Annotated in this window: 47 protein-coding genes and 1 pseudogene (2 of these 48 running past the window's edge); 11 read left to right on the top strand and 37 right to left on the bottom strand. The window is 70.9% G+C overall.

Going from position 1 to position 57547, the window contains the following annotated elements; genetic code table 11:
- From ACFYZJ_RS12595 to ACFYZJ_RS12625, 7 genes and pseudogenes are all read right to left on the bottom strand, one after another.
- Window positions 1–1287: the 5' portion of an RICIN domain-containing protein gene (locus ACFYZJ_RS12595; RefSeq protein ID WP_388566192.1), read on the bottom strand. 546 nt of this gene lie to the left of the window's left edge; 1287 of the gene's 1833 nt are visible here — the first part of the coding sequence; its start codon is at window positions 1285–1287; the stop codon falls past the left edge of the window.
- 115 nt (window positions 1288–1402) lie between these two features.
- On the bottom strand, window positions 1403–2878 hold the full coding sequence (locus tag ACFYZJ_RS12600) for an arabinofuranosidase catalytic domain-containing protein (RefSeq protein WP_388566195.1): 1476 nt from the start codon (window positions 2876–2878) through the stop codon (window positions 1403–1405).
- 135 nt (window positions 2879–3013) lie between these two features.
- Window positions 3014–4666, bottom strand: coding sequence for a glycoside hydrolase family 27 protein (locus ACFYZJ_RS12605; RefSeq protein ID WP_388566198.1), 1653 nt, complete (start codon window positions 4664–4666; stop codon window positions 3014–3016).
- A gap of 118 nt (window positions 4667–4784) precedes the next feature.
- On the bottom strand, window positions 4785–6218 hold the full coding sequence (locus ACFYZJ_RS12610) for an arabinofuranosidase catalytic domain-containing protein (RefSeq protein ID WP_388566200.1): 1434 nt from the start codon (window positions 6216–6218) through the stop codon (window positions 4785–4787).
- A 428-nt stretch (window positions 6219–6646) separates the two neighbouring features.
- Window positions 6647–8122: pseudogene (locus ACFYZJ_RS12615) on the bottom strand (endo-1,4-beta-xylanase); the annotation flags it as partial.
- A 77-nt stretch (window positions 8123–8199) separates the two neighbouring features.
- A complete protein-coding gene (locus tag ACFYZJ_RS12620; RefSeq protein WP_388566203.1) occupies window positions 8200–9336 on the bottom strand; it encodes a ricin-type beta-trefoil lectin domain protein in 1137 nt (378 codons plus the stop codon).
- A 336-nt stretch (window positions 9337–9672) separates the two neighbouring features.
- Entirely contained in the window at window positions 9673–11268 is a 1596-nt protein-coding gene (locus ACFYZJ_RS12625) for an arabinofuranosidase catalytic domain-containing protein (RefSeq protein WP_388566206.1), read from the bottom strand.
- A 1045-nt stretch (window positions 11269–12313) separates the two neighbouring features.
- Here ACFYZJ_RS12625 and ACFYZJ_RS12630 point away from each other — a divergent pair.
- Entirely contained in the window at window positions 12314–13357 is a 1044-nt protein-coding gene (locus ACFYZJ_RS12630) for a LacI family DNA-binding transcriptional regulator (RefSeq protein WP_388566208.1), read from the top strand.
- 171 nt (window positions 13358–13528) lie between these two features.
- Here the strand turns inward: ACFYZJ_RS12630 and ACFYZJ_RS12635 are convergent, their stop codons facing one another.
- Window positions 13529–14542 carry a LacI family DNA-binding transcriptional regulator gene (locus ACFYZJ_RS12635; protein WP_388566211.1) on the bottom strand — a complete coding sequence of 338 codons (1014 nt, stop codon included), beginning with the start codon at window positions 14540–14542 and terminating at the stop codon, window positions 13529–13531.
- Between the two features lie 436 nt (window positions 14543–14978).
- Between ACFYZJ_RS12635 and ACFYZJ_RS12640 the strand changes: the two genes are divergently transcribed.
- Both ACFYZJ_RS12640 and ACFYZJ_RS12645 read left to right on the top strand, forming a co-directional pair.
- A complete protein-coding gene (locus ACFYZJ_RS12640) occupies window positions 14979–15944 on the top strand; it encodes a glycoside hydrolase family 6 protein (RefSeq protein ID WP_388566215.1) in 966 nt (321 codons plus the stop codon).
- A 159-nt stretch (window positions 15945–16103) separates the two neighbouring features.
- Complete coding sequence (locus tag ACFYZJ_RS12645) at window positions 16104–17378, top strand: glycoside hydrolase family 6 protein (protein WP_388566217.1); 1275 nt, start codon at window positions 16104–16106, stop codon at window positions 17376–17378.
- A gap of 60 nt (window positions 17379–17438) precedes the next feature.
- On the opposite strand, the gene ACFYZJ_RS12650 is transcribed toward ACFYZJ_RS12645, so the two are convergent.
- A complete protein-coding gene (locus tag ACFYZJ_RS12650) occupies window positions 17439–18623 on the bottom strand; it encodes an MBL fold metallo-hydrolase (RefSeq protein WP_388566220.1) in 1185 nt (394 codons plus the stop codon).
- 208 nt (window positions 18624–18831) lie between these two features.
- On the opposite strand from ACFYZJ_RS12650, the gene ACFYZJ_RS12655 reads away from it, so the two are divergent.
- A complete protein-coding gene (locus ACFYZJ_RS12655) occupies window positions 18832–19407 on the top strand; it encodes a carboxymuconolactone decarboxylase family protein (protein ID WP_388566223.1) in 576 nt (191 codons plus the stop codon).
- A 204-nt stretch (window positions 19408–19611) separates the two neighbouring features.
- Here ACFYZJ_RS12655 and ACFYZJ_RS12660 read toward each other — a convergent pair whose 3' ends face one another.
- A complete protein-coding gene (locus ACFYZJ_RS12660; RefSeq protein WP_388566226.1) occupies window positions 19612–20397 on the bottom strand; it encodes an SGNH/GDSL hydrolase family protein in 786 nt (261 codons plus the stop codon).
- A gap of 144 nt (window positions 20398–20541) precedes the next feature.
- On the bottom strand, window positions 20542–22614 hold the full coding sequence (locus tag ACFYZJ_RS12665; protein ID WP_388566229.1) for an alpha-galactosidase: 2073 nt from the start codon (window positions 22612–22614) through the stop codon (window positions 20542–20544).
- Window positions 22615–22814: 200 nt separating this feature from the next.
- Between ACFYZJ_RS12665 and ACFYZJ_RS12670 the strand changes: the two genes are divergently transcribed.
- On the top strand, window positions 22815–23612 hold the full coding sequence (locus ACFYZJ_RS12670) for a tyrosine-protein phosphatase (protein WP_388566232.1): 798 nt from the start codon (window positions 22815–22817) through the stop codon (window positions 23610–23612).
- A gap of 21 nt (window positions 23613–23633) precedes the next feature.
- On the opposite strand, the gene ACFYZJ_RS12675 is transcribed toward ACFYZJ_RS12670, so the two are convergent.
- From ACFYZJ_RS12675 to ACFYZJ_RS12770, 20 genes are all read right to left on the bottom strand, one after another.
- Window positions 23634–23753, bottom strand: coding sequence for a DUF6126 family protein (locus tag ACFYZJ_RS12675; RefSeq protein ID WP_388566235.1), 120 nt, complete (start codon window positions 23751–23753; stop codon window positions 23634–23636).
- Window positions 23750–24385: a helix-turn-helix domain-containing protein gene (locus ACFYZJ_RS12680; protein ID WP_388566238.1), complete on the bottom strand. Its 636-nt coding sequence runs from the start codon at window positions 24383–24385 to the stop codon at window positions 23750–23752. The genes ACFYZJ_RS12675 and ACFYZJ_RS12680 overlap by 4 nt, the downstream gene beginning before the upstream one ends.
- 77 nt (window positions 24386–24462) lie before the next feature.
- The gene (locus ACFYZJ_RS12685; protein ID WP_388566240.1) at window positions 24463–25860 is read right to left on the bottom strand and encodes an aspartate aminotransferase family protein; all 1398 of its coding nucleotides are present in this window, start codon (window positions 25858–25860) and stop codon (window positions 24463–24465) included.
- The gene (gene dxs, locus ACFYZJ_RS12690; RefSeq protein WP_388566242.1) at window positions 25857–27833 is read right to left on the bottom strand and encodes a 1-deoxy-D-xylulose-5-phosphate synthase; all 1977 of its coding nucleotides are present in this window, start codon (window positions 27831–27833) and stop codon (window positions 25857–25859) included. The genes ACFYZJ_RS12685 and dxs overlap by 4 nt, the downstream gene beginning before the upstream one ends.
- Before the next feature lie 27 nt (window positions 27834–27860).
- A complete protein-coding gene (gene ispG, locus ACFYZJ_RS12695; protein WP_388566245.1) occupies window positions 27861–29018 on the bottom strand; it encodes a flavodoxin-dependent (E)-4-hydroxy-3-methylbut-2-enyl-diphosphate synthase in 1158 nt (385 codons plus the stop codon).
- 4 nt (window positions 29019–29022) lie between these two features.
- Window positions 29023–30045: an adenosyl-hopene transferase HpnH gene (hpnH, locus tag ACFYZJ_RS12700; protein WP_388566248.1), complete on the bottom strand. Its 1023-nt coding sequence runs from the start codon at window positions 30043–30045 to the stop codon at window positions 29023–29025.
- A 5-nt stretch (window positions 30046–30050) separates the two neighbouring features.
- Window positions 30051–30692, bottom strand: a complete 642-nt coding sequence (locus ACFYZJ_RS12705; protein ID WP_388566251.1) for a 1-hydroxy-2-methyl-2-butenyl 4-diphosphate reductase — start codon at window positions 30690–30692, stop codon at window positions 30051–30053.
- A complete protein-coding gene (shc, locus tag ACFYZJ_RS12710; protein WP_388566253.1) occupies window positions 30692–32692 on the bottom strand; it encodes a squalene--hopene cyclase in 2001 nt (666 codons plus the stop codon). Before shc ends, ACFYZJ_RS12705 begins: the two co-directional genes overlap by 1 nt.
- A gap of 116 nt (window positions 32693–32808) precedes the next feature.
- A complete protein-coding gene (locus ACFYZJ_RS12715) occupies window positions 32809–33945 on the bottom strand; it encodes a polyprenyl synthetase family protein (protein ID WP_388566256.1) in 1137 nt (378 codons plus the stop codon).
- The gene (gene hpnE, locus ACFYZJ_RS12720) at window positions 33942–35387 is read right to left on the bottom strand and encodes a hydroxysqualene dehydroxylase HpnE (RefSeq protein WP_388566258.1); all 1446 of its coding nucleotides are present in this window, start codon (window positions 35385–35387) and stop codon (window positions 33942–33944) included. The genes ACFYZJ_RS12715 and hpnE overlap by 4 nt, the downstream gene beginning before the upstream one ends.
- Window positions 35384–35524: a DUF6380 family protein gene (locus ACFYZJ_RS12725; protein ID WP_388566261.1), complete on the bottom strand. Its 141-nt coding sequence runs from the start codon at window positions 35522–35524 to the stop codon at window positions 35384–35386. Before ACFYZJ_RS12725 ends, hpnE begins: the two co-directional genes overlap by 4 nt.
- Window positions 35524–36474, bottom strand: a complete 951-nt coding sequence (gene hpnD, locus ACFYZJ_RS12730) for a presqualene diphosphate synthase HpnD (RefSeq protein ID WP_388566263.1) — start codon at window positions 36472–36474, stop codon at window positions 35524–35526. Before hpnD ends, ACFYZJ_RS12725 begins: the two co-directional genes overlap by 1 nt.
- Entirely contained in the window at window positions 36471–37373 is a 903-nt protein-coding gene (gene hpnC / locus ACFYZJ_RS12735) for a squalene synthase HpnC (protein ID WP_388566265.1), read from the bottom strand. The genes hpnD and hpnC overlap by 4 nt, the downstream gene beginning before the upstream one ends.
- A gap of 360 nt (window positions 37374–37733) precedes the next feature.
- Window positions 37734–38522 (bottom strand): ABC transporter ATP-binding protein, encoded by a 789-nt coding sequence (locus ACFYZJ_RS12740; protein ID WP_388566268.1) that lies wholly within the window; start codon window positions 38520–38522, stop codon window positions 37734–37736.
- Entirely contained in the window at window positions 38515–39444 is a 930-nt protein-coding gene (locus ACFYZJ_RS12745; RefSeq protein WP_388566271.1) for an ABC transporter permease, read from the bottom strand. The genes ACFYZJ_RS12740 and ACFYZJ_RS12745 overlap by 8 nt, the downstream gene beginning before the upstream one ends.
- A gap of 100 nt (window positions 39445–39544) precedes the next feature.
- Entirely contained in the window at window positions 39545–40417 is an 873-nt protein-coding gene (locus tag ACFYZJ_RS12750) for a glycosyltransferase family 2 protein (RefSeq protein ID WP_388566661.1), read from the bottom strand.
- A gap of 23 nt (window positions 40418–40440) precedes the next feature.
- Window positions 40441–41220, bottom strand: a complete 780-nt coding sequence (locus ACFYZJ_RS12755) for a CDP-alcohol phosphatidyltransferase family protein (protein ID WP_388566273.1) — start codon at window positions 41218–41220, stop codon at window positions 40441–40443.
- Window positions 41198–42259 (bottom strand): iron-containing alcohol dehydrogenase family protein, encoded by a 1062-nt coding sequence (locus ACFYZJ_RS12760; RefSeq protein ID WP_388566275.1) that lies wholly within the window; start codon window positions 42257–42259, stop codon window positions 41198–41200. The genes ACFYZJ_RS12755 and ACFYZJ_RS12760 overlap by 23 nt, the downstream gene beginning before the upstream one ends.
- Complete coding sequence (locus tag ACFYZJ_RS12765) at window positions 42247–42999, bottom strand: sugar phosphate nucleotidyltransferase (protein WP_388566278.1); 753 nt, start codon at window positions 42997–42999, stop codon at window positions 42247–42249. Before ACFYZJ_RS12765 ends, ACFYZJ_RS12760 begins: the two co-directional genes overlap by 13 nt.
- A complete protein-coding gene (locus ACFYZJ_RS12770; protein ID WP_388566664.1) occupies window positions 42996–44804 on the bottom strand; it encodes a DUF5941 domain-containing protein in 1809 nt (602 codons plus the stop codon). The genes ACFYZJ_RS12765 and ACFYZJ_RS12770 overlap by 4 nt, the downstream gene beginning before the upstream one ends.
- A 309-nt stretch (window positions 44805–45113) precedes the next feature.
- Here ACFYZJ_RS12770 and galE point away from each other — a divergent pair, with 309 nt between their 5' ends.
- Both galE and idi read left to right on the top strand, forming a co-directional pair.
- A complete protein-coding gene (galE, locus tag ACFYZJ_RS12775) occupies window positions 45114–46094 on the top strand; it encodes a UDP-glucose 4-epimerase GalE (protein ID WP_388566281.1) in 981 nt (326 codons plus the stop codon).
- Between the two features lie 283 nt (window positions 46095–46377).
- A complete protein-coding gene (gene idi / locus ACFYZJ_RS12780) occupies window positions 46378–46971 on the top strand; it encodes an isopentenyl-diphosphate Delta-isomerase (protein ID WP_388566284.1) in 594 nt (197 codons plus the stop codon).
- Between the two features lie 82 nt (window positions 46972–47053).
- On the opposite strand, the gene ACFYZJ_RS12785 is transcribed toward idi, so the two are convergent.
- A complete protein-coding gene (locus tag ACFYZJ_RS12785) occupies window positions 47054–47563 on the bottom strand; it encodes an ATP-binding protein (RefSeq protein ID WP_388566667.1) in 510 nt (169 codons plus the stop codon).
- A 231-nt stretch (window positions 47564–47794) separates the two neighbouring features.
- On the opposite strand from ACFYZJ_RS12785, the gene ACFYZJ_RS12790 reads away from it, so the two are divergent.
- A complete protein-coding gene (locus ACFYZJ_RS12790; RefSeq protein WP_388566287.1) occupies window positions 47795–48544 on the top strand; it encodes an enoyl-CoA hydratase/isomerase family protein in 750 nt (249 codons plus the stop codon).
- On the opposite strand, the gene ACFYZJ_RS12795 is transcribed toward ACFYZJ_RS12790, so the two are convergent.
- Both ACFYZJ_RS12795 and ACFYZJ_RS12800 read right to left on the bottom strand, forming a co-directional pair.
- Window positions 48531–49166: a DJ-1/PfpI family protein gene (locus ACFYZJ_RS12795; protein ID WP_388566289.1), complete on the bottom strand. Its 636-nt coding sequence runs from the start codon at window positions 49164–49166 to the stop codon at window positions 48531–48533. The genes ACFYZJ_RS12790 and ACFYZJ_RS12795 overlap by 14 nt on opposite strands.
- Before the next feature lie 10 nt (window positions 49167–49176).
- The gene (locus ACFYZJ_RS12800; protein ID WP_388566291.1) at window positions 49177–50130 is read right to left on the bottom strand and encodes a GlxA family transcriptional regulator; all 954 of its coding nucleotides are present in this window, start codon (window positions 50128–50130) and stop codon (window positions 49177–49179) included.
- A 113-nt stretch (window positions 50131–50243) separates the two neighbouring features.
- On the opposite strand from ACFYZJ_RS12800, the gene ACFYZJ_RS12805 reads away from it, so the two are divergent.
- From ACFYZJ_RS12805 to ACFYZJ_RS12815, 3 genes are all read left to right on the top strand, one after another.
- Window positions 50244–51110 (top strand): hypothetical protein, encoded by an 867-nt coding sequence (locus ACFYZJ_RS12805; RefSeq protein ID WP_388566293.1) that lies wholly within the window; start codon window positions 50244–50246, stop codon window positions 51108–51110.
- Window positions 51111–51162: 52 nt separating this feature from the next.
- Complete coding sequence (locus tag ACFYZJ_RS12810) at window positions 51163–51288, top strand: LPFR motif small protein (RefSeq protein WP_258053467.1); 126 nt, start codon at window positions 51163–51165, stop codon at window positions 51286–51288.
- Between the two features lie 135 nt (window positions 51289–51423).
- Window positions 51424–53781, top strand: coding sequence for a Tex family protein (locus tag ACFYZJ_RS12815; RefSeq protein ID WP_388566297.1), 2358 nt, complete (start codon window positions 51424–51426; stop codon window positions 53779–53781).
- Window positions 53782–53851: 70 nt separating this feature from the next.
- On the opposite strand, the gene ACFYZJ_RS12820 is transcribed toward ACFYZJ_RS12815, so the two are convergent.
- From ACFYZJ_RS12820 to ACFYZJ_RS12830, 3 genes are all read right to left on the bottom strand, one after another.
- Entirely contained in the window at window positions 53852–54697 is an 846-nt protein-coding gene (locus tag ACFYZJ_RS12820; RefSeq protein ID WP_388566299.1) for an LLM class flavin-dependent oxidoreductase, read from the bottom strand.
- A gap of 190 nt (window positions 54698–54887) precedes the next feature.
- The gene (locus tag ACFYZJ_RS12825) at window positions 54888–56528 is read right to left on the bottom strand and encodes an ABC-F family ATP-binding cassette domain-containing protein (RefSeq protein WP_388566302.1); all 1641 of its coding nucleotides are present in this window, start codon (window positions 56526–56528) and stop codon (window positions 54888–54890) included.
- A 48-nt stretch (window positions 56529–56576) separates the two neighbouring features.
- On the bottom strand, window positions 56577–57547 hold the 3' portion of the coding sequence (locus tag ACFYZJ_RS12830; protein ID WP_388566304.1) for an oxidoreductase. It continues 52 nt past the right edge of the window; the window shows 971 of its 1023 coding nt (coding positions 53–1023); the start codon falls outside the window, past its right edge — the gene reads right to left on this strand; it ends in the stop codon at window positions 56577–56579.

Genomic DNA, 57547 nt, shown 5'->3' on the forward strand with positions numbered 1-57547 from the left:
CACGATCTCTGGGGCGGTGAGCGGTGCCTGGTCCGGGATGCGGTGCACGGTGACGTGCACGCTGCCGGCGTTCGCCAACCAGGGTACGGACGACAGCCCGTCGAAGGTCACGGACGCGGCGCCGGTGTACCCGTCGGAGTCGCCGATGACGGCCACCGCACGCTTGCCGGCGGAGTCCTCGGAGGCGGAGATCGCCGTCGAGCCGACCTGGCCGGAGGTGTCGACGAGAGTACCGGTCATGTCGGCGTAGTCCCGAAGCGCCCACCAGTTGCCGGTCGGCTGCCAGCTGCCCCCACTCCGGGTGAGCACTCCCGTCAGGTTCGGGGTGACGCAACACACCCAGTTGCCCCGCATCGCGTTGGTGTACCCGGACTGCGCGAACCGCGCCAGGTACCAGGCCGTCACCCCGGCGGTCTGCCGGTCGGCCGGCTGGTACTCGTTCGAGGACAGCGGCAGCGGACCGATGCCCGCCGAGCCAAGGGCGTCGCGGAGGCCCTGCGCGACGGTGACCGGATCGTCGACATCGCCCTCGTTGTGATTGGTGATCATGTCCGGCACCGTCCCGGCCGCCTTCACATGCGCGAGCCAGGTCTGCCATTCGCCCGGGCTGCGCTGCGGGGTGAACGCGAGGGACGGCCCCACGATCTGCGCCCCGGGGGCGATGCGCCGGATCTCCCGGTAGGCGGTGTCCCACATCTGGAAGTACTGTGCGCTGTCGACACCCCGGGTCCAGAAGACCGAGATGTCCGGCTCGTTCCAGATGTCGTAGGAGAACGTCAGCCCCGAAGTCTGTAGCGCTCCCACCGTGGAGTCGATGAAGGTGATCCAGTTGGAGCAGTCGCCGTTGTCGCACGGGTACGTCGTGTTCGACGGCTGGCCGCCGTTCGCGCCGTAGATGTCGCTCACCAGCACCTGGTACTGGGCGTGGTACGGCGGCCGGGTGAGCCGCTTCGCCTGAGCGATGATCGAGTCGATGTCGGCCCGCGTGGCAGAGCCGTACTTGTAGCCGTCCCTGATCCAGCCACCGGAGAACCATCCTCCGCCGCGGAATGCGTTCAGTCCCAGCGGCTGAAGGAACTGGTCCGCCGGCTGGCTGCCGTCTTCACTGATGCCGTAGAGGAACCCCTCTCCCACTCCGGTCGACGGCCCGCGGGTCGACGCGAGGTGCACGCTCAGCGACTTGCCCGAGGCGGCCTGGCTCGCGGCCGTCGACAGCAGCGGCAGCACGAGCGTCAGCACGATGCCGGCCACCAGTGCCAGACGGCCGGGTCTCGCTCTCGTCCTCATCCGATCCTCCTGCGGGTGGGCACCGCTGTGCTGCGGCACTGGGCGGTGTGGCGCGGTGACACGCCGGGGCGGCCGTCGGGTGCCCGCCCCGGCGTTGGGTGCGTTCGCTCACGGGTCAGCTCAGCGACCATTGCTGGTTGGATCCGCCGTTGCAGGTCCACAGCTCCACGGGGCTGCCGTTGGCGGTGGCGGCGCCCGTCACGTCCAGGCACAGACCGGACTGGGCGCTGGTGATGGTGCCGCCAGCGTTGAGGTTCCACTGCTGGTTGGTCTGGCCGTTGCAGGGCCAGGTGATGACCTTGGTGCCGGGGCTGGTGCCCTGGTTCGAGGCGTCCAGGCACAACCGGCTGCTGCCGGAGTACACGGAGAGCTCGTGCGAGGCGGTCTGGGACCAGGTCTGGTTCGCCCCGCCCGAGCAGTCCCGGATCTGTGTCTGCGTCCCCGGCGTCGTGGACCCGCCCGGCACCTCCAGACATTTGCCCGCACCCACCGCATGCAGCGCGCCCGGTGTGCCGCCGCCGCTTGCCGTCCCGTAGCCGGCGGCGGTGATGGCGGCCTGGACGGCGTTCTCGGTGGCGTCGGAGGGGTAGCCCGCCGTCATCGCGCCTTCGAAGAACTCGCCGACGCCCGAGGGGCTGTTGTCGCCACCGGTGCCGAGGAGGACGGAGCTGTCGACCTTCATCGGCGAGTAGCCGTTGGGCAGGGGCCCGGAGAAGGTGGTGGTCAGGCCTCCGCTCGTGCCGTCGCCGTACTTGAGGGTGAAGTTGCTGGTGCCGTTGTTCTTCAGCCACGCGCTGACGAACGGATGGTGCACGCCCGGGCTGTTCGGGTCTTTGTTGGAGCCGGTGTTGGTATGGAACATGCCGTTCTCCAGGTCGGCTTCGACCCACGGGCCACTGCCGGTGCAGCCGCCGAACCAGCAGGCTTTGCCCCAGTAGATGGCGTTCATGGTGGCGTTGCCGGTGTCGGTGTGGGAGTTCTCGCCACTGCCGTAGTCGAAGCAGCACCACTGGTTCGTGTAGTTCGACGACGTCACCATGTAGATGCCTTCGGGCTGGGAGCCGGTGGCCACGCCGCTCGCGTGGTCGATCCGGTAGCCGACGCCGGGGGTGACCTTCACTCCGAAGACCTGGTGGCCGGCCACCGTCACCGGCAGGGCCATGGCGTCCGCTCCGACGTCTGAACCATTGGGGCCAGGTCCCTTCCAGTAGCCGCCCCAGGAGATCGGCAGGTCGTTGTGCCTGGAAGTCTGGTCGTAGATCTTCGTGATCGTGCACGACGTGCCCGCGCAGAACGACACCTGGGACGCCCCGTCGGCGTAGCCGCCCGCACTGAGCACTGCGATGTCGCGGTAACTGTGGTCGGAGGCCCGCTGGATCTGGTACAGCGGCCCGTTGTACGACGCGAAAAGCGCCCTGGTCGTGGAGTGCGCCGTCACGCACGGCGTACCGCCCGCGGCATAGATGTCGCACGGAAGCGACGCGTCGGCCGCGGAGGCTTTCGCCGACAGGGCCGCCTGGTGGACGGCGGCGGCCGTGCCGGATCGTGAGGGTGTGGCGAACGCCGGTGCGCCCAACGTGGCCACGGCCATCGCCAGGATGATCAGGAGAACGGCCGGGAATCGCCTTCGCCGGTGATCGGTTGCTGATCCGAGCAAGGAGACCTCCTCAGGGGCGGTGCCACCGCGCGGCGGCACCGAAGCTGCCAGTGGCCGAGGGGAGGGGACTCACCCCAGCGTCCACTGCTGGCCACTGCCGCCGTTGCAGGTCCATAGTTCGGCGAGGGCTCCGTCGGCCGTGGCCCCTCCGGTGACGTCCAGGCACAGGCCGGACTGGACGCCGGTGATCGTGCCGTTGGCGTTCAGCGTCCACTGCTGGTTGGTCTGGCCGTTGCACGGCCAGATCTCCACCTTCGTCCCGGAGGTGGTCTGGTTGTTGTAGGCGTCGAGGCACATCTGGGCGCTGCCGGAGTAGACGGTGAGCTGGTTGGAGGCGGAATGCGTCCATGTCTGGTTGGCCCCGCCGTTGCAGCTCCAGATCTCCACCTGGGTGCCGGCGGCCGTGCTGGCGTTCGGTACGTCCAGGCACTTGCCCGCACCCACCGCGTGCAGCTCACCGGTCACGCCGGCGCCGCCGCCGCTGTTGGTGCCGCCCGCGACCCGGTACATCACCGTGCCGTGCGCCGGAACCGAGGCGCTGATGGTGCCCGAGGTGGTGGAGGACGCCCCCGACCACAGGTCGGTGAGGGTATACGTGGACGCCCCGGTCTTCCCGATCGCGGCCGCGGTGGTGGTGATGGTCGCCGTCGAGCCGGTCTCGTTGAACAGCGCCACCGACACGTCCCCGTTGGCCAGCGGCTTGGCCAGCACGTCCAGGCCGCCCGAGGACGACACCATGGTGCCCTGCTTGCCCAGGGAGTCCTGGTCGACCGCGATGACCCGGGAGTTGGTCAGGATGGACAAGGTGCCCGCACTGGCCGAGGGGATGTTGGTGCCCGCGATCAGCGGCGCGGCCATCTCCGCCCACAGACTGAACTCGCTGCGGCTCTCGGTGGCCGTCAGCGAACCGTTGCCGACTTCCAGCATGTCCGGGTCGTTCCAGTGGCCGGGGCCGGCGTACGAGGCCAGTCCCACGTTGCTGTGGAAGATCGACAGCATGCTGGAGTAGTCGGCGGTGATGTCCCCGGTGGTGCGCCAACTGTTGCCCACGCCCGCGCCCCAGGTCCACACGTTCTCCTGACCCCAGTTGCACAGGCTGAACAGGATGGGCCGGCCGGCGGCCGCCAGCGCGTCCCGCATCGCGGTGTACCGGGTCCGCGCCGGCACGCCGGTGTTGTTGCAGTTGTCGTACTTCAGGTAGTCCACACCCCAGGACGCGAACGATTGCGCGTCCGTGGTCTCGTGCCCCAGGCTGCCCGGGTATCCCGCGCAGGTCGCGGTGCCGGCGTCCTCGTAGATCCCCAGCTTCAGCCCGAGCGAGTGCACGTAGTCCGCGGTGCCCTTGATGCCGTCGGGGAACTTGGCCGGGTCCGGCACCAGGCGGCCGCCGGAATCGCGGCTGTGGGTCATCCAGCAGTCATCGATGTTGACGTAGGAGTAGCCCGCCGCCTGCATACCGTTGGTGTGCATGGCCTGCGCGGTGGATTTGATCAGCGACTCGGAGACATTGCAGCCGTACGCGTTCCAGTCGTTGAATCCCATCTGCGGGGTCAGTGCGAGCCCGTTGCCGAGCGCGGCGGCGGGCTGGGCCGTGGCGAGGGAGAGGAGGGGGGCGGTGACGGCGAGCAGCACGGCCGAGAACGTGAGCGCCAGGGTCCGGCGCAGGGACGGCAGCGGAGGCAGCGGCCGAAGGCGCCTGGCTCTCGCAGTGGTCATGGGCATGGGTCATCGACTCCTGGGCCGAGGTGTGGATGAGGTCGTGCGGGGCGGGGGCAGGTCGCGTTGCGGTCCTTCGGCACCTACGGGAGGACCACCGCCTGCCGCAGGTGCCGGAGGGAGCTCAGCGGTAGCCGGCCGCGGTGATGTTGGCCTGCACCGCGTTGTCGGTGGCGTCGGAGGGGTAGCCGGCGACGATGGCTCCTTCGTAGAAGGTGCCGGCGCTCAGGTTGGCGCCGCCGCCTGGCTTGCAGCAGTCGCCGCCGCTCCCCAGGACGATGGCTCCCTGCTTCTTCATGGGGCTGTATCCGCCGGGGAGCCCGCCGTCCCAGAGGGTGGTCAGGCCGCCGGACTGCGCGTTGCCGCCCTTGAGGGCGAACCTCGACGTTCCGTTGTTCTTCAGCATCGCGGTGACGAACTTGCTCGGAAACGTCCGCTGGTTGGTGTTCCACGACTGGCTGCCGCCGGAGTACAGGCCCCATTCGAGATCGGCCTGCACCCAGGGACCGCTGCCGGCGCAGCCGCCGAACCAGCACTGGGTCCCGAAGTTGATCGCGTCCATCGCCCCGGCCGCGTCGGCCTTCCTGGTCGTCTCGCTGTTGCCGTAGTCGAAGCAGCAGCCGCTGTTGACGTGGGTGCCGCTGGTGACCATGTACGCCCCTTCGGGTTCGGCACCGGTCGGCACGCCCGTCAAGTGACCGTCCCGCCAGTAGCTGTTCCCGGGGTTGATGTACAGCGAGTAGGCCTTGGTGCCCCCGATGGTCAGCGACTCCGAGGTCGCTTTCGCGGGGCTGCTCTGACTCGATCCTGGGACCTGGGCCGATCCCTGGTACCACAGGTCGTTGCCGTGCCCGGACTGGTCGCGGACGACCGTGATCACGCACGAGGTGCCCGCGCAGAACGAGTCCTGGGCCGCCGCGTCGGCGAAGCCGCCGGGCGCCGGCACGCCGATGTCCCGGGTCTTGTTGTCCGAGGAGCGCCTGACCTGGTACAGGGAGCCGTTGTACGAACGGAAGAGCGCCCGCACCGTGCTGTGCGCGGCCACGCACGGCGTACCGCCCGCGGCGTAGATGTCGCACGGGCCCGATCCGCTGGGCGGAGGCGGAGGCGGAGGTGCCGGCGTGCTCCACTTCTGGTTGCTGTGGCCGTTGCAGGTCCACAGGATGACCGCAGTGCCGTTGGCCGTGGCCGCTCCGTTGACGTCCAGGCAGAAACCGGATGCGACACCCGTGAGGGACCCGTCGGGGTTCTGCCGCCACACCTGGGTCGGCCGCCCGTCGCACGGCCGGATGACCACCGGGGCCCCGGCAGTCGTCCGGTTGTCGTAGGTGTCCACGCACCGGGTGCCGTTCATCGTCCTCAGCTCACCCGCCGACGTGAACTCGAACGCCTGATTGGGCTGGTCGTTGCAGTCCCAGATCTCCAGCGCCGTGCCCGGCGTGTCGACGTTGCCCTTGACGTCCAGGCACCGCCCCGACGCGGAGCTCACCAGGGGTGCCGCCGGCGCCGGTGCCGACCATGTCGGCGCGGCCGCCGGCAACACGGTCAGCAGCGCCATCACGCATACAGCGGCGGCCGCCGGTAAGCGGGGTCTCCGGGCCGCAGGGGTCCGGGGCGAAACAGATGAAGGCTGCATTCTGTTCCTTGGTGTGTGGGGGAAGGGGACAGAGAGTGCCGCGCCTGTCCAAACGGGATCACAAGGGCTTACAAGGTGCGTCGACCGCTCCCGTCAGAGTGCCCGAGAGCACCCACAGAGAACACTCAGACATCCCATGTCGCATAGTGATCCCACACGCCTGACACCCTGTCAATAGACCTGTTACGCCGAATCACCTCCCGATCCATCCCATGTTTTGGACAGTCAGCCCGCCATGACGGCATGCCGAAACCCGCGTCCGGCGACGGCCGCCGTGCCGGGCGCAGGTGTTGTGCGGCTACTCCGAAGCGATCCGGGGCAGGAGCGCGCGCTGGGCGCCGATCACCTCACCTGAGGTTCCAGTGCTGGTTGGCGCCGCCGTTGGAGTCCCAGACCTGGACCGGAGCCCCGTTGCCGGTCTGCCCGGCGGGAATCTCCAGCGCCCGGCCGGAAGCGACGTTGGTCAAGGTGTACGAACCGTCGCCGTTCCGACTCGCCCGCCAGTGCTGGTTCGCGCCACCGTTGGCATCCCAGATCTCCATCCGCGTGCCGTTGCCCGTCCGACCGCCCGGCTCGTCCAGCACCCGACCACTGCCGACATTGGTCAGCGTGTACGAACCATCACTGTTCTGACTCGCCCGCCACTGCTGGTTCGCAGCACCACCGTTGGCGTCCCAGAGCTGCAAAGGCGTGCCGTTCCCCGTCTGTCCGGCCGGGACGTCCAACACCCGGCCCGCCGCGACATCACTCAGCGAATACACCGTGCCCGAGACGATGCCTCCTGGGTCCCCCGGGTTCCCCGCACTGCCGCCCAGCGCGGACAGGACCGCGTCGTAGGCGGGCTTCTTGTTGCCGGCCGCATCGAACAGCAGCGGATTGTCCCCGCTGCGCCAGGAGTCGCTGTCCCTGATTCCCCACACCGTGATGCCGGTGCAGCGGGCGACGTTCATGCACGCCTGGACCGTGTTGGCGTACGCCGTCGGCGACGCCTGGGCGATGTCGAGTTCGGTGATCTGCACGTCCACGCCGAGCGCGGCGAAGTTGGCCAGGGTGGTCCGGAAGCTCGACGGCGGGCCGCCGACGCCGAAGTGGCTCTGGAAGCCGACGCAGTCGATGGGCACACCGCGGGACTTGAAGTCCTTGACCATCGCGTAGACGCCCTGCGTCTTGGCGTCGGTCCAGTTCTCGATGTTGTAGTCGTTGTAGCAGAGCTTGGCCGAGGGGTCGGCGGCCCGGGCGGTGCGGAAGGCCTCCTCGATGAAGCCGTTGCCCAGCACGTCCTGGAACACCGAGCTGCGGTGCTGGGAGGAGCCGTCGGCGAAGGCCTCGTTGACCACGTCCCAGGCATAGATCTTGCCCTTGAAGTGGCTCATCTCGGTGGTGATGTGGTTGTTCATCACGCTGCGCAGCGTGTTCGCGTCCCTGATTCCGCTGACCCAGCCGGGCAGTTGCGAGTGCCACACCAGGGTGTGGCCGCGCATCCGCTGTCCGTGCCCGGTGGCATGGCCGACGATCTGGTCGGCCGGGCCGAAGTTGAAGGCGCCCCGGGACGGTTCGGTGGTGTCCCACTTCATCTCGTTCTCCGGGGTGATCATGTTGAACTCCCGGTCGAGAATCGTGGAGTACGTCGAGTCGCCGAGCCTTCCGGCAGCCACGGCCGTGCCGAAATAGCGGCCGCTGCCGGCCGCCGCCGCGCCCAGCGTGCCGGAAGCGGCATGGGCGGCGGGAGATGCCGCCCCGGTCAGGGCCAGTACCGTGCCGGCTGTCAGTCCGGTGGCCAAGGCCAGGGCCTTGCGGAGGCGGAGTTGCTCGTTGGGCCAGGGCATGAAGGATCATCCTCCTTGTGTGGGGGGGTGGAACATCGATCACAGGACGGCGCCGCGGTGGGGTCGGGTCACGGGGCTCAGGAGACCGGCAGAGCGGTCCATTGCTGGTTGACGCCGCCGTTGCAGTCCCACAGGATCAGCTGCGTACCGTCGGTGGTGGACGCGTTGGGGTCGTCGAGGCAGCGGCCCGAGACCGGATTGCGGTAACCGCCGTTGTACGGCTGCCATTGCTGGTTGGTGCCGCCGTTGCAGTCCCAGATCTCGATCTTGGTGCCGTTGGCGGTACCACCGCCCGTGGCGTCGAGGCACTTCCCGAGCGCCCGCAAGGTGCCGTCGGAGCGCGCGGACCACAGCTGCGCGTCGGAGCCGTTGCAGGACCAGATCTGCGCGGCGGTCCCGTTGGCACTGTTTCCACCGTTGACGTCCAGGCACTTCCCCGCGACCCCGGAACGCACCTCCCCACCGGCGGAAACCGGCGGCTTGATCCAGCCTGCCGCGTCCGCGGCCTGGACTCCGGCGTTGAAGGCGTCCGCCATCTTGCGGTAGCCGTTGTCGTTGGGGTGAAAGGGGTCGGACAGGTCCGCGGTGGTCAGAGCGCTCATGTCCACCAGGCGCACGTGCTTGCCGGTAGCCTGCTCGGCCTGGACGATCCCGGGGAGCTTGGCGTTGAAAGCGGGCCGGTTGGCCTCCTCGGTGCCGCTGGTGGAGACGATCACGGTGCCCACGAGGACGGTCGCGTCGGGGGCGTCGCGGGTGATCTGGTCGATGAGCGCACGGAGCCGGTCGGGTGCGGTCGGGATCTGGTAGTTGCCGTTCAGGTCGTTGGTACCGATCTCCAAGGTGACCACGTTCGGCCGGTAACGGGCCAGCACGCTGTCCGCGATACCGGCTATCTGGTCGATCAGCCAGCCGGAGTGGCCTTCGTTGTCCGGGTCGGACATGGTGCCGTTGCGGCCCGACCCGACGAAGTCCAGGGCGTGCCCCTCGGTCGACAGCTGGTTCCACAAAAAGCCCCGGTAGCCGTTCCCGGAGGGGCTGCCGACGCCCCAGGTGATCGAGTCGCCCAACGGCATCAGCCGCAAGGGGGCGGGCGCGGCGGCCCGCACGGCGGATGGCGGCGCCTGGGTGCCGGTGGCGGCCGCCGCGGGCAGTGCACAGCCCATGCCGAGCGCGGCCGTCAGCGCCGCGGCCAAGGGTGCCGAGTACTTCTTCATCAGCGTTCCTCACTGGTGCGGGACAGTGGGTGGGGTGAACGGGCCGGCGAGCCGGTCAGCGGATGGTTGAGAGTCTGATCATGTACCTGCCAACGCTCTTTGCCGGGCGCCGGCCACGACCGGCTGATGCCTGGCATGGCCTGCTGGGTATCAGCGGCTTGGACAGCCGGTAGGAGCCACCGGCCAGGTGGACCACGACGTCCTGGACGGGGCGATGCGGCCGGACGGTCGGAGGATCCCGGAGGTGCCCGACGGGCGCCGGGCATACGGAGACCTGCTCCGGGGGCAGTGACCCGTGGCCGACCGTGAGCAGGCCACGGGCCGGAGCCGTTCAGGTCAGTTGAGGCTCCATCGCTGGTTGGATCCACCGTTGCACGGCCAGAGTTCGGCCAGGGCGCCGTTGGCCGTGGAGGCGCCGGTGACGTCGAGGCAGAGCCCGGACTGGGTGCCGGTGACGGTGCCGTCGGAGTTCAGCTGCCACTGCTGGTTGGCGCCACCGTTGCACGGCCAGGTCTCCACCTTGGTGCCGGCGGAGGTCTGGTTGTCGTACGCGTCGAGGCACATCTGACTGCTGCCGCCGTAGACGGTCAGCTGGCCCGAGGACGTGCGGGTCCAGGTCTGGTTGGCGCCGCCGCTGCAGTCCCAGATCTGCACCTGTATGCCGGCCGTGGTGGACGAGTTCGGCACGTCCAGGCACTTGCCGGCGCCCACCGCGTGCAACGCACCGGTGCTCGTCCCGCCGGAGAAATTGCTGTATCCGGCCGCGGTGATGTTGGCCTGAACGGCGTTCTCCGTGGCGTCCGACGGGTAGCCGGAGGTCATCACGCCTTCGTAGAAGGTGCCTTGGGCGCCCTTGCTGTTGTCACCTCCGATGCCCAGGATGATGGCACCCTGTTTCCGCATCGGGTTGTAGCCCGGGACGTTGGGCCGCGGCCCGTCGTAGAAGGTGGACAGGCCTCCGGACTGGGCGTTGCCGCCACGGATCGCCCAGTGGTTCGGCCCGCCCTTGACGATGGCGGTCGTGTACCGGTGGTTGATGGTCGGATCGCCCGCGTTGTAATGCTGGTTGACCCCGGAGAACAGGCCGTTCTCCAGGTCAGCCATGATCCACGGACCGTTGCCCGAACCATAGCCCCAGACCCTGATGTTGCCGAAGTAGATGGCCTCCATGGTGCCGTTGCCGTCGTCGTTGCTGTCCGTCTCCGCGTTGCCGTAGTCGAAGCAGCAGCCGCCGTTGTAGTGCGTGCCGTCGAAGATCGCATACATACCTTCGGGGTTGTCCCCGGTCGCGATCCCGTTGGTGTGGTTGTTGCGGTAGCCCGTGCCGGGCGCCACGAAGACGCCGTAGGCCTTGTGACCGCCCACCATGGTCGGCGCGGCGGTCGCGTTCGCGAGGTTGTCGGGACCGCCCGCGGCACCGCCGCCGGGCGCCTGGGTGAGGTTGTTGCCGCGGCCGGACTGGTCGTAGATGATCGTGATCAGACAGGTCGTTCCCGAGCAGAACGAGTCCTGGGCGGCGGCGTCGGCGTACCCGCCCGCGCTCAGGACGCCGATGTTCCGGGTGGTGTTGTCCGAGGCACGCCGGACCTGGTAGAGCGGTCCGTTGTACGAGGCGTACAGCGCTCGGGTCGTGCTGTGCGCCGCCACACAGGGCGTGCCGCCTGCCGCATAGATGTCGCACGGCCCGGACGCGGCCGCGCGGGCCGGGCCCGCCGTGGCCGTGGCGCCGAACAGTGCCCCGGCGACGAGTGCGGCTGCGGCCCCCGCCCGGGCCAACGTTTTCGAACGAGAGCGGGGCGAGCGCTCCGGCGGCGGAACGTGCGCCCGGTCCAGCACTCTGTGCGGCCTGCCACGGTGCCGTACCGCCGCGAGTAATCGCCGGACGCCACCGCGCCCGGACGGCAGGTGGCGTCCTGTACGTATGGTTCTCATCCGATCTCCCTACCGTGCCGACGCAACCCGGCCGGGCTGTGTTGGTGGCGCTGACCATCCGGAAGCGCTTGAAGGTGCCGCTTCGCAGCGAGATTGCAGAGAGGTTTCGGGGGGAGACGGTGCTCCCGGTTTCGCAGGGCTGTCAAGGGTCCGGAGCCCACTGTTGCGAACGTTGTCGCGGAATCGATTCGAAGGCTGATTCCTGCGGTTCGGAAGCTCTCGACGCGCTCGAAGAGTTGCGGCGTGGCGGCAGGCAGACGGCGACGTCACCGTCCGTTGCGCCGATGTGCCGGGCCCCGCAAGGGTGTGCGACGACCAGGCCAGGATTATCCCGGTGATCCGCCGTCATGCCGGTGAGCAGGGACGCAGCTGCCAGACCGGGAGACGGCGGAGGGCCGGTTCGCAGGGCACTGGCCCAAGCGGCGGAGCTCGGCTCGCGCGTCGGCTCCGCATTCCTCTCGCGGCCGCCATTGACCCCGCACACCGCCGGTCCTAGCATCCTCGTCGAAGCGCTTGCGTGGAATCGATTCGCCCCACGCCATCCGCCACCACGTGAGACGCGGCACGCATGGCGGTTCCGGCAGCCTGACGCCGTTCCTCGCGGGCTCACGGCCCTCGGGCACCCTGCGTCCTTCGTCCGCCCGGGCCCAACCACGGGGCGGCCATCTGCGTGGCGCCGCGGGGCACTTGGCGCTCGTCAAGGGCCATCCATGACGAGTCCCTTCGGGGCGGCTGCGACGCTGTACGCGCGGTCCACCGCCGCGAACTCACCATCTTGCGCCACACGGTCGCAGCGACGTGGCGCCGTTGCCGAGGAAGACGCGACGAAGCGGGACATGGCCGCTCGGCCACGGCAGCCACCACTGCGCCCACCGACGATCATCTTGCCGAGTTGTCGACGATCTGCGTGCCCTGGCGTTCCCGCACCTGGTCGCCGGCGATGCCGTGGTGCACAGGTCGGTCGTGCCGGAGCGTGGCGAGGCCGGGCGGTACCCCCACCACCCGTCAGTATCCTTGCGGCCTGAGTGCGGCCTTGAGGAGCTTCATGAACATCGGGGAGATAGCTCGGCGCGCGGGGGTGTCGCGCAGCACGGTGTCGTACGCGCTCAGCGGCAAACGCCCCGTCGCCACCAGCACGCGCCGACGCATCCAGGACGTGATCAACGAATTGGGATATCGCCCCAACGCGACCGCGAGGGCCCTCAAGGAGGGCCGGACCCGGACCATCGGTCTCGTCATCCCGCCGGCCGGCAACAGGCTCACACACATGCAGCTGGACTTCGTCGCCAGCGTGGTCGACGCCGCCGCCCGGGTCGACCTGGATGTGCTGCTGTCCCCTTCCGGCGGGGAACACGAGCGTTCCTTCGAGCGGTTGGTCTCGGAGAACCGGGTGGACGGCGTCATTCTGATGGAGATCCGCCTGGAGGACCCTCGTGCGGGGCGCCTGCAGGAAGCCGGGCTGCCCTTCGTCGGGATCGGGCACACGGCCGGCGACCACCAGATGTCCTGGATCGACGTCGATTACGCCGGCCTGGTCCAGCACTGCGTGCGGCACCTCGCCGATCTCGGGCACCGCCGGGTGGCTCTGGTCACTCGTTCCCCGGAACTCATCTCGGCCGGCTATGGCCCCGCGCACAGGGCCAGAGAGGGTTTCGAAGCGGCCGTGGCGGAACGCGGCCTCGAGGGCGTCGAAGTGCCCTGCGGGGACGACGCCCGCTCCGGTCAGGAATGCGCCGAGGCGCTCCTGCGCAGCCATCCGGACGTCACCGCTGTCACCACCATCAACGAGGCCGCCCTGCCCGGCATCCAGCGCGCGCTGGCGGACGCCGGTCTCGAAGTGCCGTACGACTTCTCCATCACCGGTGTGGCGGCCAGGACGTGGGCCGAGGACTTCCGCCCGCCGCTCACGGCAGCGGACGTACCGGCTCTGGAAATGGGCGAGAAGGCCGTTTCCCTGCTCGTGGAACGCATCGCCGCGCCGGACACACCGCCTCGGCACATCCTGTTGACTCCCCCGATCTCGTTGCGTTCCAGCACAGCCGCCGTACCCACCGGCGGGCCGGCAGGGTCCCACCGCGCGGCGCGCTGAGCCGGGCGGTACGGCGATCGCGGCCACAAGACGCCACCGGCGCACGGCGGTTGCCCGGCCGAGACCCAGCCGGCCGGGCGGGCGCCCTCGCAGACCAAGAAGCGGCAGTGCAACCCGACCGTCGCTGTGGTGGGGCGTCGGTGTGCGCCGCGCCGGCGCGAGGCACGGCCGTCAGGCGCTGGAGCGGATGACCAGGCGGGTGGGCAGGATCAGCGGGGTGGGGTCCTGCCCATTGATCAGTGCGACGAGCATGCGGGCCATCTCCCGTCCGAAAGCCTTGATGGGCTGGTGGACGGTGGTGAGCGGAGGATCGGTGATCCGGGCGACGGTCAGGTCGTCGAAGCCGACCACGGCGACATCGGCGGGGGCCGGTCGGCCGGCCTCACGCAACGTGCGCAGCGCCCCCGCCCCCATGTTGTCGTTGGCGGCGAACACCGCGTCGACCTCGGGGTGGTCCGCCAGCAGTGCGGCCATGGCGGCGGCTCCACCGGGCTCGGTGAAGTCCCCCTCCTGCGGCGGGTACGGGTCCAGGCCGGCTGCCAGCATGGCGTCCCGGTAGCCGCGGTAGCGGGCGCGCCCGACCTCGGTGTCCAGACGTCCGCAGATCGTCGCCACCCGGGTCCGGCCACGGATGAGCAGGTGCTCGGTGGCCTCGCGCGCTCCGCCGGCGTTGTCGACGTCCACGTACCACCGGGGTGCCGAACCGACCGGGCGACCGCCGAACACGACGGGCATCTCCGCGTCCTCTGCCACACGGGCCAGCGGATCGCCCTCGCGCAGCGCCATCAGCATGACGCCGTCGGCGCCCCTGGACCGAAGGAGTTCCGCCACCCGCTTGCGGCCCCGGTCGGAGGCGGCCAGACACAGCATCAGATGCAGGTCGGCCTCCTCCAGGGCGGCCGACGCCCCCACGATCACCTGGGCGAAGAACGGGTCCGCGAAGATGGACGGATCCTCTCCCGCGACGACCAGGGCCGCCGCTCCCGCCCGGCGGGTGGCCAGAGCGCGCGCGGTCGGGTTGGGGACGTAACCCAGCTGTTGGACGGCCCGTTCGACCGCCTCGCGTTTGGCGCGGCTGACGTGCGGGGCGTTGTTGAGGACGCGGGAGGCCACCGAGCGGGAGACGCCGGCGCGTTCGGCCACCTCGTCGAGCGTCGACTGCCGACGCGGCACATTCTCCCCCATGATCCCTGAGCCGTCCCTCTCGGCCTCGCGTGAAGCGCCCCGTCCCCGGCCTGGTTCCACTGCCGTCCGCCCGGCGGTGGCAACGGGGGCAGACGGACTCTTCAAGGACCAGGAGCCGGACCAGGAGCCGGAAGCGCTTCCAGCTCAAGGCCGTAGAGCCTTGGTCTTCACCATATGAAGTGCAGGTTCGTGCAGCGCCTCTTGACAGCTTGACCTGAGCACAACACGATACCGGCCACACGCCAAAAGTTCCCGGTGCTTTTGGGAGCGCTTCCAGTGGGAGCGCTCCCAAGATCAGGTCGCCAGTCCTTCGGGTACGCGTCCTTGCCTGAGCCCACCGGCCCAAGGGGGCTCGTACCACCGCACTTCCTCAGCACGTCGCACGCTCGGGACGAGAGCGTGCGACGTACCCCTGCCAGGAAAACGAGGTACAGTCATGCGCCGCAGACTCCACGCCCTCGTGGCAGCGTTCTTGGCTCTTCCGCTGGCGCTCGCCGTCGCACCGTCCGCCCACGCTGCCGACCCGACCACCATGACCAACGGGTTCTACGTGGACCCCGACTCCAGCGTGAAGCGGTGGGTCGCCGCCAACCCCGGCGACGGCCGGGCGTACGCGATCAACACCTCCATCGCCAACACCCCCATGGCCCACTGGTTCGGATCCTGGAGCGGCACCATCGGCACCGCCACGGGTGCGTACGTGGGCGCGGCGGACAGTCAGGACAGGCTGCCCCTCCTCGTCGCGTACAACATCTACAACCGCGACTACTGCGGCGGGCACTCCGCCGGCGGAGCCGCCTCGCCGTCCGCCTACGCGAGTTGGATCGCCCAGTTCGCCGGCGGTATCGCCAACCGTCCGGCCATCGTCCTCCTCGAACCGGACTCCCTCGCGGACTACGGCTGTATGACGCAGGCTCAGATCGCCGAACGGGAAGGCATGATCACCGGCGCACTCGGGCAGTTCAACCGCCAGGCGCCCAACACCTGGGTCTATCTGGACGCCGGCAACCCGGGCTGGGCGAGTCCGGCGACCATGGCCCAGCGCCTGAACGAAGCCGGACTCCGGCAGGCCCACGGCTTCTCGCTCAACATCTCCAACTACTACACCACGGCCGAGAACATCGCCTACGGCAACGCCGTCAACAGCGAACTGGGCGCCCGCTACGGCTATACCAAGCCGTTCGTCGTGGACACCAGCCGCAACGGCAACGGCTCCAACGGCCAGTGGTGCAACCCCTCAGGCCGCCGCATCGGCACCCCCACCCAGAAGGGTGGAGGGGCCGAGATGCTCCTATGGATCAAGACGCCGGGCGAGTCCGACGGCAACTGCGGCGTCGGAGCGGGCTCCACGGCCGGACAGTTCCTCCCCGAGGTCGCCTACAAGATGATCTACGGCTACTGATCCCGGACCAGCCGTGGCCCGGTGCGTACCTGCCCCGCGACCGGCCATGGGCACCGTCCGCCGCAGCCCGGCCGGGTCCACCGCGCACTGCCTTCCGCACAGGCGGTCGACAGCCCCCTCGGTGGCAGACCCCCCACTCCTCCACCCCCTGGAGCAGTCATGAAACCACGCAGCTCACGACGGAGCGCGGCCGCCGTCATCGCGGCGCTCACCGCCTGCGCCGCCCTCACCGCGACGCAGGCGCAGGCCACGCCCGCGCAGGACGTGATCACTCCGGCCACGAAGTTCTACGTGGACCCGCACAGCAAGGCCGCGAAACAGGCCCTCGTCGACTTCAGGAACGGGGACATCGAGAACGCCGCGAACATGGCCGAACTCGCGAGCTGGCCGCAGGCCGAGTGGTTCACCGACGGCACGCCCGACGAGGTGCGCGTCAAGGTGAACAGGCTTGTCCGCCGGGCCCGGGCGATCGACCGGACCCCCGTCCTGGTCGCTTACGACATACCCGGCCGGGACTGCTCCCAGTACTCCAGTGGCGGAGCCGCATCCTCCGCCGCCTACCGCAAGTGGATCGACGCCTTCGCCGCCGGCATCGGCGACGACAAGGCGGTGGTCGTCGTCGAACCCGACGGCCTGGCCAACCTTCCCAAGGACTGCGGGCCCACCACCGACCCGACCGGCGAACTCACGGCCGCCCGCATCGCCGACATCGCATACGCCGTGAAAACCCTGAAGGCCCGGCCCCGCACCGCGGTCTACCTGGACGCCGGCAACGTACAGTGGCGGGCCGTCGGCGACATCGCCCAGCGACTGCTGGATGCCGGCCTCCGGTACGGCGACGGCTTCGCCCTGAACGTGTCCAACAACCACCCCACCGACCACAACGCCAGATACGGCACCTGGATCGCCAAGTGCATGTGGTTCGCCACCAACGGACCCGAGCAGGCGCGCGGCCACACCGACTGGTGCGCCAGCCAGTACTACTCGTCCGCCGCCCCCAACGACGGCGCCCCCGGCAACGCCGTCTCCCCCTCGGATCCGAGCACCTGGCGGTGGACGGACGCCTGGTTCGACCAGAACGTGGGCACCCCGCCGGCCGGCGAGCTGCGTCACTTCGTGATCGACACCAGCCGCAACGGTCGGGGCGCCTGGACCCCGGCACCGGGCAAGTACAGCGGGGACCCTGAGAGCTGGTGCAACGCGCCCGGCCGCGGTCTCGGCCCGCGCCCCACCGCCGACACCGGCGTCCCGCTCGTCGATGCCTACCTGTGGATCAAAACCCCCGGTGAATCCGACGGCAGTTGCACGCGCAACACCGGCGGCACGATCGACCCCGAGTACGGCATCGTCGATCCACCCGCCGGCGCCTGGTGGCCCGACCAGGCCCACGCCCTGGCCCGCAACGCGGTACCGCGCCTGACGTTCGACCGCTGAGTCCGGCGGACACCTCCGTATCGGCTCAAGGGCGGACTTCCGTCACACTCTTGGGTTCGGTCAGCCCTCGCCCACAAGGTCGAGGTCGTCACGAGATGCCACCGGGGTGATATCCGGAACGGGCCACTTGCCGTGCAGCGGCGGGGACACATCCCGCCACCAGGGGTGCGTGGGGAGGTCGCCGGCGGGCTCGAAGGGCTGGCCCGGAACCGGGACCGCGACCGCCTGCCCGACTGCGTCGGCCGCGGCCTTCGTCCACTCACCGGGCTCCGCCCAGGCGTGCGGGGCGAGGTTGAAGGTCGCCCAGTGGATGGGGAGCAGCACACCGTGCGGCTCGCCGCCCTGGAGGTCGAGGTGGGCGCGCGTGCCCTCATCGGGGGTCATGTGGATGTCCGGCCAGAAATCGGAGTACGCACCGATCTGGATCATCGTCGCGTCGAACGGGCCGTGTGCCGCGCCGATGTCCTTGAATCCCTCGAAGTAGCCGGTGTCGCCGCTGTGGTAGACGCGGTGCTCGTCGCCCGCCACGGACCAGGACGCCCACAGCGTGTGCTGACCGTTGCGCAGGCCGCGGCCGCAGAAGTGGCGGGCCGGGGTGGCGGTGAGCGTGAGGCCGCCGACCCGGGTCGACTCGTGCCAGTCCAGCTCACGCAGCCGGTCCGCGGACACACCCCAGTGCTCCAGGTGGGCGCCGACGCCGAGCGGTATCGCGAACACGGTGTCCGTGTCGGCCAGGGCCTTGATGGTGGGCAGGTCGAGGTGGTCGTAGTGGTCGTGGGAGATGACGACCACGTCCACCGGGCCGAGCGCGGCGAGCGGCAGCGGCACCGGGTGCAGCCGCTTGGGGCCGGCGAAGTCGAACGGCGAGCAGCGCTGCCCCCACACCGGGTCGAACAGCACCCGCTGCCCGTCGATCTCCGCGAGCACGCTGGAGTGGCCCATCCAGGTCAGCCGCAGTCCGCTCGCCGGGGGTTCGGCCAGCTCGGCGTAGGTCGTCGGGTGTACGGGGACCAGGTCGGCCGGGGCGCGGCGAACACGGTCCTCCTTGCGGAAGTACATCTTCGCGAGCTCCAGCGCGGAACCGCCCGAGGGGCGGGTCCGGGTGCCCTCCGGGTTCACGAAGGCGCCGTCCGCGAAGTGCGGCGATCTGCGGATGCGCGCCAGGCGCTCCCCGCTGGGATCCGCGCCGAAGGCGGTGGGCCGCAGCGCGCGGAGCCCGGAGCTCAGGGGACCGAAACCGGTCACGGCACCTCCAGTGGAGTGGGTGAGGCCCTCATTATGGTCGGCCCGTCCGGCGAACCGGGTTCGGCCGTGTCACAAAGCCATGTCCCCGGCCTCCCCGGCACACGGCGCATTCGTGCGGGCCGGGATGTCACATCCGTGCGCGCCGGTCCGTCGTATCCGTGCGGACGCTCACCACGGAGCGCCCGGAACGACGCACCGGAGGTGCCCCATGGCCCGTATCTCCCTAACCCCGCGCCGCACGCTCTTCTTCCGTGTCGTGGAGTGGTATTCGAAGCGGACGTACGGCAAGGTGCTGGACCCGGGCAAGGCGCTCGCCCACCACCCGCGGGTGCTGTGGAGCGATCTGCGGTTCGAGCAGTCGGTGGCGAAGTGGAACGAGCTGGACCCGGACCTGAAGGCGCTGGCCGAGATGGCCTCGGCAGCGGCGATCGGCTGCGCCTGGTGCCTGGACTTCGGCTACTGGGTGAGCCGGGAGCGGGGTATGGCCCGCGAGAAGCTGGTCGACGTGCCGTGCTGGCGCGACAGCGACGTGTACACCGAACTGGAGCGGGACGTCATGCAGTACGCCGAGGCGATGACGGCCACCCCGCCCACCGTCGACGACGCCCTCGCGGCCCGGCTCCTGGGCCGGCTGGGCGAGCCCGCGTTCGTGGAGCTGACGGCGATGGTCGCGGTGGAGAACCTGCGCTCGCGCATCAACGCCGCGCTCGGCCTGACCAGCCAGGGGTTCAAGGACTCCTGCGACGTGCCGCCCGTGGAACGGCGGACGACCTCCGCGCGGTAGCGGGCCTCTCGGACGACATGCGGCCCCGGTCTCCGGGGCGGCGGCACGCTGTTGAAGGTCGTCGGGTCGGCGCGCCGTACCGTTGCCGTCCCCAGGCCCCTTTTTCGGCCCGAACGGGCCGGCCCTCGATCGCCGGACGGGCTGAGTGGTGCCGACCGGTGCACACATCAGCCCCTCCGGCGTTCGAGGAGCGCAGGCCCGGCCTCACACCGCCTGCGCGATCCGCACCCTGATGTCGTCCGGCGACAGCGTCCCCTTGGCCACCACCCGGTCCCCCGACGACTCTCCGCGCAGCCGCCGCCCGATCCACGGCACCAGGTACTCGCGCGCCCAGTGGATGTCGTCGCGCCGTACCTCGAACGTGCCGCGCGGCGGCAGGGGCGGCCACGGCTGGTCCGGGTCGGCCGGTACCTCGATGCCGAGGACCTGGCCGGCCCGCAGGGCGACCCTGGTGTGCCCCTCGGGTGAGAGGTGGAGGCGGTCATCGTCCCAGGCGCGCCGGTCCTGCACGGACTTGAGCGACCACAGGTCGAGGACCGGGCAGCCGTACCGGTCCGCGATGGCTCGCACATGACCGTTGTAGGTGGCGATCTTGCCGCGCAGATGCTTGAGCACCGGCACGCCCCTTGTGTCGAACCCGGTGGTCACCATCACCGTGCCCACGGCGGCCGTGAGGGTGGCGACGGCCCGCTCGAACCGCTCGGCGACGTCGTCGGGGTCGGTGCCCGGCCGGATGATGTCGTTGCCGCCCGCGCAGAACGAGACCAGGTCCGGGGCGAGTTCGACGGCCCTCGGGACCTGGTCCGCGACGATCTGGTCGAGCAGTTTGCCGCGCACGGCGAGGTTCGTGTACCGGAAGTCGCCCTCGGGCCGCCGGTCGGCGAGGAGGACCGCGAACCGGTCGGCCCAGCCGACGAACTGACCGTCGGGCCCTGGGTCGCCGACACCCTCGGTGAAGCTGTCCCCCACCGCCACGTACGACCCGATCACTGATCTGTTGTCATTCTTCGAATCGTCTGCCACATCGGTCCATGATTCACCTTGGGATGTGAGCTACGCGACCGTAGGAAAGGGTTGACGGACGGTGAGATAAACCACTCGCCGTATCTGCGCCGATCAGGAATAGGCCCCTGATCAGCGGCGGCGCAACCGGATCACCGTCGCGTCGAGGTCGCCCCGCAGCGCGGGCCGCAGTCCGTGGTGCAGAAGGACCGCGCCGCGGTGCAGTTCGCCCGTCTCCCGGCATTCGTACGTCGCCGCGGGGTCGAGGCCGCGCAGTCGCAGCGGGGCGACCGGCTCGCCGTAGTGCTGTGCCTGGAGCCAGGCGAGGACGACGGTCTCGTCGCCGAGCACGTACTGCACCGCGCTCAGCCCGCCCGTCGGCGGCCGCAGCCGGTACAGGTCGCCGCGCTGGACCACGGGCCGGATCTCCTTGTAGAGGGCGACCCAGTCCCCGGCCTCGGCCAGCTGCTCCTCGGTCCACCGGGCGAGGTCGCCGCCGACGCCGAGCACCCCGGCCATGGCGCTGACGAACCGGAAGCGCAGCGAGCTCACCCGTCCGTTGAGCATCACGTTCGGGCTGTCGGTGACCCAGGCGGCCATGACCCGGGCCGGGTGGATCTGGCTGAAGCCGTGCTGGATGGTGAGGCGGTCCAGCGGGTCGGTGTTGTCGGAGGTCCACACCTGGTCCGTACGGCTCATGACGCCGAGGTCGATGCGCCCGCCGCCGCCCGAGCAGGACTCGAAGGCGACATGGGGGTGGGCGGCCCGCAACCGGTCCAGCAGGGAGTGGAAGGCGCGCACGTGGTCGACCCACAAGCGCTGCGGGTAGGGCTCGCCGGGCCAACCGGCGTCGGTGAAGCAGCGGTTGAAGTCCCACTTCACGTAGTCGATCGGGGCGCTGGTCAGCAGGGCGTCGAGCTGCTCCCAGAGGTACTCCTGGACGTCCTCGCGGGCGAGGTTCAGTACCAGTTGGTTGCGGAACTCCGTCCGCTTCCGTCCCGGCTGGTACTGCACCCAGTCGGGGTGAGCGCGGTAGAGATCGCTGTCCGGGTTGACCATCTCGGGTTCGACCCAGATGCCGAACTGCATCCCGAGGGCGTGCACGTAGTCGGCGAGCGGCTTGAGGCCGGAGGGGAAGCGGTCGGGGTTGGGCCGCCAGTCGCCGAGCCCGGCGCGGTCGCTGGTACGGGCGCCGAACCAGCCGTCGTCGACCACGAACAGCTCCACACCGATGGCCGCCGCCCGCCGCGCCAGCGCGCCCTGCTGCTCCTCGGAGATGTCGAACTCGGTGGCCTCCCAGGAGTTGTAGAGCACGGGGCGGTCCCGGTCGGCGTCCGGGATGACGTGCGCGCGCTGGTACGCGTGCCAGATGCGGCTCGCCCCGCCGTGGCCGCCGTCGCTCCACAGCCCCGCGAAGACGGGAGTGGTGTACGTCTCCCCCGGCGCGAGCAGCAGCAGGCCCGAGTCGTCGTACCCGGCACCGCCGGTGATCTGCACCCGGGCGTCCGGGAGCTGGGCCACGGCGATCCGCCAGGTGCCCGACCAGGCGAGCGCGCAGCCGTAGACCTCGCCGCTCTCCTCGGTCGCGTCGGTGTCGAGCGCGACCCACGGCAGGTACTGGTGGCCGGTGTGGCCGCGACGGCTGCCGATGACCTTCTCGCCGTAGGTGAGCTCGGACCGCACCAGCCGGGACTCGGCCGCCCAGCGGCCGTGCAGGTGGGAGAGGTGCCAGCCCTCGCGCTCGGGCAGGGTCCAGGTGGCGGAGTCGGCGCGGAGGAGTTCGGCGGGGGTGGGGCCGTCGTTGGCGATGGTCACCCAGCGCTCGACGACGTCGCCGCGCATCCGGTGGTGGAGGGTGATCCGCAGTCCGGCGTCGGTGAATCGCAGCCGCAGTTCGTCGCCGTCGGCCTCGAACGCCTCGAACGTCCACTCGGTGCCGCGGCGCTCCTCGGTGCGCACGGACAGTGCGGGGCGTACGAAGCGGGGGCCGCCCTCGACCGGGTACTCCTCGCGGCCGTCGAGCGGGGACTCGAAGGGCCGGTACGGCGGCGCGGGCAGGGCCGCGAGCGCCTCGGCGTCGGCGAGGGCGATCCGCGGGCCCCAGTGCAGGTGCAGCAGCGTGTCGTCCTCGGTGAGCCGCAGCGCGTAGCTGCTCGTGGGCCCTGACAGCAGCCAGGTGCGGCCGTCCGCGGCGATCTCCAGCATCACATGCCCCCACAGATTCGAACAGGTGCGATCAGGCCCGAACATCATCGGTTGTGTGGCCGCTCTTGGCAACGCCTCGCCGTTCCCCACGGCGTCCTGGCGTGGACGGTTACCTGACGGTTGCCTCAGCACACGGTGCCGTATCGTCGTGGCGCGGCCCGCCGGCGAACAGCGCCGACGGACGGATGGGAGGAGCCCTCGTGACGCAGCAGGTCCCGTCTACCGAGCCCGAGCTGACCGGCGTACGCAATTTCCGCGACGTGGGAGGCCTGCCGACCGTGGACGGACGGCGGGTGCGGCGCGGAGTGCTCTTCCGCAGCGGCCATCTCGCGCACGCGACGGAGCGGGACGCGGCCTTCCTCGCCTCGTTGGGCCTGCACACGATCTTCGACTTCCGCAACGCGGCGGACAAGAAGCTGGAGGGCCCGGACGTCGAGCTGCCCGGCGTGCGGAACGTCAACCTGCCGCTGACCGACCCGGCGCACGGCGCCGAGTTCTGGAAGATGGTCCGCGACGGCGACCTGGAGCAACTGCGCGCCCTGCTCGCCGACGGCAGGGCGGAGAACCGGATGATCCACTCGTACCGCACGATCGTCAAGGAGCGCACGGCCGAGCACTCCCAGGTGCTGCACGCGCTGGCCGAGGACAGCGTGCCCGCGCTGATGCACTGCGCCGCGGGCAAGGACCGCGCGGGACTGTCGATCGCGGTGACGCTCCTCGCCCTCGGGGTCGAGCGTGAGGCGATCGTCGCGGACTACCTGGAGTCGAACGCGAAGCACCGCCGCTACAAGGTGTACCGCAACGGCTCGTCGCCCGACACGTACTCTCCCGAGGTGATGGAGCTGCTCAGTCCCCTCTTCGACGCGCGGACGGAGTATCTGCTGGCGGCGATGGAGACGGTCGAGGAGACCTGGGGCGGTGTCGACGCCTATCTGGAGAAGGGGCTGCGGATCACGCCCGACGTGCGGGAGCGGCTGCGCGACCGGCTGCTGGACTGAGGCCCGGCCCGGGGTGGGCGCTCACTTGGCGCCCACCTGGAACAGCAGATAGATGAAGGCGGCGAACAGATGGCCGACCGCGATGTAGACGATCAGCCGCACCCAGAGGCCGCGCGGGAACTTCTCCTCCATGTCGGTCATGGCATCTCTCCGTGGGTGGGACCGACGCACAGCGCGGCGGTCGGGCTCTGCAGCAGGGTGTGGACGAAGAGCAGCTCCGTGCCGTCGTGGTCGGCGGCGGCGAGGCGGTGCGGGGTCAGCGAGTCGAAGTGCGCGCTGTCCCCCGGCGCGAGTACGTGCGTGGTGTCGCCGAGGCGCAGCCGCAGCCGCCCCTTGAGGACGTACAGCCACTCCTCGCCGGGGTGGACGCGCACGATGTCGCCCTGGGTGCCGTAGGGGATGTGGACCCGCAGGGCCTGCATGCCGCGTCCGGCTCCGCCTGCCTGCCAGTACGTCCAGCCGCCCGCCCGGGTCGGCTCCATGTCGGCGGCGCGCACGACGGCGTCCCGGTCGGCGACGGTCTCGCCGAGCAGTTCGGAGACGGTCGTACCGTAGATGCGGGCGAGCGCCAGCAGCATGGGCAGCGACGGCTGTCGCCGGTCGGTCTCCAGCCGGGACAGATGCGCCGGCGAGAGCCCGGCGGCACGGGCCGCGGCCTCCAGGGTGAGCCCGGCGCGGCGGCGCAGCGCGCGCAGCTGCGGCGCGACGAGGGGCAGGTCCTCGGAGGGCCCGTCGTCGGCCCCGGGGCCGGGATCGGTCTCAGGGGAGTTCATGCCTCCATTGAGCCGGAGCCTTTGCCCCTTCGGCAAATTTCTTGCCTCTGAGACAAAAGGCTCCGACTCGGGGAGGGTCAGCGGTTGGCCACCGCCTGCTTGATCAGCGTCTTGCCGAAGTCCCACACCAGGCCGCCGCCGTGTGCGTCGTCCATCACCGCGGTGAAGGCGTCCACGAACCGGTCGACATCCGCCTCATCGATGATCAGCGGCGGGATCAGCTTGATCACCTCCAGGTGGTCGCCGGAGACCTGGGTGAGGATCCGGTGGCGTTGCAGCAGCGGCACGACGACCATCTGCGCGAACAGACCCTTCCGGGCGGCCTGGAGCATGGTCCAGCGGCTGCGCAGCTTCAGGGAGCTGGGCCGGCCGAACTCGATGCCGATCATCAGGCCCCGGCCGCGGATCTCGCTGAGCATCTCGTACTTGTCGACGAGCTCGGTGAGCCGGGACTTCAGCTGTTCCCCGACGGCACGGGCGTTCGCGACGATCTGCTCGTTCTCCATCACGGACAGGACGGCGAGCCCGGCCGCCATCGCCTGTGCGTTGGAGCCGAAGCTCGCCGAGTGCACGAGGACCCGGTCCATGGACGAGTAGACCTTCTTGAAGATCCAGTCCTTGCCGAGGGTGGCGCCGACCGGAACATAGCCGCCGGAGAGGGCCTTCGCCACGCACACCAGGTCCGGCTCGACGCCGTCCTCGTGCTGGTAGGCGTAGAAGTCGCCGGTGCGGCCGAGGCCGGTCTGCACCTCGTCCGCGATGAGCAGCGCCTTGTGCCGGTGGAGCAGCTCCTGGGCGGCGCGCAGATAGCCGGGCGGGGCCTCGTGGACGCCCTTGCCCTGGATCGGCTCGACGATGAGAGCGGCCACGTCCCCCTTCTTCAGCTCCCGGGCCAGCGCGTCGAGGTCGCCGAGCGGGACGGCGGTGTCGGGCAGCAGCGGGGCGAAGCCGTCGCGGAAGCCCGTCTCACCGTTGACGGAGAGGGACCCGGTGGTCAGCCCGTGGAAGGCGTGGGTGCAGTAGAGAATCCGCGGCTTCCCGGTGGCGTACCGGGCGAACTTCAGCGCGGTCTCGACGGCCTCCGTGCCACTGTTGCCGAAGAAGACCCGGTCCAGGTGCGGGCTGTGGGTGAGCAGCTTCTCCGCCAGCAGGCCGGGCAGGGGCTGGCAGTCGAAGCGGGTGAGGTCGGCGAGCTGGGCGTCCAGCACGTCGTGCAGCGCCTTGCGGACCACGGGGTGGTGGCGGCCGAGGCCCATCACCCCGAACCCGGCGAGCATGTCCAGGTAGTCGTTGCCGTCCGCGTCCCAGAAGTGAGCACCCTCGGCCCGCTCGTAGACCTTGTCGAAGCCGATGGTGTGGAGCATGCGCGGAAGCTGGTGGTTGAGGTACTTCGCGTGCAGCTCGTAGCGCTCGGCCCCGCGTTCGGCCAGGAGCGCGCCGAGGTCGAACTCCCGTTGCCCGGTGGGGATGGTCATTCCGCGTTCACTTTCTCCTGGGACAGCACATCCTGGGACACCACATCCTTGGGCACCACATCCTTGGGCACCACATCCTTGGACAGCTCTTCCTCGGACAGCTCTTCCTTGGCGGCCAGGCAGGCGCTGATCCGCCCGGCGATCTCCACGGGCGTGAGGCCGATGTCGGCGAGCACCTCGCTGCGCTTGGCGTGCGCGAGGAACTGCTCCGGGATCCCGAACCGCCGCACCGGTACGTCGACGTCGGCGTCGCCGAGCGCGAGGGCGACCGCGGAGCCGACGCCGGCGGAGCGGCTGTTGTCCTCGACGACCGCGACGAGCCGGTGCTCGGCGGCGAGGCCCGGCAGGGAGGGGTCGACGGGTTTGACCCAGCGGGGGTCGACGACCGTGCAGCCGATGCCGCGGGCCTGAAGCAGGTCGGCGGCCTGCAGGCAGACGGGCGCCATGACGCCGACGGTGACGAGCAGCACCTGGGACTCCTCGTCGCGGTGCAGCACGTCCAGGCCGCCCACCCGGTCCACGGCCGGGATCGCCGGGCCCACCGACTCCTTCGGGAACCGGATCAGGGTCGGCGCGTCGTCGACCGCGACCGCCTCCCGCAGCTGGGCCTGCAGCTGGTCGGCGTCGCGTGGCGCGGCGATCCTCAGGCCCGGCACGACCTGCAGCACGGACATGTCCCACATGCCGTTGTGCGACGGCCCGTCGACGCCCGTGACGCCTGCCCGGTCGAGTACGAAGGTGACGCCGCAGCGGTGCAGGGCCACGTCCATCAGGAGCTGGTCGAAGGCGCGGTTGAGGAAGGTGGCGTAGACGGCGACGACGGGGTGCAGTCCACCGGTGGCGAGCCCCGCCGCGGAGACCGCCGCGTGCTGCTCGGCTATGCCCACGTCCCAGACGCGGTCGGGGAACCGCTCGGCGAACTTGCCGAGGCCCACCGGGTGCAGCATGGCCGCCGTGATCGCCACGACGTCCTCACGCTCCTCGCCGATCCGCACGATCTCGTCGCCGAAGACCGAGGTCCACGACGGGGCCTTGGGGGGCACGAGGGGCTCGCAGGTGCGCGGGTCCATCACACCGACGGTGTGGAAGTGGTCCTCCTCGTGGGCGAGGGCCGGCTCGTAGCCGCGGCCCTTCTCGGTGAGGCAGTGGATGAGGACCGGGCCGTGGAAGCGTTTGGCGCGGCGCATCGCCGACTCGACGGCCCGTATGTCGTGTCCGTCGATGGGGCCCACGTACTTCAGGCCCAGGTCCTCGAAGAGCCCCTGGGGGGCGAACGCGTCCTTGAAGCCCTTCTTCGCGCCGTGCAGGGCCTCGTACACGGTGGGGCCGATGACGGGTGTGCGCTGCAACACGTCCTTGCCCCAGGCGAGGACCTTCTCGTAGCCGTCGGTGGTGCGCAGGGTGGCGAGGTGGTTGGCGAGGCCGCCGATGGTGGGCGCGTAGGAGCGTTCGTTGTCGTTGACGACGATGATCAGCGGGCGGTCCTTGGCGGCGGCGATGTTGTTGAGGGCCTCCCACGCCATGCCGCCGGTGAGCGCGCCGTCCCCGATGACGGCGACGATGTGGCCCTTCTCCCCCTGCACCTGGCGGGCCTTGGCGAGCCCGTCGGCCCAGCCGAGCGCGGTGGACGCGTGGCTGTTCTCGACGATGTCGTGCTCGGACTCCTCACGCGACGGATAGCCGGACAGACCGCCCTTTCCGCGCAGCTTCGAAAAATCCTGACGACCTGTCAGGATCTTGTGCACGTAGCTCTGGTGACCGGTGTCCCACAGGATGCGGTCGACCGGTGACTCGAAGGCCCGGTGGAGTGCGATGGAGAGTTCCACCACCCCCAGATTGGGCCCCAGGTGACCGCCGGTCCTGGCGACCGCATGGATCAGGAACTCCCTGATCTCCCCGGCCAGTTGATTCAGCTCTGCCTCGGACAGCGCCTTCAGGTCGCGTGGTCCCCGGATGTTCTCCAGAATGGTCACGCCGGGCCCCCTCTCGGTCCGTGCTGTTCAACTCACGGTGACGGCCGGCGCTCCCGGCCCGACGCCGTCCTTCTCCATCCGCTCGGCGATCCTCATCGCCTCCTCGATGAGGGTCTCCACGATCTTCGACTCGGGCACCGTCTTGACGACCTCGCCCTTGACGAAGATCTGGCCCTTGCCGTTGCCGGAGGCGACCCCCAGGTCCGCCTCCCGTGCCTCCCCGGGACCGTTGACCACACAGCCCATCACCGCGACCCGCAGCGGCACCTCCATGCCCTCGAGGCCGGCCGTGACCTCCTCGGCCAGCTTGTAGACGTCGACCTGGGCGCGTCCGCACGACGGGCAGGAGACGATCTCCAGGCGCCGCTCCCTGAGGCCGAGCGACTGGAGGATCTGGATGCCGACCTTGACCTCCTCGACCGGAGGCGCGGACAGGGAGACCCGGATGGTGTCACCGATGCCCTGCGACAGCAGCGCGCCGAACGCCACTGCCGACTTGATCGTGCCCTGGAAGGCGGGACCGGCCTCCGTCACACCGAGGTGCAGCGGGTAGTCGCACTGGGCGGCGAGCTGCCGGTACGCCTCGATCATCACGACCGGGTCGTTGTGCTTGACGGAGATCTTGATGTCCCGGAAGTCGTGCTCCTCGAAGAGGGACGCCTCCCACAGGGCGGACTCGACGAGCGCCTCGGGGGTCGCCCTGCCGTACTTCTTCAGCAGCCGCTTGTCCAGGGAGCCCGCGTTCACCCCGATCCGGATCGGGGTGCCGTGGTCCTTGGCGGCCTTGGCGATCTCCTTCACCTTGTCGTCGAACTGCTTGATGTTGCCCGGGTTGACGCGGACGGCCGCGCAGCCCGCCTCGATCGCCGCGAACACGTACTTCGGCTGGAAGTGGATGTCCGCGATCACCGGGATCTGCGACCTGCGCGCGATCGTGGCGAGGGCGTCCGCGTCGTCCTGCGTGGGGCAGGCGACCCGGACGATCTGGCAGCCGGAGGCGGTGAGTTCCGCGATCTGCTGCAGGGTGGCGCCGATGTCCGACGTACGGGTCGTCGTCATCGACTGCACCGACACCGGGGCCCCGCCCCCGACCGCCACCGGCCCGACATGGATCTGCCGCGACATGCGTCGCTCGGCGATCGGCCGGGCCGGTACCTCGGGGACGCCCAGAGGAACGGCGGTCATCGCGTCACCCGCGGTTCTGCTGGACGGTCTCGCGCATGGCCCGCAGGGACTCCTTCAGGGAGCCCATGGTGGCGAGGACGGCGGTGGGCTCGTAGCCGCAGTGCGCCATGCAGTTGGCGCAGCGCGGGTCCTTGCCGCGGCCGTACTTGTCCCAGTCGGTCTTCTCGATGAGTTCGCGGTACGTCGGCACGTACCCGTCGCTCATCAGGTAGCAGGGCCGCTGCCAGCCGAAGAGCGAGTAGTTCGGGATCGCCCACGCCGTGCACGGGAAGTCGACCTTGCCCTCGAGGAAGTCGAGGAACAGCGGCGAGTGGTTGAGCCGCCAGCGGCCGCGGTTGCCGCCCGCGAAGGCCTTCTTGAACAGCTCACGGGTCTGCTCGACGCCCAGGAAGTGCTCCTGGTCGGGCGCCTTCTCGTAGGCGTAGGCGGGTGAGATCATCATCTCGTCCACCTTCAGGTCGTCGTTGAGGTAGTTGAGCACCTCGATGACGGTCTGCGGGGTGTCCGTGTTGAAGAACGTCGAGTTGGTGGTGACCCGGAAGCCGCGCCGCTTGGCCTCCTTGATGGCCTCCACCGCCTCGTCGAAGACGCCCTCCTTCGCCACGGACTCGTCGTGCCGCTCGCGCAGCCCGTCGATGTGCACGGCGAACGCGAAGTACGGGGACGGCGTGAACTTGTCCATCTTCTTGCGCAGCAACATGGCGTTGGTGCACAGGAAGACGTACTTCTTGCGCGCCACCAACTGCCGCACGATCTCATCGATCTGCGGATGCATCAGCGGCTCGCCACCCGCGATCGACACCATCGGCGCACCGGACTCCAGAACCGCTCCCACGGCCTGCGCCACCGGCATGCGCTGCTTGAGCACGCCCGCCGGGTGCTGGATCTTGCCGCAGCCCTCACACTTCAGATTGCAGGCGAAGAGCGGTTCCAGCTCCACGATGAGCGGAAACTTGTCCCGCCCGCGCAGCTTCTGTTCGAAGAGATAGGTCGCCACCTTGATGGACTGGCGCAGCGGCATGGCCATCTGGCTCACCTCCTGGGGAGCAGCAAAGATCGGTGCCATTCAAAGAAAACAGGCAGTACGGCACGAAGAACACGGAAAGCCGATATTCCACCGCGCAAGGTGCCGATACGGACGAGTTCATGTTCTGGAGCGTCCACGACCACCCGGACGGCCGCAACCGGGCGCGGCCCCGTGCGGACGGCGCTGAGGAGCGTCGCCGCGGACTCCATGTCGACCGCGATCGCGCCGGTCGCGAGCAGTTCCGACCGCTCCTGGCCACGGATGACGTGGTCCGATCCGGTGAGCGGTCCGGTGTGGACGGTGCGCCCCGGCAGGACGCGCACGAGTTCCTTCACGAGCAGGTCGGTGCCCTCGCACGGGGTGGTGCCGCGCGGGTCCCGGGTCTCCTCGGCGACGACCAGGTCGCCGGGGTGCATCCCGGGTGCGAGTCCCGCGCAGAAGCCGGTGGCCAGGACGGCCGCATGGGCGAACGCGGGGTCGCCGAGCGCCCGGGTGACCGAGCGCTCGGCCGCCCGGGGTCCCATACCCGTACGGAGTACGGTGACGGGCCCGTCCGCGCCGCCGTTGCCGCCGCTGCGCAGGGCGAGGTGCTCGATGCCGAGCGCGCAGGCGATCAGCAGCGGGGCCGGGTCGGGCTTCACGGTCATCAGCTCCCCTTGGCCTTGGCGAACGGCTCGCCGTGCACGTAGCGGCCCAGTGCGGTGAGCGGGAAGACCTGCCGGTAGAGGTGGTAGTTGATGGAGAAGTCCCAGGGGAAACCGGTGCCGGTGAAGTACGGCTCGTCCCAGGAGCCGTCCTCGTTCTGGGTCTGGGCGAGGAACTCGATGCCGCGTTCGACGGCCTTGGACTCGCTCTCTCCGGCGGCCAGCAGCGCGAGCAGGGCCCACGCCGTCTGCGAGGCGGTGGAGGCACCGCGGCCGCTCCACCGGCCGGCGTCCTTGTAGGAGCGCAGGTCCTCGCCCCAGCCGCCGTCGTCGTTCTGCACGCTCTCCAGCCAGGCGACGGCGCGGCGGATCGCCGGATGCGCGGCCGGGATTCCGGCAGTGACCAGGGCGGGCACCACCGATCCGGTGCCGTAGACGTAGTTGACGCCCCAGCGTCCGAACCAGGAGCCGTCGGGCTCCTGTTCCGCCAGCAGCCACTCGATGCCGCGGCGGGTGCGCGGGTCGTGGGCCAGGCCCTCGACCGCGAGCATCTCCACCACGTGCGCGGTGACGTCGGCGGACGGCGGGTCGATCACCTCACCGAAGTCGCAGAACGGCAACCGGTTGGGGAAGGGGCTCGTGTTGTCGACGTCGAAGGCGCCCCAGGCGCCGTTCTTCGACTGCATGCCGAGGTTCCAGCTCACCCCGCGCCCGATGGCCTTCTCCAGCCGGTCCCGGTCGTGGTGCCTGACGCGGCGCAGCGCGAGGACGACCTCCGCGGTGTCGTCGATGTCGGGGTAGTTGTCATTGTGGAACTCGAACGCCCAGCCACCGGGCTGCAGCTGGGGCCGGCGCACCGACCAGTCGCCGGGCCGGACGATCTGCTCGCCGAGCATCCAGTCGGCGGCCTTGACCAGCTGCGGGTGGTCGGCGGGCACGCCCGCGTCGGCGAGCGCGATGGTGGCGAGGCAGGTGTCCCACACCGGGGACTGGCACGCCTCGATCATCCGGGCGCCGTCCTCGCGCCAGACGGCGAAACGGTCCAGCGAGGCGATGCCCTCACGCATCACCGGGTGCTGGAGGTCGTAGCCGAGCAGGTGCAGGGCGATGATCGAGTACACCGCGGGCGGCTGGATGCCGCCCCAGCAGCCGTCGTTCTCCTGCCGCTCGATGACCCAGCGGGCGGCGGTGTTCATGGCGGCTCTGCGCAGCCGACGCGGGGCGACCTTGCGGAACTGGTGCAGCGCCTTGTCGAGCCGCTGGAACACGCCGTCCCAGCTCGCCACCGGGGCGAGGTCCCTCGCGGGGTTCGGGTCGTCCGGGTCTGTGTGCAGTTCGTCCAGCGGGAACGGCGCGGGACGCACCGGGCGCTTGGCGGAGACGATGGTGAGCGGCACGATGGTCTGCCGTGCCCAGCAGCCGAAGTCGTAGATGTTCAGCGGCATCCACTTCGGGAACCAGATCAGCTCCGGCGGGAGTTCGGGCAGGTCCTCCCACTTCCACCAGCCGAACAGGGCGAGCCAGATCCGGGTGAAGACGCGGGCGGCGGCGATGCCGCCCTGTTCGCGGATCCAGGCGGACGCCTTCGCCATGTGGGGTTCGTCCGGCGTGTCGCCGGCCAGGCGCAGGGCGACGTACGCCTCGATCGTGGTGGACAGCTCGCCGGGCCCGCCGTAGAAGGTGGCCCAGGTGCCGTCGTCGCGCTGCTCGCCACGGATGAACAGGGCGGCGGCGCGGGTGGTCTGCTCGTCACGGATGCCCAGGAACTGACGCAGGAGCAGGTCCTCGGCGTCCATCGTGACGTTGGTCTCGAGGTCGCCCTTCCACCAGCCCTCGGCGTCCTGCCGCGCGAGCAGGAAGTCCGTCGCACGCCGCATGGCACGCTCGGCGGCCTCTCGAGTGCCCCCGGTCCCGGCCGCCTCCGGGATCGGTTCGCTGGTTTCGCTGGCCGAGGCAGCGCGGGGCGGCACGGCCCCGGGGCTTCCGTCGGTCGTCGCTGTCATGGCTTCCCCTTCGTGCAGTCGTGCGAGTCGTGCTGCTGTGGGTCCGCCGTCGGCCGGTGCGCGTGCGCTCAGGGCACCGGCCGGCGACTACGCGAGGTGTATTCGACCGATAGTGATCATCTCTTTCGTACGACGACGAAGTCGGCGAGCGCCGTGAACCGCGCCCGCACCTCCTGGGGCATCCGGACCGAGTCCAGGGCCTGGACGGCGATCGTGTGCTGGCGACGCGCCTCCTGAGCGGTCCATTCGCGGCCGCCGGCCTCCTCGATGAGGGCGGCGCGCGCGGCGAACTCCTCCTCGGAGAAGTTCTCGAAGTCGCTGCTCTTGGCGTCCTCGGCGAGCAGTTCGCCGAGCCGCTCGGAGGCCTCTCCGCCCGCCGCGAGCGCGGCCACGACCGGCAGGGACTTCTTGCGCTGGCGCAGATCGCTCCAGGTCTGCTTTCCGGTGGCCTCCGGGTCGCCCCAGATGCCGAGGAGGTCGTCCACGGCCTGGAAGGCGAGGCCGAGGTGGTAACCGTACTTCTCGAGCGCGTCGGCCGTCGCGTCGTCCGCACCGCCGAGCACGGCACCGATGGAGGACGCGCAGGCGAGCAGGGCGCCGGTCTTGTTGCCCTCCATCTCCAGGCACTCGGCGACGGTGACCCGCTCGCGGTGCTCGTAGGAGATGTCCTGTGCCTGACCGTCGATCAGGGCGCGGGTGGCGGTGGTCAGCCGGCGGGTGGCGCGGCCGGCCTCGACGGTGCCGAGTTCCAGCAGGATCTCGTTGGCCAGGGCGAACAGGGCGTCACCGACGAGGATGGCCTGGGCGGGGCCGTGCACCTTCCACACCGTGTCGCGGTGGCGGCGCTGTTCGTCGCCGTCCATCAGGTCGTCGTGCAGCAGGGAGAAGTTGTGCACCAACTCGACGGCGACCGCCCCGGGCACGCCCACCTCGGGGGCCCGGCCGGCGGCCTCGGCGGACAGCAGGGCCAGCGCGGGACGCACGGCCTTGCCGCCGTCCCCGTCGGCGGGGTTGCCCGCGGCGTCGATCCAGCCGAAGTGGTAGGCGGCGACGGTGTCCATGGGCGGCGCCAGGCGGTCGACGGCCGTCCGCAGCACCGGGGTGGCCAGGGTCCGGCCGCGCTCCAGGAGCACGGACACGTCCACCGCGGTCCTCGGGGCGGCCGTCTCGGCCGGGGGCACAGTGGGCACGGTCTCTCCTCTTGTTGCGATACCGGGGGTGCGGGGGCCCGTTTCCAGCGAATCGACGCTCATGCCGCCTCCTCGAAGAGATCGGGGAGGTGGGCGCCGGACCGGCCCAGCGCGCCGAGTGCGGCACCCGCCGCACCGATGCCACTGCGGACCGCGCTCTCCATGGTCGCGGGCCACCCGGTGGCGGTCCACGCTCCGGCCAGGTACAGGCCGGGGGCCTTGGTGCGGGCGCCGGGCCTGAGGCGCCCGACGCCGGGGCTGGGGGCGAACGTCGCCGTGCGCTCCCGGGTCACGAAGAAGTCCTTCACCTCGGCGCCGCGGGTGGCGGGCAACAACCGCTCGAGTTCCGGCAGATAGCGCTCGCGGAGTACGGCGACCGGCTCGTCGATCTCCGCCTGGGCGGCCGACTGCGACAGTGCCAGGTACTGGCCCTCGCGCAGGCCGGAGGCCTCGGTGCGGTCGAAGACCCACTGGACCGGGGAGCCGAGCGCCGCGAAGAACGGGCGGCTGAGCACCTTGCGGTCGTAGACGACATGGACGTTGAGGATCGGGGCCGTGCCGATGTCCAGCAGCCGCTCGGGGGCGTCGAGGGCGCCGGGGGGCAGCAGATCGTGGGCCTCGCGTTGCGGTACGGCGAGGACGACGGCGTCCGTTTCGATGCGCTCGCCGGGAACCTGAACGCTCCAGAGCCCGTTTTCGTCAGTGGAGATGGAGGTGACGCGTGTACGGACCTCGGTACGAACGCCCGCGGAGTCGAGCGCCTTGCGGGCCAGCCGGTCGTGCAGTTCGCCCAGCGGGACGCGTGCCCAGCCGATGTCGGCCGCGCCCGGGTCGGACAGCAGACCCGTCTTGAACACCATCGCGGCGAGCCCGAGCGAGGCGTCGCCGGCCACCGCGTTGAGGGTGGCGACCCCGACCAGGTCCCACAGTGCCTCGACGGCACGCGCCGACTGACCGTGCGCGGCCAGCCAACTGCCGAAGTCCTGCGCGTCGAGCGCGGGGTCCGCGAGGTCCAGTGCCCGAAGCGCCAGTGCGGCACGCCCCACCTTGGCGCGCTCGGCCAGCGAGAGATGCGGATAGGTGGCCAGGCTGCGCCCGAGATGCAGGGGTACGGGCAGCGCGTCGCGCCGTAGTCTGCCGAGCCGCCGTCCCGGTGCCGCGTTCGCGTCGAGGACGGGCACGTCGAGACGATCCTGCAGCGGCGCGAGCGTGGTGGCGTCGATGCGGTCGAGGAACCAGCGGTACGCGGTGCAGCAGCGCAGGTAGACGTGCTGGCCGTTGTCGACGGTCAGCTCGCCCCGGTGGAAGGAGAACGCGAGACCACCGAGCCGCGGCCGTCCCTCGAGCAGAGTGACCCGCACCCCGGCGTCGGCGAGCGCCAGCGCCGCCGTGATCCCGGCGAGCCCGCCGCCGACCACCACGGCGGACGTCCCGGGCGAGGACGGCACGCCGCGGCGGCCCGAGGTGTCCGCGGCCGGGTCCTCCACCTGGGTGCCGTCGCTCATCGTGTTTCCTCCCGTGCCGGTCCACCGTGGTGTTTGAACGATGCACGGCGGGCCGTCGCAGTCAGGGACGCCGCGCCGCACCGGAGGGTTGCCTGCCGCTTTTCGGAGGTGGCGAGGGAAGAGACCGGGGAGTCCATCACACACGCCTCCTGACGGTCCGACGGGAGACGTTCCGCGCGTCGAGCCCCGACAGGCCGCGCACCGCCACGTACGCCTTCTCCCGACCGGGCAGCGAGACACGGCCGCGCAGCACGGCCTCCGGGTCGCGCTCGATGCGGTCGAGGAGCCGGCGGTAGATGCCGGCCATGGCGGCGACACAGGCGCCGCTGCGCCGGTCGAGCATGGGCAGCAGCCGGTAGCCCTCGGCGAAAAGGGCGCGGGCCCGACGCACTTCGAAGTGCACGAGGCCCGCGAAGTCGGAGCCCTCGGGTGGAGTGGGTCCGTGGAACCCGGCCGAGCAGCCGAACTTGGCGAGGTCGTCGGCGGGGAGGTAGACGCGTCCGCCCTCGGCGTCCTCGCGGATGTCCCTGAGGATGTTGGTGAGTTGGAGCGCGAGCCCTAGCGTGTCTGCATACTCCGGCGCACGCTCGGTACCGCGCGCCCCCGGTTCCGTGCCGAACACACCGAGCGAGAGCCGTCCGATGGCCCCGGCCACACAGCGGCAGTAGACCTTCAGATCGTCCCAGGTCTCGTAGGTCTCGCCGTGTACGTCCATCAGGACGCCGTCGATGAGCTCGTCGAGGCCACCGAGCGGGATCGGGAAGTGCTGGGCGGCGTGGGTGAGGGCTACCGCGACCGGGTCGGTGTCGTCCTCGGAGACCTCCTCATCGCGGATACGGCCCAGCAGCGCACGGGTCTCCTCCAGCCGTGCCGTCTTCACATCGGCCGCCAGCGCGCCGTCACCGATGTCGTCGACGCGCCGGGAGAACGCGTAGAGCGCCGACATCGCGCGGCGCTTCGGCGTCGGCAGGAGCCTGATTCCGTAGGCGAAGTTACGGGCCTGCTGCCCGGTCACGGCCTCGCAGTAGCGGTACGCGGCGAGTACCGGTGGGGACACGTGTTCTTCCGACTCCACGGTCCGGATCACCCCTCTCCTCGCAGAGTCACGCCCACCTCACGCAGCAACCGGAGCTTGCCGGGCTTGGGCGGGCCGGGAAGTACGTCGTAGTGGGCTGCGGCGATCGCGTGGATGGCCGCCCTTCCTCCCGCCACGAAGCCCGCGAGCAGCAGCTTCAGCCTGCCGTGGACGCTACCCACCAGGGGGGCGCCTTCATTCAGGAGATCGCGGGCGCGTTCTGCTTCGTACGCGACCAGTGCGCGAACCGATGCGCCCGCCGTGGGCGTGGCGAGGTCCGCCTCCTGGACGTGGAAGCGTTTCATGTCCGCGGCGGGCAGATAGATGCGGTCGCGGCCGAGGTCCTCCGCGACGTCCTGGAGGTGTTCGACGATCTGCAGCGCCGTGCAGATCGCGTCGGAGCGGCGCACTCGCTCGGGAGTGGAGGTGCCGGTCACGGCCAGGACGAGGCGGCCGACCGGATTGGCGGACAGTTCGCAGTAGGCGAGGAGGTCGTCGTACGTCTCGTACCGCTTGACGAGCTGGTCCTGGCGGTTCGCCGCGATCAGGCCGAGGAACGGCTCGGGGGTGAGGCCGGCGCGCCGGACCGTGGGCTGCAGCCGGCGCAGCAGGGGATGACGGGGTGTGTCGTCGAAGACCCGGCGCAGGTCGGCCTCGAAGGCGTCCAGGAGGGCCAGGCGGTCCTCGGCCTGATCGGGCGACACGCCGAGCAGGCGGGCGTCGGATCCACCGGGCGCGAGGTCGCCGTCACCGATGTCGTCGACCAGCCGGGCGAAGCCGTAGACGGCCATGAGGTCCGCCCGCCACGCCGTCGGCAGGAAGAACGGCGCCACGGGGAAGTTCTCGTCCGCGGCCTTGTCGAGGGTGTCGCGCTCCGGGTCGCCGGTGCGCGCCGTCCCGGCTTGCGTCACCGCTCGCCGCCCGGCGCGGAGACGGCGCATGCCCCGCGGAGCTGGAGACTTTCCGTAGCCATTGCCGTCACATCTCCCGTTCTACACCGCCGACCCAATACATCCTCTTTCGGACACGCCGCCCGGCTGTCCGTGCAACGCGACAGGTGTGGGGGTGTAGGGCATTATCGCCCCACTTGCCGCGAATCAGCACCGTTACAGCTTACGTTGTACAACGCAGCGAGGTTCCGCGGGGTGTCCTGCGCATCACAACAACACACCGATTGGTGCCAAGATTCCCGAGACAAACCCGAGTTGACGTTTCCTTTGCAGACGCACGGCCCCGCCGAAACGTTGCGACGGGGCCAGGGGCTGCACGGATTACTTGCCCGTGAACTTCTCGTACTCCTTGAGGACCTCTTCTGTGGGGCCGTCCATCCGGAGTTCACCGCGCTCCAGCCACAGGACGCGGTTGCAGGTGTCACGGATGGATTTGTTGTTGTGACTGACCAGAAACACCGTGCCCGCCTCCTTGCGCAGTTCCCGGATGCGTTCCTCGGAGCGCTTCTGGAAGGCGCGGTCGCCGGTGGCGAGCGCCTCGTCGATCATGAGGACGTCGTGGTCCTTGGCGGCGGCGATGGAGAAGCGCAGCCGGGCGGCCATGCCGGAGGAGTAGGTGCGCATCGGCAGGGTGATGAAGTCGCCCTTGTCGTTGATGCCGGAGAAGTCGACGATCTCCTGGTAGCGATCCTTGATCTCCTCCCGGGACATGCCCATCGCCAGGCCGCCCAGGATGACGTTGCGCTCGCCCGTCAGGTCGTTCATCAGGGCCGCGTTGACGCCGAGCAGCGAGGGCTGGCCGTCGGTGTACACCCTGCCCTTCTCGGGCGGCAGCAGTCCGGCGATGGCGCGCAGCAGGGTGGACTTGCCGGAGCCGTTGGAGCCGATCAGGCCGACGGCCTCGCCGCGGTAGGCGACGAAGGACACGCCCCGGACCGCGTGCACCTTGCGCACGCCGCGCGCCGCCTCGTCGGAGCCCCGCTTCAGGATGCGGCTGAGGGCCGCGGTCGCGCTGCCCTTGCCGGTCTTCGCGCCGTTGACGCGGTAGACGATGTGCAGGTCGTCCGCGATGACGGTGGGCACCCTGGCCCCGGTGTTCTGCTCAGCCACGGCCGTACCGCTCCTCCGCCTTCCAGAAGTACACGAACCCGCCGGCGAAGACGACGACGGCCCAGAACAGTGCGATGGCCCACACGTGCGGCGGGAGGTTGGCGGCGCCGTAGTGCTTGATGAGCGCGAAGCGCATCAGGTCCATGTAGACGGCGGCCGGGTTGACCTGCAGTGCGCGCACGACCCATTCGGGGCGGCCGGCGAGCATGGTGTGGAGGGAGAACATGACACCGGACGCGTACATCCAGGTGCGCAGGATGAAGGGCATCAGCTGGGCGAGGTCCGGGGTCTTGGCACCCATCCGCGCCACGATCAGGGAGAGGCCGGTGTTGAAGAGGAACTGCAGCACCAGGGCCGGGATGATAAGCAGCCAGGACAGCCTCGGGTAGCTGCCGAACCCGATGGCGACGGCGAACAGCACGATCATCGAGAAGAGCAGTTGTTGGAGCTGCTGCAGCGCGAACGAGATGGGCAGCGAGGCGCGCGGGAAGTGCAGGGCCCGCACGAGGCCCAGGTTGCCGGAGATCGCCCGGACGCCCGCCATGATCGAGTTCTGGGTGAAGGTGAACACGAACACGCCGGTCACCAGGAACGGGATGTACGTGCCGTGCGACATGCCCCGGCTGGCCTTCAGGATCAGCCCGAAGATGAAGTAGTACACGAGCGCGTTCAGCAGCGGCGTGGCGACCTGCCACAGCTGGCCGAGCTTGGCCTGGCTGTACTGGGCGGTGAGCTTCGCCTGCGAGAAGGCGAGGATGAAGTGACGCCGTCCCCACAGCCGGCGGACGTAACGGACCAGTCCGGGCCGGGCGCCGCTGACCGAGAGCCCGTACTTGGCGGCCAGCTCGGCCGGGGTCAGCCCGCCGTCGGCCGACAGGCCGGCGGTCACCGCGACGCGCCCGTCATGCGTTGTCTCACTCACAGGTTGGCAAACTCTCCGTTTTCGGGATGCGCGGACGTCCCGCGCGCGGGCGTGAGCCGGGATGTGGGTCCCGCCCGCCGGCTTCCGAGTACCGAGCTTGTCAGATCACCGGGGGCCGGCCCAGTCGGGCAAGCCGCCAGACCGTACGCCACCGCATGGGGCGGCGGGGCCCGCACGGGGTCGTCCAGCCCTCCCGGAAGCCGCCGAACCAGGCCCTCAGAGCGGCCCTCGAAGGGCGGCGCAGCAGTGTCAGGAGCATCCAGACACCGAGGTACACCGGAACGAGGACGGCGGGCAGGTTACGGCGGGCGAGCCACACCCGGTTGCGGGCGACCATCCGGTGGTAGACCGCGTGGCGGGAGGGCGCGGTCGTCGGGTGGTACAGCACCATGTCGGACCGGTAGTCGATCATCCAGCCCGCGTCCAGGGCCCGCCAGGCCAGGTCGGTCTCCTCATGGGCGTAGAAGAACTCGTCCGGCAGCCCGCCGACCTCGGCGAACACTTTCGTGCGGACGGCGTTGGCGCCCCCGAGGAAGGTGGTCACCCGCGAGGAGCGCATCGGGTCGGAGGCGCGCAGTCGGGGCACATGGCGGCGCTGGGTCTCGCCGGTGTCGGGGTCGGCGATGCGGAAGCTGATGATGCCGAGCCGCGGGTCGGCGGCGAAGGCCTCGCGGCACAGCTCGGCGGTGTCGGTGCGGGCGAGGAGGCCGTCGTCGTCCAGGAAGAGCAGCACGTCGACGTCGGTGCCACCGGGCCCGAAGGCCTCGATGCCGACGTTGCGGCCGCCGGGGATGCCGAGGTTCTCGGACAGCTCGATCGTGCGGACGCCCTCGGGGACGTCCGGGACCGGGGAGCCGTTGCCGACCACGACCACCTCGACGGGGTCTCCGTCCTGCTTGGCCACCGAGTCCAGGAGGGCCCGCAGCTCGGCCGGGCGGTTGCCCATCGTGATGACGACGGCCCCGACCTTCATGGCGCCGCCCCGTGCGGGGCCGCTCACTTCAGCCTGCTGGAGGCCAGGACGGACACGAGGTGCAGCACCGTCTGGAGCAGTGCGATGCCGGCCAGCACGGCGACGCCGAGCCGCTCGAAGAACAGGTCGCCCCGCACCGTGTCCACGATCGCCAGGACCAGGATCAGCAGGGACGCCTCGATGCCCAGGATCAGCCGGTGGAACTTGAGCGCGGCGGCGGCCCTGCGGGCCAGGGCCATGCCGGAGGAGCGCATCTCCGAGGCGGCCTCCTTCACCGGCGGCAGCCCGTTCTGGTGCCGGGCCACGCCGACCAGGTCGGTCTCGGCCTTGATCAGGATGGCGCCGAGCGCGGCCAGCGTCCCGAGGAAGGCCCACAGCCAGTCGATACGGCCGCTGCCCCACGGGTCGGCGTCCCGGAGGCCGAAGCCGACGAGCACGGCGGCATCGGTGAGGTAGGCGCCCACGCGGTCCAGGTAGACCCCGCCCAGCGAGTACTGCTTCTTCCAGCGCGCGACCTCGCCGTCGACACAGTCCAGCAGCAGGTACAGCTGGACGCACACCACGCCCAGCACAGCACCCGGGATCCCCGGCACGAGCAGTGCCGGGGCCGCGAGCACGCCGAAGACGGTCATCAGGTACGTGAGCTGGTTGGGCGTGACCCTGGTGTTGACCAGGTAGCGGTCGACCCGCAGGGACACCTCTCGCATGTAGAGGCGTCCCATCCAGTGCTCACCGCTGCGCCGGTCCTTCACCCCTGCCGGGTGGACGACGGGCCGGAGTTCAGCTACCGATGGCCTTGACATAGTCGGCGTAGGTGTCCTTGATCTGTTCGGGCTTCAGGTCGAGGTGTTCGAGGATCGTGTAGCGGCCGGGGCGGGTCTGCGGGGCGTACTCCACGACCCGGACGAACTCGTCCACCGTGAAGCCGATCTCCTGCGGCAGCACGGGCAGCCCGTGCCGACGCAGCACCTCGGCCATGAACGCCGACTCCTCGTGCGCCCCGCGCAGGTACATCGCGAAGGCGGCACCGAGGCCGCACTGCTCGCCGTGGGCGGCCGCGCGCTTGGGGAACAGCAGGTCGAAGGCGTGGTTGATCTCGTGGCAGGCCCCGGAGGACGGGCGGGAGTCGCCCGACACGGACATGGCGATGCCGGTGAGGACCAGTGCCTCGGCCAGGACCTGCAGGAAGCCGTCGTCGCCGACGCCGCCCGGGTGCCGGAGCACCGCCTCACCGGCCTGCCGGGCCATGGCGGCGGCGAGACCGTCGATCTTCTCCCCGTTGACGCGGTTGGACAACTCCCAGTCCGCGACCGCGGAGATGTTGGAGATGGCGTCGCCGATGCCGGAGCGCACGAAACGGACGGGAGCCTCGCGGATCACGTTGAGGTCGATGACGACGGCGATCGGGTTCGGCACGCCGTACGAGCCGCGGCCCGCGTCGTTGTCGAGGGTCGCGACCGGCGAGCACAGGCCGTCGTGCGCGAGGTTGGTGGCGACGGCGACGAGCGGCAGGCCGACGCGGGCCGCCGCGAACTTGGCGCAGTCGATGATCTTTCCGCCGCCCAGGCCTACGACCGCGTCGTAGCGGCCGGCCTTCATGTCGGCGGCCAGCCGGACCGCGTCGTCGAGTGTGCCGCCGCCCACCTCGAACCAGGTGGCGCCGGGCAGGCTCGGGGCGAGCCGCTCGCGCAGCCGGGCGCCGGAGCCGTCGCTGACCGCGACGGCCAGCTTGCCCGCGTGGGAGATGCGCTCGTCCGCGAGCACGCCCGCCAGGTCGTCGAGGGCACCCGGGCGGATGTCGACGACGACCGGCGAGGGGATGAGCCTCGTCAGTACCGGCACGCGATCTCCCGCCCCCGGGCCAGGTCGTCGTGGTTGTCGATCTCGACCCACGGGACGTCGCCGATCGGCGCCACGTCGATCTTGAAGCCGCGGTTGACGAGCTCCTGGTAGCCGTCCTCGTAGTACAGCTGCGGGTCGCGCTCGAAGGTGGCCTTCAGCGCGTCGGCCAGTTCCTCGGCGGCCTCGCCCTCGATGAGGGTGACACCGATGTACTCGCCGGTCGCCTCGGCCGGGTCCATCAGCTTGGTGATCTTCTGGACGCCCTTGTCGGTGTCGACGACGACCTTCATCTCCTCGTCGGCGAGCTGCTTCACCGTGTCGAGGGCGAGGATGATCTTCTTGCCCTCGCCGCGGGCGGCGAGCAGCGTCTTCTCGACGGAGACCGGGTGGACGGTGTCGCCGTTGGCGAGGATCACGCCGTCCTTGAGGGCGTCACGACCGCACCACAGGGAGTAGGCGTTGTTCCACTCCTCGGCCTTGTCGTTGTCGATCAGGGTGAGCTTCAGGCCGTACTTCTGCTCCAGGGCCGCCTTGCGCTCGTACACGGCCTCCTTGCGGTAGCCGACGATGACGCCGACCTCGGTCAGACCCACCTCGGCGAAGTTGCCGAGCGTCAGGTCCAGGACCGTGAGGCTGTCCTGCGCGCCCTCGGGCCCCACCGGCACCAGAGCCTTGGGCAGGGTGTCGGTGTAGGGGCGCAGGCGCCGTCCGGCGCCGGCCGCCAGCACGAGGCCGATCATGCGGGTTCTCCTTCATCGTGTACGGCGGGCGCGCCACCCTTGTGGGCGGCCACCCAGAAGCGGATGCTCTCGACGAGCACCACGAGGGCCACGTACCCGGCGAGAGCCGTGAGCGCGACCTCGAACTGTGCCGCGGTGAGAGTCGCGGCCAGAACCGTGACGAGCAGCGTCCGGCCCTCGTGCCCCCCGATCGCGCGTACCAGCCAGGGCGGCGGCGCGCCGGCGTCGCCGCGGATGCGGTACACCGTGTCGTAGTGATGGTAGGCGACGGCCGCCACCAGCCCGAAAGCCGCCGGGAGCACTCCGTTCACCCCGGCTTCGGCCGCGAGGATCAGGACCGTGCCGTATTCGGCGGCCCGGAAGAGCGGGGGAACGAGCCAGTCGAGGGAGCCCTTGAGGGGCCGGGCGAGGGCCAGAGGCGACTGGAGCACGTAGAAGACGGCGCCCAGGACGGGCCACCAGCTGCCGTATCCGGCGAGCGAGGCCGCGAGCACGACCACGGCGCCGCCGACCAGGGCGGTGTACGCCGGAGCCCGCAGGGACACGCGGCGTGCGACGCGCGTCAGCAGCTCGGCGAGCGGGCCGCTGTCCGTGAGGTCCGCCAGCGCCCGCGCGGCCCGGTCGGTGCGGCGCGCCTTGCGCGTCACCGACCGCAGCACCCGCCCCGCCGTGGTGTAGGTCGCCGCGAACGCACAGCCGATGAGCAGCACGACGAAGGTGATACGAGGAGTGGTGGCGGCCGTCAGGACGGCTATGAGTGCCCACCGCTCCCCGATCGGCAGAACGATCATCCGGCGCACCCACACCGTCCAGCCGACGCTGTCCAGGCGGTCCGAGAGGGCCGCGGTGGGACTGGTGTTGGCGGTGGCGTCGTGGTTGGCCTCGTTGAAGGCGAAGTCGACCACGTGCCGGCACGTCTGCAGGATCATCGCGCCGAGCGCGAGGGCCCACACGTCGTCGCCGCCGCGAGCGGCGCCGAGGGCGAGGCCGGCGTAGTAGGCGTACTCCTTGACCCGGTCGAAGGTGGCGTCGAGCCAGGCGCCGAGCGTCGAGTACTGCAGGGAGTAGCGGGCGAGCTGGCCGTCGGTGCAGTCGAGGACGAAGGAAAGGATCAGCAGGACGCCCGCGGCTATGAAACCGCCACGGGTGCCGGTGGCCGCGCTGCCCGCCGCGATCAGGGCGGTGAGCAGCGAGGCGGTGGTGACCTGGTTGGGGGTCAGGCCCCGGCGGGTGCACCAGCGGGCGATGTAGCGCGAGTACGGGCTGATGAAGTGGGTGGTGAAGAAGCCGTCGCGGGCCTTGACGGCGCTGCGCAGCCGGACGGCCTCGTCGTCGACGGCGGCGACGGCCTGCCGGGCCTCGTTGCGGGACTGCGGGTCGGTGGGGACGGCGGCGACCAGCGTGCCGAGCTCGGGGCGGTGGACCGGGATGCCGTCGGCGTCGAGGGCGGCGGCGATGCGCTCGGCGAGGTTGTCGGTGACCACGGCCGCCCCGCCGGCCGCGGCGGAGTTCTCGCGGGTCAGGGCGCGGGTCAGGGCCTGGCGGGCGGTGGGCTGGGCGGTGACGGCGCCGGGCACGGCGGCGGCCGGGAAGCGGGGGTCGGTCAGACCGAGGCGCAGCGCGTGCAGATGCCCCACGAAGCGGGCGTCGACGATCGCGACCCGCTGGCCCGCCGGCACGGCGGCGAGGAGCGTCTCGGCGTCACCGGTGCCGGTGGCGACCCGCACGTCGAAGCCGAGGGACCGCAGATCGCCCTCGAGCGACGATCCGGGGACCGGCTGTCCGGTGAGGATGGCGGTCGACAGACGAACTCACTCCCTGAAGGCCCGACGCGTACGGGCGCCGGTCATGTGTGCGGTGCGGTACCCCCGGGCAGGGGCCGGGCGGCATGTCGGCAGAGGCTATCGGATACCTGGAAGCCCGTGTTCACCGGGCGTTCATGGGCTGATCAACGCGGTCTGAGCGGCCGCCGCCGCGATCATCATCGGGGATGGGAGGGGCAGGCCACAAACCGCGGGTCCGGATCTCCCCATTCACGACATCCGACCTGTTCACGACATCCGACCGGGCCGGGGCCGAGGGGTGTTCGCCGGACGGGCATAGGGTGAGGCTCCATGACATGGCTGATCACCGGCGGGGCCGGGTACATCGGAGCTCATGTGGCGCGGGCGATGGCCGCCGAGGGTGAGCGGGTCCTCGCCCTGGACGACCTCTCGGCCGGCGTTCCCGCCCGGCTTCCGGAGGGCATCGCGCTGGTGCAGGGCTCCGCGCTGGACGGCGAGCTGCTCAAGCGGGTCCTGGCGGAGCACGCGGTGACCGGTGTGGTGCACCTCGCGGCGCGCAAGCAGGTCGGCGAGTCCGTGGAGCGGCCGACGCACTACTACCAGGAGAACGTGGGCGGTCTCGCCACGCTGCTGGACGCGGTCGCGGAGGCCGGGATCAAGCGGTTCCTGTTCTCGTCGTCCGCGGCCGTCTACGGCAACCCCGATGTGGACCTCATCACGGAGGACACCCCCTGCGTCCCGATGAGCCCGTACGGCGAGACGAAGCTCGCGGGCGAGTGGCTGGTGCGGGCGGCGGGCCGCGCGCACGGCATCGCGACGGTGTGTCTGCGCTACTTCAACGTGGCGGGCACGGCGGCGCCCGAGCTGGCCGACACGGGCGTGTTCAACGTCGTGCCGATGGTCTTCGACCGGCTGACCCGGGGCGAGGCCCCGCGGATCTTCGGTGACGACTATCCGACACCGGACGGCACCTGCATCCGCGACTACATCCACGTCGCCGACCTCGCCGAGGCGCACCTCGCGGCGGCCCGGCGGCTGGCCGGGGGCGCCACGGGCGACCTGACGGTCAACGTCGGCCGTGGCGAGGGCGTCTCGGTACGGGAGCTCGTCACGCTCATCGGCGCGGTGACCGGTGACACCACGCCCGCGGTCGTCGAGCCGCGCCGCCCCGGGGACGCGCCCCGCGCGGTCGCGTCGTCCGCGCTGGCCGAGCGGGAACTGGGCTGGTCCGCCCGGCGCGGCGTGCGCGACATGGTGGAGTCGGCCTGGCAGGGCTGGCTGCTGCACCACCCGGAGGCTCGCCGCGACTGAGCGAGATGTGCGCCCCTTCCCGGGGTACGCGGGGGTGCGCCAGGTGCGTAGCGCGTACAGGGCGCGTACGCGGGGCGTGGGCCGGGCCGGGCGCCCCCCGTGCGGTTCCGCGTCCGTGGCGCCGGGCACGATCAGGTATCCGACCGCTTCCGGCGTCCCCCTCCCGGTGGTCCCCGGGGACCTTCCAGGGGCCGGGTCGGGACATGCGGGAAGGAACGAAGTGCCGGGAGTGCCGGATTCGTACGGCAGACTTGGGGCTGGACAACCGATGCGAAGGATGGGTATGCCGATCACACCTGCCACCGCGACGCACCGTTCGTCGAACGGCACCGCGGAAGCCATCATGCTGGAGCTGGTCGACGAGAACGGCACCACGATCGGTACGGCCGAGAAGCTCGCCGCCCATCAACCTCCGGGCCGGCTGCACCGGGCGTTCTCGGTGTTCCTCTTCGACGAGCGGGGCCGGCTGCTGCTCCAGCAGCGGGCGCTCGGCAAGTATCACTCCCCCGGTGTCTGGTCCAACACCTGCTGCGGTCACCCCTACCCGGGCGAGGCCCCGTTCGCGGCGGCGGCCCGGCGGACGTTCGAGGAGCTGGGCGTCTCCCCGTCGCTGCTCGCGGAGGCGGGCACGGTCCGCTACAACCATCCGGACCCGGACTCGGGCCTGGTGGAGCAGGAGTACAACCACCTCTTCGTCGGTCTGGTGCAGTCCTCCCTGCACCCGGACCCGGAGGAGGTGGGGGCGACGGCGTTCGTGACCGCGGAGGAGCTCGCTCAGCGGCACGCCGAGGACACGTTCTCGTCGTGGTTCATGACGGTCCTGGACGCGGCGCGGCCCGCGATCAGGGAGCTGACGGGACCGTCCGCGGGCTGGTGAGAGGGGGCCCGTCCGGCCCGTCCGGACGGACCCGCACGGTCCGCCGGTGAGGGGCCGGCTCAGGGGACGCGCGTGGGCTTGATCAGAGGATGACCGTGGGCTTGAGCGGAAGCGCCGCCCAGATCACCTTGCCGCCCCCGGCCGTGTGCTCGACGTCGCACACTCCCCCGGCCTCCCTGGTCACCTCACGCACCAGGAGCAGTCCGCGGCCGCCGGTACGGCCGTGGTCGGCCTCCAGCGCGCTCGGCCGGTAGGGGTGGTCGTCCTCCACCGCCACCCGCACCCACTCGGGGCCGACGGCGACCTCCACGGCGAGCATCGGCGACAGCAGCGCCGCGTGCCGGACGGCGTTGGTGACCAGCTCGGAGACGATCAGCAACAGCGCCTGCACGGTGTCGTCCGAGACGGGCACGCCCTGGCGGACGAGCAGGTCCCGGACCGCGTGCCGCGCCTGCGGCACCGAGGCGTCCACGGCGGCGGCGGTGAACCGCCACACCCCCTCGTACGGCAGCGGTCCCGAGGGCCGCACGCCTTCCGGCGCCCTCCCGCCGCCTTCAGGGCGTGGGCCAGACCCTCGCCCTTGGTTCTCCATCGTCCGGTCGCCACCCTTGCGCTCGATTGTCACCACACGTCGAGTGTTGGGAATGCGCTGGTCCGTCCCAAAAGACTGAACACAAGTCAGCGGGTATCGACGACATCTGACCGCCTGCGTATGACACGGTCAATTGTGTGACCACTCCTGATCCTTGCCGCGCCCCCTTGCGAACTCTTCGGGTTGTACGCGTTCGTCGAGCCCCCGGCGGCTGCGGATAGCATCCGGCGTATGGAGCCCCAGCTGCTGCACCGCGTCACCGACGGGGTCGCGACCGTCGTCATACACCATCCGGCCAAGCGGAACGCCATGACGGCCGGCATGTGGGAGGCATTGCCACCGCTGCTGGACGCCCTGGCCGCCGATCCCGCGGTCCGGGCGCTGGTCCTGACCGGGGAGGGCGGAACGTTCTGCGCGGGCGCCGACATCTCCACCCTGAGAGGTTCCCCGGAGCGCGCGCAGACGCTCGCGGTACGGGCGGAGGAGGCGCTGGCCGCGTTCCCGAAGCCGACGCTGGCGGCGGTGCGCGGGTACTGCGTGGGTGGCGGTGCCCAGCTCGCGGCGGCCTGCGATCTGCGGTTCGCCGAGGAGGGCGCGCTGTTCGGGGTGACGCCGGCCAAGCTGGGGATCGTCTACCCGGCCTCTTCGACCCGGCGGCTGGTGTCGCTAATGGGGCCGGGCACCGCCAAGTACCTGCTGTTCTCGGGCGAGTTGATGGACGCGGAGCGGGCGCTGCGAACCGGCCTGGTCGAGGAGGTGCTGCCGGAGGGGGAGCTCGACAAGCGGGTCGTGGAGTTCACGCGGGTGCTGGCTTCGCGCTCGCAGCTGACGCAGGCGGCCGCCAAGGAGTTCGCGAACGGGCTGACGGACCGGGACGCGTACTGGGCGGCGCAGGCGCTCGGCAGCGGCGACACCGCGGAGGGCGTCGCCGCGTTCCTGGAGCGCAGGCAGCCGCGGTTCACCTGGACTACCTCAGGATGAACCGGCTCCGTGCGCGGAGCCGCTCGACGATGTGCCTGGGCGCCTTGCGCGGGGATCCGGCGTCGTAGGGGGGCTGCGGGTCGTACTCGGTGGCCAGTTGTACGGCCTGGGCGTGTTCGTCGCCCGCGATGCGGCCGAGCAGGGTGAGCCCCATGTCGATGCCGGAGGAGACGCCGGCGGCGGTGACGTACTTGCCGTCGAAGACGACGCGCTCGCCGGCGGGTTCGGCGCCGAAGGGCTTCAGGGCGTCCAGGGCCAGCCAGTGGGAGGTGGCCCGGCGGCCCCTGAGCAGCCCGGCGGCGGCGAGCAGCAGGGAGCCGGTGCACACGGACGTCGTCCAGGCGCTGGTGGCGTCGACGGTGCGCAGCCAGTCGAGCAGCGCCCGGTTCTCCATCTGCCCGGTCTGTCCGGGGCCGCCGGGGACGACCACGATGTCGGGGTCCGGCACCTCGGCGAGCGTCCGGTCGGCGGTCAGCGCGAGGGCCCTGGTGTCGGTGCGCACGGGTCCGGTCCGCTCGGCGACGAACAGGGTCTGCGCGCCGGGGAGCCGGCCGAGGGTCTCGTACGGGCCGACGGCGTCGAGGGCGGTGAAACGGTCGTAGAGGACGATGGCGATCTGCATGGGGTTCCTCTCACCGGGCGGGCGCGGGACGGAAGCGGCGGCGGTACTCCGCCGGGGACGCGCCGAGCGCCTTGACGAATGCACGGCGCATGGCCTCGGGAGTTCCGTAGCCGCTGGCGCGGGAGACCTCCTCGATGCCGTCGGCGGTGTCCTCCAGGAGGCGGCGTGCGTGTTCGAGGCGGACGCGGTCGACATAGCGGCCCGGGGCCGTCCCCGTCTCGGCCTGGAAGGCGCGGGCGAAGTGACGGGGCGACAGCCGGGCGCGGGCGGCGAGCGACTCGACGGTGAGGTCGCCGTCCGGGTGCTCGGTGATCCACTGCTGGACCTGGCGCAGGGGCTCGCGCTGCGCGGTCTGGGCGGCGAGCTGGGCGCTGAACTGGGCCTGGTTGCCGGGGCGGCGCAGGAAGACGACCAGGTGGCGGGCGATGGTCAGGGCGGTGTCGCGGCCCAGGTCCTCCTCGACGAGGGCCAGGGCGAGGTCGATGCCGGAGGTGACGCCGGCCGAGGTGGCGATGTGTCCGTCGCGCACGTAGATGGGGTCGGGATCGACCGCGATCTCGGGGTGGTGACGGGCCAGCGTGTCGCAGTACGCCCAGTGGGTGGTGGCTCGGCGCCCGTCGAGGAGGCCCGCGCGGGCGAGCAGGACGGCGCCGGTGCAGACGGAGACCAGACGGTCGGCGCGGGGCCCGCGTTCCCGCAGCCAGTCGAGCAGGCGCTCATCGGTGTGCCGGCTGCCCTGACCGCCGGGGACGATCAGGGTGTGCGGGGTGGGCGCGTCGCAGAGGGCGTGGTCGGGCACCAGCGTGAGGCCGCTGGAGGTGCGGACCGGGCTGCCGTCGAGGGCGGCGGTGACGAGGCGGTAGGACCCGGGGCGGCGCAGTTCGGCGCCCGCGAAGACCTCCACGGGGCCGGTGACGTCGAGGCTCTGCACGCCGTCGAAGAGGACGACCAGGAGGGTGCGCATGCCGTCGATTCTTGGCGGTCGGCGGCATGGCCGCAACGACGAAGATCCCACCTTTCCTGCCATGACACACCGCGCGCCACTCGGCGTACCGACCAGTCGGTAATCTGCCGTTCATGACCTCTTCCCTGCCGGAGCGCGCCGGGCGGCGCTGCCACAATGTGATCAATCCACTGCACTCGACGCACTACTTCTCACCGGATCTGGAGCGCGAACTGACCGCGGTGGGCGTGTCCGACAGCAGGGCCGCCTACTTCGCGGTGCGGGCCGCCGCGCTGGGCGCCGTGGGCGCGGGTGTTGTGACGGCCGCGTTCTTCAACTTCCACCCCGGGCTGGTGGCACGGCATGTGCCCGCCGTGTGGGAGTCAGCGTCTCCCCAGGTGGTGCTCGCGGCACGCGCGCGTGCCGTCGACGCCACGCTGCGGCGACTGCTGGGCGAGGAGACCCTCGCCGCCAAGGAGATGGCCGAGGCGGCGGAGCTCGCGCTGCACGCGACGGAGGCGTGCACCCGGCACGCGCGCCCGCTGTACGCCGCACACGCCGATCTGCCGGTGCCGGAGGAACCGCACCTGGCGTTCTGGCACGCGGCCACGCTGCTGCGGGAGCACCGTGGCGACGGCCATCTCGCGGCGCTGCTGGCCGCGGACCTCGATCCGGTGGAGGCGCTGGTGACGCACACCGCGACCGGCAAGGGCATGGCCCCGAAGTGGGTGCTCGGCACGCGCGGCTGGCGCCGGGAGGACTGGGACGCGGCGTGCGAGCGGCTGCGCGAGCGTGGACTGCTCGGTCCGGAGGGCGAGTTGACCGAGGCGGGCACCGCGCTGCGCGGGGACATCGAGGCGGAGACCGACCGCCTGGACCGGGCCCCGTACGAGCACCTCGGCGCCGCGGGCGTCGAACGGCTGACGGAGCTCGCGAGTGCGTTCCTGACCAGGGCTCTTACGGCCGGGGCCTTCCCGGAGGGCATGATCGGCAAGGGATGAGGTACCCGGGCGCCACCCGGTGGTCCACACCGGGAGGCGAAAGGGGAAGCTTGTGTTCCGTGCGATCGCAGACGTACTGCGCCAGATCGGCGGCGCCGTCGCGACCGTCGTGACGCTGCCGTTCCGGGCACTGGCCCGGCTGTTCGGCGGGGCTTCGGGCTCCGCCCGCCGGGCCTGAGCGGGTACGAGGACCCCTGTCCGTGGGGCGGCGGAGCCCGGCTCCGCCGCCCCGTGTCCGTGCCCTGAGCCGCCGTTGTCGGTGCGACCTGCCACAATTGCCGCGCAACCTCAGTGGAGAAGGCGGTACGGGATCGTGACGACACCCCTCGTAGGGTCCATCGAAGGCAGGATCGCCGAGGAGCTCGGCGTACGGGAGCGGCAGGTGAAGGCCGCGGTCGAGCTGCTGGACGGCGGTTCGACGGTGCCTTTCATCGCCCGCTACCGCAAGGAAGCGACCGAGATGCTCGACGACGCGCAGCTGCGCGTGATCGAGGAGCGGCTGCGCTATCTGCGGGAGCTCGAGGAGCGGCGCACGGCGATCCTGGAGTCGGTGCGCGAGCAGGGCAAGCTCACCGACGAGCTTGAGGCGCAGATCCGAAGCGCGGAGACCAAGGCGCGCCTGGAGGACATCTACCTGCCCTACAAGCCGAAGCGGCGCACGAAGGCGCAGATCGCACGGGAGGCGGGTCTGGAGCCGCTGGCCGAGGGCCTGCTCGGCGACCCGGCGGTCGAGCCGCTCGCCGCTGCCTCCGCGTTCGTCGACGCCGACAAGGGGGTGCCCGACCCGCAGGCCGCGCTGGACGGCGCGCGGGCGATCCTCACCGAGCGCTTCTCCGAGGACGCGGACCTGATCGGGGAGCTGCGCGAGCGCATGTGGGTGCGCGGACGGCTGGCCTCCAAGGTGCGGGAGGGCAAGGAGGAGGCGGGCGCCAAGTTCGCCGACTACTTCGACTTCGCCGAGCCCTTCACCGAGCTGCCCTCGCACCGGATCCTCGCCCTGCTGCGCGGCGAGAAGGAGGAGGTCCTCGACCTGGTCCTGGAGCCGGAGGAGCCGACGGCCGGCCCGTCGTCGTACGAGGCAATCGTGGCGCACCGCTTCGGGATCGCCGACCGCGGCCGCCCCGCCGACAAGTGGCTGCTGGACACGGTCCGCTGGGCCTGGCGCACCCGCATCCTGGTGCACCTCGGCATCGACCTGCGGCTCAGGCTGCGCACGGCCGCCGAGGACGAGGCTGTCAAGGTCTTCGCGGCCAACCTGCGCGACCTGCTGCTCGCCGCCCCCGCCGGCACGCGCGCGACGCTGGGCCTGGACCCCGGTTTCCGTACCGGGGTGAAGGTGGCCGTGGTGGACGCGACCGGCAAGGTGGTCGCGACCGACGTGATCCACCCCCACGTCCCGGCCAACAGGTGGGACGAGGCGATCGCCAAGCTGGCGCGGCTGGCCAAGGAGCACGCGGTCGAGCTGATCGCGATCGGCAACGGCACGGCGTCCCGCGAGACCGACAAGCTCGCCGGTGAACTCATCGCGAAGCACCCGGAGTTGAAGCTCACCAAGGTGGTGGTGTCCGAGGCGGGCGCGTCGGTGTACTCCGCCTCCGCGTTCGCCTCGCAGGAGCTGCCGGACATGGACGTGTCGCTGCGTGGCGCCGTCTCCATCGCCCGCCGTCTGCAGGACCCGCTGGCCGAGCTGGTGAAGATCGACCCGAAGTCGATCGGCGTCGGCCAGTACCAGCACGACCTGTCTGAGGTGAAGCTGTCACGCTCGCTGGACGCGGTGGTCGAGGACTGTGTGAACGCCGTGGGGGTGGACGTCAACACGGCGTCCGCTCCGCTGCTCGCACGGGTCTCCGGCATCTCCTCCGGGCTCGCGGAGAACATCGTGGCCCACCGCGACGCCAACGGCCCGTTCACCTCGCGCGCACAGCTGAAGAACGTGGCACGGCTCGGGCCCAAGGCGTACGAGCAGTGCGCGGGCTTCCTGCGGATCCGGGGCGGCGACGATCCGCTGGACGCGTCCAGCGTGCACCCGGAGGCGTACCCGGTGGTGCGGCGGATGGTGAAGACGACGGGCCAGGAGGTGGCGTCACTGATCGGCAACACGGCGGTGCTGCGCTCGTTGAAGGCGTCCGACTTCGTGGACGAGACGTTCGGTCTGCCGACGGTGACGGACATCCTGAAGGAGCTGGAGAAGCCGGGCCGCGACCCGCGCCCGGCGTTCAAGACGGCCAGCTTCAAGGAAGGCGTGGAGAAGATCTCCGACCTGTCGGCCGGGATGATTCTCGAGGGCGTGGTCACGAACGTCGCCGCCTTCGGCGCTTTCGTGGACGTAGGCGTCCACCAGGACGGCCTTGTGCACGTCTCCGCGATGTCGAAGACGTTCGTCAAGGACCCGCGGGACGTGGTGAAGCCTGGGGACATCGTCAAGGTGAAGGTGCTGGACGTGGACATTCCGCGCAAGCGGATCTCGCTGACGCTGCGCCTGGACGACGAGGCCGCTGCGCAGGGGCAGTCCTCCGGCGGAGGCCGGCAGCGCAGCGGCGGCCGTCCCCCGCAGCAACGCCAGGGCCGCCAGGGCGGCGGCTCCCGCCAGGCTCCCCCGCCGGCCAACAGCGCGATGGCGGACGCACTGCGCCGCGCGGGCCTGCTGGACCAGAAGCCGGGCCGCCGCTGAGGTGTCGGGCCCGGGCCCCGCTCGTCCTGGGGCCCGGGCCCGTCCCGGCGAAGCCTGCGGGTTCAGGCCGTCACAGGACGTCGGCCAGGCGATCCACCTGCGCGGGGTCGAGACCGTAGCAGTAGAGCATCACCTCGTCGGCGCCGAGGTCGGTGAAGGCGGTGATCGCCTCGCGGATCTCCGCCGGTGTGGTGAGCATTGCGGCGACCATCCGGTCGGCCATGCCGGTGAAGGTGTAGTAGGCGTGCATGGCGGCCCGGGCGTCGTCGATCACCACCTGGGGGCCGAGCGCCACATTGACCTGCGCGACGAGGCGGGGCTCACCGTCGCGGCCGTGTTCCTGCCAGAATCCACGGACGGTGTCGAACAGGCCGCCCGCCCAGGAGGGCGGCGCGGCGGCCAGGAAGCCGTCGCCCCACCGCGCGACGCGTTCGAGCGCGGCCGGCTTGAACCCGCCGAAGAGCACCTCCGGGCCGCCCGGACGAGAGGGCGCCGGTCCGATCGGGCCGGCGCCCTCGCCGTACGGTTCGCCGGACCACAGGCGGCGCATGACCGCCATCTGCTCGTCGAGGCGCCGGCCGCGGGTGCGCGGGTCGGTGCCCGTGGCACGGTGGTCGTCGTCACGGCCGCCGATGCCCAGGCCGAGGACCAGCCGCCCACCGGTCATCCGGTCCAGGGTGGCTGTCTGCTTGGCGAGCAGGGCGGTGTCGCGCAGCGGGGCGAGCAGCACCTCGGTCTGGACGCGGATGCGGGAGGTGGCGCCCGCGAGGACGGAGAGCGCGACCAGCGGTTCGGGGTTGTCGTAGACGAGCCGGTCGAGCAGGCCGAGGGTGCTGAAGGGCCCGGCGTCCGCGTGCCGCGCCCAGGTGAGCAGGGTGGTCGGGTCGCCGATGGGCAGACCGATACCGACGTTCATACGGGAGACCTCCGACAGGAAGGGTCGACAAGGACAGCTGCCGCCCCTCCGGCACCTCGGCGGGGCGGTTGCGCAATCCGCCCAGGTGGGACGCTCCCGCTCTGCGGCGTACTTCGGGGGAACGTCTCGTCGGAGTGAACTCACTGTAGAGCGAGGGAAGTTCGGGCAACAAGCCGATTTCCCGACGCGGTCACCGGTGTTCCGTCACCTTGCCGTCGGCCACCTCCAGGCGGCGTGTCACCCGTACCGCGTCCAGCATCCGGCGGTCGTGGGTGACGAGGAGCAGGGTGCCCTCGTAGGAGTCCAGGGCCGACTCCAGTTGTTCGATCGCCGGCAGGTCCAGGTGGTTCGTCGGCTCGTCCAGGACCAGCAGGTTGACGCCGCGGCCCTGGAGCAACGCCAGCGCGGCCCGGGTCCGTTCGCCCGGGGAGAGGGTCGCCGCGGGACGCAGGATGTGGTCCGTCTTCAGGCCGAACTTGGCGAGCAGGGTACGGACCTCGACCGGCTCGGTGTCCGGGACCGCCGCGCGGAACGCGTCCAGCAGGGTCTCCGGGCCGTGGAACACCTTGCGGGCCTGGTCGACCTCGCCGACCAGGACACCCGAGCCGAGGGAGGCGTGGCCCGCGTCCAGCGGGACACGGCCGAGCAGCGCGCCGAGCAGTGTGGACTTGCCCGCGCCGTTCGCGCCCGTCACCGCGACCCGGTCCGCCCAGTCGATCTGGAGGGACACCGGACCGAAGATGAAGTCGCCGCGCCGGATCTCCGCGTCCCGCAGCGTGGCGACGACCGCTCCCGAACGCGGGGCCGCCGCGATCTCCATGCGCAGTTCCCACTCCTTGCGAGGCTCCTCGACGACCTCCAGGCGCTCGATCATCCGCTGCGTCTGCCGGGCCTTCGCGGCCTGCTTCTCGCTGGCCTCGCTGCGGAACTTGCGGCCGATCTTGTCGTTGTCGCTCGCCTTGCGGCGCGCGTTCTTGACGCCCTTGTCCATCCAGGCGCGCTGCATCTGGGCACGTTCCTGGAGGGCGGACTTCTTGTCGGCGTACTCCTCGTACTCCTCACGGGCGTGCCGACGCGCCCACTCGCGTTCCTCCAGGTAGGCCTCGTATCCGCCGCCGTAGAGGTTGATCTGCCGCTGGGCGAGGTCGAGTTCGAGGACCTTGGTGACCGTGCGGGTGAGGAACTCGCGGTCGTGGCTGACGACCACCGTCCCGGCGCGCAGCCCGCCGACGAACCGCTCCAGCCGCTCCAAGCCGTCCAGGTCGAGGTCGTTCGTGGGCTCGTCGAGGAGGAAGACGTCGTAGCGGGAGAGCAGCAGGGAGGCAAGACCGGCGCGGGCCGCCTGCCCCCCGGACAGGGACGTCATCGGTTGGTCGAGGCCCACGCCCAGGCCCAGGGAGTCGGCGACCTCCTCGGCGCGCTCGTCGAGGTCCGCGCCGCCGAGGGCGAGCCAGCGCTCCAGGCTCGCCGCGTAGGCGTCGTCGGCGCCGGGCGCCCCGTCGACGAGCCCCTGTGTGGCCTCGTCCATCGCGTGCTGGGCCTGAGCCACGCCGGTGCGGCGCGCCAGGAACTCCCGCACCGTCTCCCCCGGCCTGCGCTCCGGCTCCTGCGGCAGATGCCCGACCGTCGCGGTCGGCGGGGACAGCCGCAGCTCGCCCTGCTCCGGGGTGAGCAGCCCGGCGAGCATGCGCAGCAGGGTGGACTTGCCGGCGCCGTTGGCACCGACGAGCCCGATCACATCACCGGGCGCGACGACGAGGTCGAGCCCGGTGAACAGCGAGCGGTCGCCGTGCCCGGCGGCGAGGTTCTTGGCGACGAGGGTGGCAGTCATCAGACCGCCGATCCTAATGGCCGCCCGATGCCGTCCGCCGCCGGACTCTCACCGCGTCACGGCCGCCACCAGCACGCTTCCCGACGTCCGCGCCACGAGGAACGCCTCGCCCTGCACCGCCTTGGGGTCAAGGGTGACACGGTGACGGCCCGGCTCCAGGATGCCGTCGAAGACCTCACCGGTGTGGGTGCGGTAGAGGCGGTCCAGGCGGTGGGCGGTGAGACGGACGCGGCAGGCGGAGGTCACCTCGACGTACGCGACGCCGTCGGTGGTGACCAGTCCCGTCAGACGGCGCTGTTCGATCGGGGCCCGGTCCAGCGCCTGTTCGATCTGGGCGACGAGCAGCGGGACGATCGGGGCGAGTCCGTCGACGTAGGCCACGTCGAGCCCGGCGTGCTCGAAGGAGCGGCGCACGGCGGCCCGTTCGTCCGCGGTGACCGCCCGGCCGAAGGCGACGGCACCGTACTGGCGCAGTTCCTCGGCGGGCACGCCGGTCGCGTCGCGGGTGATGTCGGCGCCGATGCCGATGGTGCGCAGGGCCGCGGCGAGCTTGGCGAGCACGGCGACACGGGCGCCGATCAGCAGCACACGGCGTCGGGACGCCGGGGCACCGCCGTCCAGCAGCGCGCCGAGCGCCGCACAGTACTCGGCGCCGTGGAAGCGAAAGGGGCCGATGCCGTGGTAGCCGTTGAGCTCCGGATCGGCGGACTCGTCGGTCTGCCAGGCGAAGTCCCGCCAGATGTAGTCGTCGCCGTCGCGCTCGATGACCGCGGTGACCGCTCCGCAGGCCAGGTCCTCGCACTCGGGGCAGCCGTACAGGAGGTACCGGCCGCCAGGCAGTGGAGCCTGGGTCTCCAGCAGCAGCCCGCGCACCTGTGCGGTGAAGATGGCGGGCGGTACGTCGGAGGCCAGGGGCGAGACGGCGTCCAGGTCGGAGAGCCGGTGCAGCAGCGGACGTCCGTCGACGACGAAGTCCACGAAGTCCCGGTGCGCTTCGTAGTCACCGTCGGCGAGGACGG

This window comes from Streptomyces sp. NPDC001848 (genome assembly GCF_042891915.1).
In the GTDB taxonomy this organism is placed as follows: Bacteria; Actinomycetota; Actinomycetes; order Streptomycetales; family Streptomycetaceae; genus Streptomyces.

Excerpts from the sequence above, each read along its gene's own strand:
- ACFYZJ_RS12600 (WP_388566195.1), bottom strand. The coding sequence starts at position 2,878 with ATGGCCGTGGCCACGTTGGGCGCACCGGCGTTCGCCACACCCTCACGA.
- ACFYZJ_RS12605 (WP_388566198.1), bottom strand. The coding sequence starts at position 4,666 with ATGCCCATGACCACTGCGAGAGCCAGGCGCCTTCGGCCGCTGCCTCCG.
- ACFYZJ_RS12610 (WP_388566200.1), bottom strand. The coding sequence starts at position 6,218 with ATGGCGCTGCTGACCGTGTTGCCGGCGGCCGCGCCGACATGGTCGGCA.
- ACFYZJ_RS12620 (WP_388566203.1), bottom strand. The coding sequence starts at position 9,336 with ATGAAGAAGTACTCGGCACCCTTGGCCGCGGCGCTGACGGCCGCGCTC.
- ACFYZJ_RS12625 (WP_388566206.1), bottom strand. The coding sequence starts at position 11,268 with ATGAGAACCATACGTACAGGACGCCACCTGCCGTCCGGGCGCGGTGGC.
- ACFYZJ_RS12630 (WP_388566208.1), top strand. The coding sequence starts at position 12,314 with ATGAACATCGGGGAGATAGCTCGGCGCGCGGGGGTGTCGCGCAGCACG.
- ACFYZJ_RS12635 (WP_388566211.1), bottom strand. The coding sequence starts at position 14,542 with ATGGGGGAGAATGTGCCGCGTCGGCAGTCGACGCTCGACGAGGTGGCC.
- ACFYZJ_RS12640 (WP_388566215.1), top strand. The coding sequence starts at position 14,979 with ATGCGCCGCAGACTCCACGCCCTCGTGGCAGCGTTCTTGGCTCTTCCG.
- ACFYZJ_RS12645 (WP_388566217.1), top strand. The coding sequence starts at position 16,104 with ATGAAACCACGCAGCTCACGACGGAGCGCGGCCGCCGTCATCGCGGCG.
- ACFYZJ_RS12655 (WP_388566223.1), top strand. The coding sequence starts at position 18,832 with ATGGCCCGTATCTCCCTAACCCCGCGCCGCACGCTCTTCTTCCGTGTC.
- ACFYZJ_RS12665 (WP_388566229.1), bottom strand. The coding sequence starts at position 22,614 with ATGCTGGAGATCGCCGCGGACGGCCGCACCTGGCTGCTGTCAGGGCCC.
- ACFYZJ_RS12675 (WP_388566235.1), bottom strand. The coding sequence starts at position 23,753 with ATGACCGACATGGAGGAGAAGTTCCCGCGCGGCCTCTGGGTGCGGCTG.
- ACFYZJ_RS12680 (WP_388566238.1), bottom strand. The coding sequence starts at position 24,385 with ATGAACTCCCCTGAGACCGATCCCGGCCCCGGGGCCGACGACGGGCCC.
- ACFYZJ_RS12685 (WP_388566240.1), bottom strand. The coding sequence starts at position 25,860 with ATGACCATCCCCACCGGGCAACGGGAGTTCGACCTCGGCGCGCTCCTG.
- ispG (WP_388566245.1), bottom strand. The coding sequence starts at position 29,018 with ATGACCGCCGTTCCTCTGGGCGTCCCCGAGGTACCGGCCCGGCCGATC.
- hpnH (WP_388566248.1), bottom strand. The coding sequence starts at position 30,045 with ATGGCCATGCCGCTGCGCCAGTCCATCAAGGTGGCGACCTATCTCTTC.
- ACFYZJ_RS12705 (WP_388566251.1), bottom strand. The coding sequence starts at position 30,692 with ATGACCGTGAAGCCCGACCCGGCCCCGCTGCTGATCGCCTGCGCGCTC.
- shc (WP_388566253.1), bottom strand. The coding sequence starts at position 32,692 with ATGACAGCGACGACCGACGGAAGCCCCGGGGCCGTGCCGCCCCGCGCT.
- ACFYZJ_RS12715 (WP_388566256.1), bottom strand. The coding sequence starts at position 33,945 with ATGAGCGTCGATTCGCTGGAAACGGGCCCCCGCACCCCCGGTATCGCA.
- hpnE (WP_388566258.1), bottom strand. The coding sequence starts at position 35,387 with ATGAGCGACGGCACCCAGGTGGAGGACCCGGCCGCGGACACCTCGGGC.
- ACFYZJ_RS12725 (WP_388566261.1), bottom strand. The coding sequence starts at position 35,524 with ATGGACTCCCCGGTCTCTTCCCTCGCCACCTCCGAAAAGCGGCAGGCA.
- ACFYZJ_RS12750 (WP_388566661.1), bottom strand. The coding sequence starts at position 40,417 with ATGAAGGTCGGGGCCGTCGTCATCACGATGGGCAACCGCCCGGCCGAG.
- ACFYZJ_RS12755 (WP_388566273.1), bottom strand. The coding sequence starts at position 41,220 with ATGTCAAGGCCATCGGTAGCTGAACTCCGGCCCGTCGTCCACCCGGCA.
- ACFYZJ_RS12765 (WP_388566278.1), bottom strand. The coding sequence starts at position 42,999 with ATGATCGGCCTCGTGCTGGCGGCCGGCGCCGGACGGCGCCTGCGCCCC.
- galE (WP_388566281.1), top strand. The coding sequence starts at position 45,114 with ATGACATGGCTGATCACCGGCGGGGCCGGGTACATCGGAGCTCATGTG.
- idi (WP_388566284.1), top strand. The coding sequence starts at position 46,378 with ATGCCGATCACACCTGCCACCGCGACGCACCGTTCGTCGAACGGCACC.
- ACFYZJ_RS12785 (WP_388566667.1), bottom strand. The coding sequence starts at position 47,563 with ATGGAGAACCAAGGGCGAGGGTCTGGCCCACGCCCTGAAGGCGGCGGG.
- ACFYZJ_RS12790 (WP_388566287.1), top strand. The coding sequence starts at position 47,795 with ATGGAGCCCCAGCTGCTGCACCGCGTCACCGACGGGGTCGCGACCGTC.
- ACFYZJ_RS12795 (WP_388566289.1), bottom strand. The coding sequence starts at position 49,166 with ATGCAGATCGCCATCGTCCTCTACGACCGTTTCACCGCCCTCGACGCC.
- ACFYZJ_RS12800 (WP_388566291.1), bottom strand. The coding sequence starts at position 50,130 with ATGCGCACCCTCCTGGTCGTCCTCTTCGACGGCGTGCAGAGCCTCGAC.
- ACFYZJ_RS12805 (WP_388566293.1), top strand. The coding sequence starts at position 50,244 with ATGACCTCTTCCCTGCCGGAGCGCGCCGGGCGGCGCTGCCACAATGTG.
- ACFYZJ_RS12820 (WP_388566299.1), bottom strand. The coding sequence starts at position 54,697 with ATGAACGTCGGTATCGGTCTGCCCATCGGCGACCCGACCACCCTGCTC.
- ACFYZJ_RS12825 (WP_388566302.1), bottom strand. The coding sequence starts at position 56,528 with ATGACTGCCACCCTCGTCGCCAAGAACCTCGCCGCCGGGCACGGCGAC.